Source organism: Kitasatospora sp. NPDC059599 (genome assembly GCF_042735125.1).
Classification (GTDB): Bacteria; Actinomycetota; Actinomycetes; order Streptomycetales; family Streptomycetaceae; genus Kitasatospora.
The window spans coordinates 12810-70480 of the sequence record NZ_JBHWCL010000022.1 but is presented as its reverse complement, the minus strand read 5'-3'; the positions used below and the strand labels follow the sequence as shown (position 1 = coordinate 70480).

Below are 57671 nucleotides of genomic sequence, written 5' to 3'. Positions count from 1 at the left end.
CAGGTCGATGTCCGTACGCATGAAGCAGGTGTAGGCGTCGTGCGGCGAGTTCACGATCGGCTCGCCGCGGACGTTGAACGACGTGTTGACCAGCACCGGGCAGCCGGTGCGCGCCTTGAAGGCGCTCAGCAGCCGGTGGTAGGCGGGGTTGCCCTCCGGGGTGACCGTCTGGACGCGCGCGGAGCAGTCGACGTGCGTGACGGCGGGGATCGTGGAGCGCCGTACCCGCAGCAGGTCGATGCCGCTCGCGCCGGTCTCGGTCACCGGGAGCCGCCGGGCCGCCGCCACCGGCGCCACCACCAGCATGTACGGGCTCTCCTGCCGCAGGTCGAAGTAGTCCTCGACGTCCGTGGCCAGCACGGACGGCGCGAACGGGCGGAACGACTCACGGAACTTGATCTTGAGGTTCATCGCGGACTGCATCGCGGGGTCGCGCGGATCGCCCAGGATGGAACGGGCGCCCAGGGCCCGGGGGCCGAACTCCATCCGGCCCTGGAACCAGCCGACGACCTTGCCCCCGGCCAGGGCCGCCGCGACCTCCTCGGCCAGGACGGCCGGGTCCAGCCGGCGGTGCGCAATGCCGTGGCTCCGCAGGTACTCGCCGATCCGCGTGTCGTCGAAGGCCGGGCCCAGCAACGAGCCGGACATCGCGTCCCGTCCGCTGCCGACGTGACCGCGCACCGCTCCCCGCTCCGTCGCCACCGCCAGCGCCGCGCCCAGCGCCCCGCCCGCGTCGCCGGCGGCGGGCTGGATCCACACCTCGTCGAAGATCCCGCTCCTGACGACCTTCCCGTTGGCGACACAGTTCAGCGCGACACCGCCGGCCAGGCAGAGCGTGGACTCACCGGTGCGCTCCCGCGCGGTGCGCGCCAGCCGGAGCATCACGTCCTCGGTGACGCTCTGGACGGACGCCGCCAGGTCGAACTCGCGCTGGGTGAGCGGCCCCTCGGGCGTGCGCCGCGGGCCGCCGAAGAGCTTCTCGAACGCCCGGCCGGTCATCACCTGCCCCCGCAGGTACGCGAAGTACCGCATGTCGAGGCGGAACGACCCGTCCGGCTTGACGTCGATCAGCCGCTCCCGCATCAGGTCCGCGTACCGGGGCTCGCCGTACGGGGCCAGGCCCATCAGCTTGTACTCGCCGGAGTCGACCTTGAAACCGCAGAAGTACGTCAGGGCGGAGTACAGCAGCCCCAGCGAGTGCGGGAACCGGATCTCGGCCAGCGGCGTGAGCGCGGTGTCGCGGCCGTGCCACAGCGTGGTGGTGGCCCACTCGCCCACGCCGTCCACGCACAGCACCGCGGCCGACCGGTACGGGCTCGGGAAGAACGCCGAGGCCGCGTGGGACTCGTGGTGACGCCGGGCCACGATGTCCGGCACCCTCCCCCTGCCCAGCGACTCCAGTCCGCGCCGGACCGCCGCGAGCGTCCGGAGCTTGCCGTCCGGCCCCAGCCAGCCCGGCAGCGTCTCGCGGAAGGAGGCGAGACCGGTGGGCGCGGCGCCGACCAGCGTGGCCAGCACCCTGCGGAACTTCAGCCGCGGGTCCTCGTAGTAGGCGACCGCGGAGACGTCCCCGAAGGACGCCCCCAACTCGTCGAGGCAGTAGCGGACCGCCTCGGTCGGGAACGCGGGATCGTGCCGCTTCCGGCTGAACCGCTCCTCCTGCGCCGCCGCGACGGGGACCCCGTCGCGCACGAGCGCCGCCGCGCTGTCGTGGTAGAAGCCCGAGATCCCGAGAATCAGCTCAGACACCGGTGTGCTCCTCCGTCTGCGGCGCCACCGCGCCGGCACTCCGCCACCGGCTCCCCGCGAGCCGGCCGCGCCGGGCGGCCCGGCGGGCCAGGAATCCGCCGGGCGGGTCGAGCGAGCGGTAACCGGCCCGCACCCGCTCCCAGGCCTCCGCCCGGCTGCCCGGCCCCGGACGGTCCGGCAGGCCCGCCATGAAGGCGTCGACGGCGTCGGCCGCCCAGGCGGAATGCCCGGTGGCGACGTTGTCGATGGTGTTGTGGACGTCCACGAAACGGGTGCTGAAGCCGTACGCCCGCAAGGCCATGCCCGCCCGGCGGTAGCTGCCACCCACCCCGGACAGCTCCATGGCCAGGTTGAGGCCGAGCACCTCGGGCAGGAAGGTGCACGGAAAGCGCCCGATGCACAGCCAGTAGACGGGCAGTTCGAACGACGCGTCCCGGAAGCCCGGCCAGCGCGCGAACTCCGGCGACGCCGTGGGCGGCAGCTCGACGTCCATCTCCTTCAGGACCTGGCGGTAGATCAGGGGGTGGTTCAACGCGGCCTCGCCGTTGCCGAGTTCGTCCCAGTACGTCGCGAAGAGCGAGTGGCCGACGTCCGACGACGCCAACGCGTGGTCGGTGAACCCCTGCAGCCAGCTCCCGTCGATCAGGGTGAGCGGAGCCGTCTGCACCGCGTCCTCCACCACCGCCTCGCGCGACGGCAGCGGGGCGTCCGCGCCCTCCTCGAACTGCGCTCCGTGCCGGTCGTGCTGCGCCAGCAGCCAGGGCCGCAGACCGTCGGCCGTCCACCGCCCGGGGAGCGGCACCGACCGGGCGTCCATCCGGTGGCGGGCCCGGGCCAGCCACCCCCGGACGTACCGCAGGCACCAGTCGTCGAGGTCAGGACCGCCGGTGCGCACCATGAGCGCGTGGTACGCCTCGCGCAGGTCGCGCGGGCCGCCGCCGGAGGGGGCCCCGGCCTCCAGCAGGCGCGGCAGGTCGGGCAGGTCGGGTAGAGCGGGCTGGTCCGCCGGGCGCCGTACGGGACGCGCCGGCATGCCGGCGCCGGGGGCGGGCACGGCGGTGTTCCCGGGGGCGGGCCCGGCCAGCGCGTCGACCCACCGGCCGATGACGAGCAGGTCGTCCGGCGAGAAGACCCGGAACATCGGGCCGTGCTCGCCGACCAGGTCCGTCACCAGGGGACTGGCACCGGAACGCCCGGGCTTCACCAGTCGGCTGCGCGCCAGGACGTCGAGGAACGGCCCCGGATCGTCCCGGCAGTCCTTCAACCACTCGGACAGCGACCGGCCTTCGAGGAGGACCTGATGGTGGTAGACCGAACCCTCCCGGGCGCGAAGCCGCATCAGCTCGGCCATCGCGAATCCGGGATCGAGCGACGCGCGCAACTCCTCGTACAGCGCCTCGACCTGGCCGGCCACCGTGGCCAGCGCCCAGCCGAATCCGGCCCGCACCCGGCCCGCCGGGTCCGGGCCGGCCTGCACCAGCGCGTCCGCGACGGCACGGCACCGCTCGACCGCCGAAGGAGCGCCCTCCCCGGCGCCCGACGGGTCGCCGTCGCCGGAGCCCGGGTGGCCGCCGGCGCCCGCGTAGTCGATCGCCGCCCAGTCGGCCTGCAGCTCCGCCCTGGCGAGCGCGAGCGGCGGCGGGAAACCCACGGCACGCAGGCACAGGTCCGCCCCGACGAGTTCCTCGCGGAACTCGTCCGGCCGCCGGCTCATCAGGAGCAGCAGGGCCGGCAGACGGAACGCCGCGTCCGCGATCCGCCGGTCACCGGCGACGCGCGCGTACGGCACGGCGTTCTCCGAGACCCGCAACTGCCGTAGCAGGGAGAGGTAGGCGCTGCTCCTGGCGGCACCGGGATGGCCGACGCCGACGTCGGAGGCGTGGAGCGCGAGGATCCGCAGGGACAGCGGCGCGTCCGCGGTCCCGGGGGCGGTCAGCCACTGGAGCCAGGCCCCCGCGGCGAGGCCGAGCGGGGCCCAGCCGAGCACCGCCCGGCGTACGAGGAGCCGACGGGTGTCACCGTCCGTGCCGCCGCCCACCGCCCGGAACCGCTCCGCCGCGGCGGACGACCACGCGGCCGCCGTCCGGAGCAGGCCGTCGAGCGGCGGGCCGTCACCGGTGGACGCCCGGAGCAGGCCGTCGAGCGGCGGGCCGTCACCGGTGGACGCCCGGAGCAGCTCCGCGCGGAGCACCCCGATCAACTCGCCGCCCGGGACGGCCACTTCCGGATCGGCCGCGCGGACGTAGAGCCTCCGGAAGACGGAGGCGGCGCCGCTGCCTGTCGTGCCGTCGTGCATGGGCGCTCCCTGGTCGTGGACTCGGCACACCTGTCGAGAGGGGGGCACACACGGTCAGAACATCGGGTAGATCGATGCGTCCTCCTTCCGACGGGCGCGCTTCCCGCGCCGGAGGAGCTTGTCGATGATCTTGCGGAGGAAAGACATGCCGTCCCCGTCCGGGTGGGCGCGCATCGCGCGTTCGTGGAAACTGCGGCCTGGATCCTGTCCGGCCGGACAGGGCCCAGGACAGGGCCTAATCGAGTTCGAGTGCTTCGGCCGTGATCCTGGCGACGACGTCGTGGCCCGCGTCGTTGTAGTGCACGCGGTCGACGAAGAGCCAGTCGTCCCGGGAGGTCGCCGCGGCGACGACCGGGTTCAGGTCGAAGAACCGGACTCCCCGCCTCTCGCAGCCGGCCCGGAGGACCGCGGCGAAGGCCTGCGAGACCTCCGTCGTCGCGACGTCCCCGTAGAGCTCCTCCCACACGCCCCGCTGGTAGATCCGGTCCCGTTCTTCGAAGAGGACCTCCTCCTCCGGCGTGGAGGTCCGGCGCATCCACCGCGACATCGGCTGCAGCACGTAGGAGATGCGGGTCCCGGGCCCGGCCATGCGCTGCCACACGTCGAGCTGGCGAAGTGTCGTCTCCGCGGCGGAGGCGATCACCGTGTCGACGTCACGGCGCACGTCGTCGAAGGTCGCGATCGCGGCGCCGGCGGCGGGCTTCGCCCGGCGGCCGAACCGCTTCACCGGCCCGCGGTTCTGCTCGCGCAGCTCCTCCATCTTCTCGAAGTACTCGCCGCAGAAGAAGAAGGCGCCGTGCTCCCCCTGCTGCCACTCGGGCAGGCGGGCGAGCATCATCGCGTTGACCCCCGAGAAGACGACGACCTCGCTGACGTCCCCCAGCAGGTGCCGGTGGAGCGTGAAGAGCAGGGCCTCCTGGGTCGGGTTGAAGCAGTGGCCGGCGAAGTTGAGCCACGGTCGGGCCGGGGCGTAGCGGCTCCACAGCAGGGAGGCCAGCGTGTCGGCGTCGCTGGTGGCGCCGACCCCGAGCGCGGTCGAACCGCCGGTGAGGATCCGCACCGGCCCCGCCGGGACGTGCCCCGCGGCGGACGCCCTCGTCCCGTCCGGTCCCGTGCTGATCCGGAAGCCGGCCCGGTCGGTGTTGACCGTCGGCGAGGAGAAGTCGGTCCGGCCGAAGTACATGAGGTGGGGCAGGTAGCGCCGTTGGCCGGCGTCGTTGAACTCGTCGTAGTCCCGCATCTGCGGGGTCAGTCGGTAGCGTTCGAGTTGCGCGGACACGCGTTTGCCCTCCCGCTCATCGCGATGTCGTTGCCGGTGCCGGTGCCGTTGCGGGTGCCGGTGCCGGGGTTTCGTTGCGGACCGTCCAGGGCCCGCGGGCCGGCCAGGACGCGGGGCCGAAGGCGTCCGCGCCGTGCCGCTCGATCAGGGCGGGCGGCACCAGCGAGGTGTAGTCGCCGCCGCTGCTCATCACGGCTTCGTTGTCGGTCGGCTTGTAGTAGTTCATCGGGTGCGAATCCGCCCCGAAGTCGCCGAGCATCCGGCGCAGGCGCGGCGAGAGGCCGTCGAGCACCTCGCGCGGCTGCGCGTCGTAGTCGTGCGGCCGGTGCCACAGGTGCCCGAAGCGCAGGATGAGGCTCTTGCGCGGCGCGCGGACGTTGCAGTCGACGGCGTGCCACAGCGAGTACGGGAACAGCAGCACGTCACCGGGCTCCGCGCGCACGGTCAGCGCCCCGGGGACGCCACCCGCGCGCTGCTGCCGGTTCAGCTCCTCGATGTCGGCGGTCGTGGGCGCCGGCCAGGTGTGGCTGCCCGGGATCAACAGGAAGTTGCCGGACCGGGGTTCGGACACCTCGGTCAGGAAGACCTGCGCCTTGGCCTGCAGACTGCGCCGCGTGTGGTCGATCCTCACGTCGTACATCGCGGGACCGCCGTCGATGTGCCAGGGCTCGTGGGGCGCCCGGCCGAGGTCGCGGTAGAAGACCTCCGAGCCCAGCACCTGCAGCCCCGGGCCGAGCAGCGAGACCATCGGCCCGATCAGCCGCGGATGGTCGAGGAAGTAGGCCACCTCGCGCCGCTGGGCCACGGCGTTCCGGACCCGCACCAGGTCCTTGCGGCTGCCTTCGTCGAAGTAACTGGCGTGGTACGGGACCGAATCCTCCCCGGCGGTCAGGGAACGCACCGCGCTGTCGACGATCTCCAGTCCGAACTCGACCTCCGCCTCGTTGAACAGTCCGCGCAGATGGAGGTAGCCCTGAGTCGCGTACTGCGAGAGTTCCTCGTCGCCGAGGCCGCGCCAGTCACTGACGATTTCGCCCATGATGCACTCCCTTCAGACTCCGCTTGTCCCGTCGGAAAGCTGTTCTTCCGTCTGCCCCTCGGGCCGCCGCGACGTGCCGCACAGTGCGTCAAAGGCCGTCCGGTTCACCCGCGCGGAAGTCGGCGCACGTTCCTCGTCATCCGGTGCCCGTTCCGGATCGGAGAATCAGACGCTATGGCCACGACAAGGGATCAAGCTATAAGGAACAATCAATGCGACCGAAAGTCGACGGTCTAGACCTCTACTGCTCCGCCGCAGGTGGGCGGCCCACCGCACCGCCCTCCACGGGTGGACGCCGCGCGTTCCGGCCGGGCACCGTCGCTCCCGCCGTCCACGGCGGCGCCCGGCCGGCCGCATTCCCCGTCGATCACCGTGCGGCGCGCCGGCGGGCGGAGAACGCGCCGCGGCCGCAGGTCACGACACCACGGCCGCCCGGCGGCGACCGGCGGCCGACCGAGCACCGCATGCGGCCGCCCCGCCGCCGGAGCGCCCACGAGGTCCCCCGGCCGGGCGGCGGCCACCCGCCCGGCGATCCGGACCCCGATCCACGGTGGGCGCATTCGCCCGATCACACTCCCCCCACCGCCGGGAGTTCCCGCGGACACCCTTGGGCCCCACCGGAGTTGTTTTCCGGTCACCTGTGCCCGGCGGGTCCACTCGTGGAACACCGGTCACTGTGATGACCGACCCGAAAACCCAAAGACGGAGAATCCGGACGATCGAGCCGATCTGCGCCCACCCGCGCACGAACCCGTCGACGGCCCCGAAATCCTCGATTTCCCCGGTGCGCGCATTCCGGGAGAACGCATCGGACCCGGCCACGAGCCCGCGGGCGCCGCCCCGCGGCGGGCCCGGAACCGCTTCACGGACCGCCGCACCCGACAGGCCGAGGTGGGTGCCCGACGGCGCGGTCCGTCCGCTCCGCCTCCGCGGGTACCGCCCCTGACACGACCGTGGCACCCCGAATGCCGCAGCCCGGCAGCCGAGTTCAGGGCACCCGGTTCAGGGTGCCGGCGGCGGTGTGACCGGACGGCGGTCCTGGCCGGGAAGGGTGGGGGCCGTGTGGACGTCCACCGTCCGGCGGACCTGTGGGGGGAGCCAGTCGGCCGTCGACAGGGGGTCCTGGGCCAGCCGGTCGAGGACGTCGGCGGCGGTCGGGCGGCGGTCGGGTTCAGGGGCCAGGCAGTCGAGGACCACGCCTGCCAGGTGGCGTGGCAGGACGGCGAGGGCCGACTCCGGCGTCTCGCCGTGCCGCAGCTGCGCCACCCCGGCGGCGTGGCAGAGCACCCGGCCGAAGGCGTAGAGGTCTGCGGCGGGCTGGACGGGCGCACCGGTCAGCTGCTCCGGCGCGACGAATCCCGGTGTGCCCAGCAGCAGGTGGGCCGGGGTGAGCCGGGTGGCTTCGAGGGTGCGGGCGATGCCGAAGTCGATGACCCGGGGGCCGTCGGCCGCGACGATGATGTTGCCGGGCTTCAGGTCGCGGTGGACGATGCCGGCCCGGTGGATGCCCTCCAGCGCCTCGGCGACACCGAGGGCGAGCGCGAGCACGGTCGGCGCGGGCAGCGCCCCGTGCCGCTGCAGGACCTGGTGCAGCGACGGCCCGGGGATGTACTCGGTGGCCAGCCAGGGCGGATCGCCGTGCGGGTCGGCGTCCACGACCAGGGCGGTGTGGAAGCCGCCCACCGTGCGGGCGGCCTCGACCTCGCTCGCGAAGCGCCGTTTGAAGAGGGGGTCGGCCGCCAGCTCGGCCTTGATGACCTTCACGGCCACGGACCGCCCGCCGGGGCTGAGCGCCCGGTAGACCGTCCCCATGCCGCCCTCGCCGAGCCTCGCGACCAGCCGGTAGCGGCCGACCCGGCCGAGCAGCGGCAGCTCCGGGGACGCACGCGGATCCGGCGGCTCGGGCAGGGGTGAGGGCAGGGGCGACGGGACGGGGACGGGTTCGGGTGGAGCGGGTTCGGGCGAGGGGGCGGCAGGCGGCGGCACGGGTGAAGGCTCGGGCTGCCGCGCTACGGACGGCCGGTGTCCGGCGGGTCGTCCCGTGCCGCCTCCGATGGCGGCGCGGAACGTCGCCATGTCCCGTCCGGCCTTGAGCGCCAGGGCCCGGCCGTCGCCCTCGGCGCGGACCAGGGCCTCCTCCTTCTCCGCTTCGGCGCGCAGGATCGCTGCCTGCCGGCCCGCCTCGGCGGTCAGGATCGCGGCGCGCTTGTCCCGGTCGGCGCTCGACCAGCGGCGGATCGAGGTGAGGAGGTAGGCCGGCGGTTCGACCGTCGTCAGTTCGGCCCGGTGGACCTCGACACCCCACTGCCCGCCGGCGGTCTCGGCCAGCGCCCGGTGCAGTGCGGCGGTGATCCGCTCGGGCGCGTCCAGGACCTGCACCAGGTCCAGGGCGGCGACGGTGTTCCGCAGGGTGCCGGCCGCCAACGCCCTCATGGCGTAGGCGTGGTCGGCGACCTGGTAGGTCGCGGCCAGTGGGTCCGTCACCCGGTAGTGGAGGACGGCGGTGAGGTCGACCGTCACGCGGTCCGCGGTGATCAGCCGCTCCGGCCCGACCGGCAACTGCTGCTCCCGCAGGTCGACCCGGGCGCGGACGGTGTCGACGAAGGGCACCAGGAGGACGACCCGGCCGCGGGCCGTCCGGCGGTAGAAGCCGAACCGTTGCACGATCCCGACGTGGTGCTGCGGGACCGACCCGATCGCCCGGCTCAGCACGACCACGACCACGACGAGGACCAGGACGGCCTACGACACGAGGACGACGAGTTCCACGGACGGAGTCTCCCAGATCGGGGACACTCCCGAGTAGGCGTTCGGCGAAAGGAGTTGGGGACGGAGGCCGCACCACGGGGACGGCCTCCCGACGGGTGCGGTGCACGGAACGGTCCCACCCCGCGCCGGGCCGGGGCCGGCGGGTCCGGCAGGCTGTCCGGTCGGGGCCGGGCGCGGCGCGTCCGCCGGACGAAGGGGTGACGAAGCGGTGACGAAGGGGTTGGGGACGGTGGCCGGATCGGCGGGGTGGCGGGTGCCGCCGCTGGACCCGCAGGTGGGGGCGGCGGTGGCGGCGGCCGGTGCGGGAGCGCGGGAGGTGCTCACCCCGGAGGGCCTGGCCGCGTGGCAGCGGCGGGACGCCGCCGCCCGGCCGCGTCCGACGCTCGACCGGCTGCGCGACGGCGGCCGGTTCGAGGTGGCGCAGTGGCGCGTGCCGCGGGCCGACGGCAGCGAGGTCACGCTCGTCAGCGGGCGGCCCGCCGGGGTCCACGGGGCGCTGCCGCTGCTGTACTACGTGCACGGCGGCGGGATGGTGACGGGCAACGCGTGGTCCGTCCTGCCGCGGCTGCTGCGTTCGTGGGCGCTGCCGCTGGGGTTGGCGGTGGTGTCCGTCGAGTACCGGCTGGCGCCGGGCACCCGCTTCCCCGGGGCACTGGAGGACTGCTACGCCGGACTGGCCTGGGCGGCCGGGCACGCGGACGAGCTGGGCGTGGACGCGCGGCGCCTGGTCCTCGGCGGCAAGAGCGCGGGCGGTGGGCTGGCCGCCGCCCTGGCCCTGCTGGCCCGCGACCGGGGCGGTCCGGCGCCGACGGGCCAGCTGCTGCTGAGCCCGATGCTCGACGACCGCGGCGAGACCTTCTCCAGCCACCAGATGGCCGGCCACGACACCTGGGACCGCGCCTCCAACGCGACCGCCTGGCGGGCCGTGCTCGGCGAGCGGTACGGCACCGCCGACGTCCCGCCGTACGCCGCGCCGGCCCGCGCCACCGACCTGTCGGGGCTGCCCGCGGCGTACGTCGACGTCGGGTCCGCAGAGACGTTCCGGGACGAGGCCGTCGCCTACGCCGACGCGATCTGGCGGGCGGGCGGCGAGGCCGAGTTGCACGTGTGGCCCGGCGCCTGCCACGGCTTCGACACCCTCGCCCCGCACGCCGCCCTCAGCCGGGACGCCCACGCCGCCCGCACCGCCTGGCTGCGGCGCGTCCTCGGAGCGTGAGGCGGAACCGTGCCGGCGGGAGCGCCGGCGCCGCGGGGTGCGGGGCCCGTCACGGCGTCGGTGCCCGCGCCCCCACCCGTGCCGGCCCCGGCGCCCGCGCCCGCGCCCATGCCCCCACCTGCGCCCGCGCCGGACGTCGCCGCATCCGGGGGAGCCCTTCGGAGACGGCGGTGACCGTCGGCGTGGGGCCGAGGAGGAGCGGCCGGGGCATCGCATAGTCGGAAGGCCGATGACACCTTCCGATCATGAGACGAGACGACGATGCGTCTGCCCCGTGGACCGGTCCTCGCGACGGCCGTCACGCTGCTCCTCGCCCCCGCGGGCTGCGGCTCCCCGACCGCGCCACCGCCGGCGGACGACCCCAGCCCCACCGTCGCCGCCGCCGCTGCCGCCACCACCGCGTCCCCGACCGGACGGCGGGCGTTCACCCTGGTCGCGACCGGCGACGTGCTGCCGCACACCGAGATCATCCGGCAGGCCGCGGAGGACGCCGGCGGCACCGGGTACGACTTCCGCCCGATGTTCGCCGACGTCAAACCGCTGATCAGTGGCGCGGACCTCGCCATCTGCCACATGGAGACCGTCTACGGCGCCGACGGCGGACCGTTCACCGGCTACCCCGCGTTCAAGTCACCGCCGCAGGTCGCCGCCGCCCTCAAGGACGCCGGCTACACCGCCTGCGACACCGCCTCCAACCACACCCTGGACGACGGCCCCGAGGGCATCCGGCGCACGCTCGACGCCATGGACGCCGTGGGCCTCGCGCACACCGGCTCCGCGCGCGACGAGGCCGAGGCCGGGAAGCCCGCGCTGCTGCGGGCCGGCGGCGCGACCGTGGCACACCTCGCCTACACCTACGGCACCAACGGGATCCCGCTGCCGGCGGGGCGGCCCTGGGCGGTGAACCTGATCGACCGGGACCGGATCCTCGCCGACGCCCGCGCCGCCCGGGCGGACGGTGCGGACCTCGTGGTGGTGAGCGTGCACTGGGGCACCGAGTGGCAGGACGCGCCCAACGACCAACAGCTCACCCTGGCCCGCGAACTGGCGGCCGGTCAGGGCGGGGGCCGGTCCGACGTCGACCTGATCCTCGGCACGCACGCCCACATCCCGCAGGCCTACGAGCGGATCAACGACACCTGGACGGTGTACGGCCTCGGCGACCAGCTCGCCGGCCACATGTTCACCTACGACGGCGCCGAGGATCCGCGCGGCAACTGGAGCTCGATCGCCCGGTTCACCTTCGCCCCGCCGGCGACCCGGGGGCAGCGGTGGACGGTCGCCAAGGCCGAGTTCGTCCCGCAGGCGACGGACCTCGGCCCGCCCTACCGCGTCCTCGACCTGCGCGGGGCCGTCCGCCGCAACCCCGGCCGGGCCGACTACGCCCGGGCCGTGGAGCACATCCGCTCGACGGTGCTCAGCCGGGGCGCCGCCGCGGCGGGGCTGACCATGGCGCCCTGAACCCACCGGCGGTGTGCGGGTTCAGGCCCTCACGTCCGGACGTACCGGGAGTCCGTGAGGGCCCGCGCCCGTGGTCAGCGGGTGACGCTCCAGACCAGGCTGTGGGTCAGGGCCGGGGTCAGCGCCGGGTCGACGACGGCCGAGGTGGGGTCGTTCGCGACGGCCTTGAGTTCGTGGGTCTCGGGCTTGGGGCCGGTAGGGCCGAGGTCGGTGACGGCGATCGTCTTGCGGTCGCGCAGGGCCGTCACCTCCTTGCCGTCGAGGTACCACCGCAGCTTGGTGCCGGAGACCGGGAGGTCGACGGTGAGGCGGTCGGTCGCGGCCAGTCGGGTGGTGACCGGCGTGGCGCTGGTGAGCGTGGAGGCGTGCCGGTAGAAGCCGGCGATCATCGCCTCCCGGCCGGGGAGGTTGAACTCCCGTCCGAGGGAGCGCATCACGGAGTTGTCGGTCGGCCGGTTGAGGCCGGACGGGTAGTTGCCGGCGCCCTGGTAGACGCCGACGGTCCCGCCGTCGGGCGAGGTCTTCCCGAGCCAGCGGTACCACTTGGCCTTGTCCTTGCGCATCCGGTCGGCGCTCAGGGTGCTGATGTTGGGCTGCGGGGGCTCCGCGCCCCGGTAGGGCTCCTGGCCCTCCGCGACGTACTCGTCCGCGAGCTTGCCCAGCGAGTGGCCGGTCTCGTGCACGGCTATCTGGCCGGACGCGCCGTTGCCGCCCGCCACGGTGGCGATGCCCTCGTACCCCAGCGGCGACTGGGTGCTGCCGTAGCCGGCACCACCGTACTTGGCGGTGTTGGCGACGACGATCACGAGGTCGGCCTGCGGGGCCTTGGCGGCGTAGGTGTCGACGGCCTTGATGTCGACGCACAGCAGCCGCTCGATGGAGTTGCACCAGAAGTGCGAGCCGAGCGCGGTCTTGCGGACGGTGTCCTGCTTCGGGTCCCCGGAGACGCCCGACTGCGCGGAGACGGCGCCCACGGCCCACACGTTGAACAGCTTGCGGTAGGTGGCGTAGGGCTCGACCGCGCTGATGTCCTTCCACTTCGCGGCCGCGTCCTTGCGGAACTTGTCCTGCTCCGAGGCCGTGTAGCCGTCGCCGATCATGACGACGTCCAGCTTGCCGTCCGTGCTCCCGTTGTTGACGATCTTCGTGACGGCACCGTCGGGGGTGGCAGCGGCCGCGTTCATCACCGGCTCGGCGACGAAGGGGGACGCCGCGGGGACCGTGGCCCGGCTGATGGCGCCGTCCTCGGCGAAGACCTCGACGTCCTGGTCACCCGGGGCGGAGGCGACGGCAGCCGGGTCGAGCGGGGCGGCGGCCGGGTCGGCCGTGACCGCGACCGGGTCGAGCGGGGCGGCGGCCGCCGGGCCGACACCGACGGCGAGCGCCGCCAGCGTCGTGGCGCCGGCCAGGACGACCGAGGTGAACCTGCTGGTACGCAAGGGGTTTCTCCGAATCGACGGGCAGCGGGAACGGCGACGAGCCGTACGGGACACTGCCGGGCGTTCCGGGCCGCGATCCACGGCGGCCACGGCCAACACCCCTTCGCCCGGTCACCGTTGACCGATCGACACCGCATCCGGTCCGTCACCTCACCGGTGGATACGGCGGATCCTCCGTGAACGGTTCAACCGGGCCGCCGCCACCCCGCCGGCGCCGCCCGTGCGGGGCCGGCGGACCGTCCACCGCGGACTGGCCCTACGGTGGGCGCCATGACGCACTCGGGGAACCCGGACAGCGACAAGACCGACGTCCGGATCGGCATCTTCGGTGGCAACCGCCTCGCGGGCCACGAGATCCACAGCCGCACCGTGACCGCCTCGCTCATCGGCGGCGCCGACATCGACCTGACCGACGTGGACCTCCCCGACGGGGCCGAGCTGCGGATCACCAAGCTCAGCCTGATCGGTGGGGTGAAGCTGCGGGTCCGCCTGGAGGTGCGGGTGGTGGTCGGCGGCATCCGTCTCGGCGGGGTCAGCGACGACGGGCCGGACCGCCCCGGCGGCCCGACCGTCCACGTCGCCGCGTGGGGACTGCTCGGCGGCGTCAGCGTGCTCCGCGGCTGACACCCGCCCGGCCCGTGGCGGACGCCCCGCGGCGCCGACGCCCCCGCACTCCGACACCCCGACGCCCCGGGCCCGACGCCCCCGGCCCCGGCGCCCCCGCCACGCTCAGCGGTGGCGCGGCTCCGACGGGTCGACGCGAACCGGCCCCGGGGTGCCGGGGGCCATCGCGTCCCAGGCGTGCAGGGCGGCGAGGGCGGCGGTGCGTTCGGACGCCGTCGGCCGGGCGTCCTCCTCGGTGAGCAGGTAGTCGGCGACCGGGGTGAGCAGCACGGCGGCGGCTCCGCACGGGAGCAGCACGGCCTCGTCCCACTCGTGCCGGGTGACGGTGCGGCGCAGCAGGGTGCCGCGGCGCGGCCGGAGCGGGCGGGCGGTGTTCCGGCGCCGCTGCAGTTCGGGCGCCACCTCGGCCTCCAGGACGGTGCGCACGCCCGCCAGGGAGCCCAGCGGCACGTGTTCGGCGGCGAGGTCGAGCAGGGCGACGGCCTCCGGGGCGAGCCGGTAGGCGGCGACCACGGCGGCGGTCTCGACGGGTTCGAAGGGCTGTCCGGCCAGTTGGGCGACGTCGAGCACGTCACCCGGGTGGAAGGCGCGGCCGAGGCCCTCCTCGGCGAGGGCGATCAGGCACTCGACGTGGTCGTCGGCGGCCAGGTAGGGGCGGACCGGGACGGTCTCCAGGTCGCCGGTGAGCGCGGCGGTGCCGAGCCGCACCTGGTACCAGGGGTCGAGCAGCGGGTCCTCGGCGGGCCAGCGCAGGGTGACGACGGTGTGGCGGGGGCGCTCGCCGACCAGGGTGACCTCGACGGTCTCCACCGGGTGGTCGGTGACGAGCCGGTTGACCGCCTGCCAGAGCGCGGCCTCGGTGGGACTGACGAGGGTGAGTTCGCCCAGCGGCCGGGGCAGGTCGGCCGGGTAGTAGCCGGCCAGCGGGAGGTCGCGGACCGGGCGGACCCCGGTGGCGTCGGCGAGGTCGGCGGCGAGCCGGGCGTAGCGGTCGGAGCGGTCGCGGGCGCGGCGGAGTTCGGCCCGGGCGTGCTCGCCCATCCGGACGTCCTCGCGGGCGAGTGCGGCGAGCACCAGGTACGGGAGGTGGCGGACGCCGCGGGCGCGGTGGAGCAGTTCGACCGGTCCGGTGTCCGGGTCGACGTCGAGCAGCCGGTGGAGCAGGTCGGTGTTCACGGGCGTCCGCCTCCGAGAGCTGTGGTGGTCGCCGGGCAAGCGGTCCGGCGGCCGGGTGTGTGGCGGGCCCGGCGGGTGGTGCCGGGCCGTCGGCAGGGGAGCCACACCGATGATTGTGGTGACGGTCGATCAACACGGGATCACCACCGGGTCGACGTTCTCTCGACAGCTGCCGGGGTGCCGTGGGTTGATAGGGGCTCATCAATCGGGGGGAAGCACGTGCGCGGGCGGGGGCGAGCACATGAGGCGGGCAGGTGCAGGAATGGGTGATTTCCGGTTCTCGGTGCTGGGACTGATGCGGGCACAGCGTGGCACCACCGTACTGAAGGTCGGAAGTCCACAGCAGCAGGCGATGCTGGCGGTGTTGCTGCTGCGTCCGGGGCACGGTGCGAGTGCCACGGACCTGATCGACGCGCTCTGGGGTGAGGAGCCGCCGGGCACCGCGATGACGACGGTGCGGACCTACGCGTGGCGGTGGCGCAAGGTCCTCCACGGCGAGGAGCCGGACGCGCCGACCGTGCTGACGTCGTTCGGGGACGGCTACCGGCTGGTGGTGCCCAAGCACGCCGTGGACGCGGCGCAGGCCGAGGAGTTGGCGGCGCAGGCCGAGCGTACGGCGGCGGCCGGGCAGCCGCAGCAGGCGCGCGACCTGCTGAACCAGGCGCTGGACCTGTGGCAGGGCGAGCCGCTGGCCGGCATCCCCGGGCCGTTCGCGCAGCGCCAGCGGCAGCGGCTGCAGGAGTTGCGGCTGACCCTGCTGGAGGAGCGGATCGAACTGGACCTGGGGTTGGGCCGGTTCTCGCGGTGCATCCCGGAGTTGACCTCGCTGACCACCGAGCACCCGCTGCACGAGCGGGCGTACGGTCTGCTGATGCGCGCGCTGTACCAGGCCGGGCGGCAGGCGGACGCCCTGGCGGTCTTCCGGGGCGTCCGCCAGCTGTTCCTGGCCGAGCTGGGGGTGGAGCCGGGGGCCGAGCTGGACCTGCTGCACCGGCGGATCCTGGAGGGCGACCCGGCGCTCGCCGCCCCGGCGCCGGCCGCTCCGGTCGTCGTCGCGGTGCCCGCCGTCCTCCCGGCCGTCCCGGCGGAGCCGGCCGCGGCCGAGCCCGCGCCGCAGGACGCGCCGGTCGAGCCGGCCGTGGCGGCGCCGCCCAGACCGGCTCAGCTCCCGCCGGACGCCGCCGACTTCACCGGCCGTACGGTCCTGGTCGGACGGCTCGGAGCGGCCCTGGGCACCCCGGGGCAGCAGGCGCTGGTGATCGCGACCGTGGTCGGGATGGGCGGGGTCGGGAAGACCGCGCTGGCCCTGCACGTCGCCCACCGCATCCGGGAGACCTACCCCGACGGGCAGCTCTACGTCGACCTGCGGGGCGCCGACCCCGCCCCGGCCGATCCGGAGGCGGTGCTCTGCGGCTTCCTGCTGGCGCTCGGGGTGCCGGCCGACGCGGTGCCGGAGGGGCTGGACGCCCGTTCGGCGCTGTTCCGCTCGGTGGTGGACGGCCGGCGGCTGCTGCTGGTGCTCGACAACGTCCACGACACCGCGCAGATCCGGCCCCTGCTGCCGGGCGCGGTGGGCTGCGCCGTGCTCACCACCAGCCGTACCCGGCTGTCCGGCCTGCCGGCGACCGTCCAGACCGACCTCGACGTCTTCGAGCCCGAGGAGGCGCTGGAACTCCTCGGCCGCACCATCGGCGCCGAACGGCTGGCCGCCGAGTCGCAGGCCGCCCGGGACCTGCTGCAGGTCTGCGGCCACCTGCCGCTCGCGGTGCGGATCGTGGCCGCCCGGCTGGCCGCCCGGCCGAGCTGGACGGTGCAGACGCTGGGCCGCCGGCTCGCGGTCGAACGGCGGCGGATCGACGAGTTGCGGATCGGCGACCTGGCGGTGGAGGCCGCCTTCGAGCTGAGCTACCGCCAGTTGACGCCCGCCCAGGCCCGGGCCTTCCGGCTGGCCGCCTCGGTGGACGGCCCGGACATCGGCCTGGCCGCCGCGGCCGCGCTGCTGGACCTGGACGAGTACGACGCCGAGGACCTGCTGGAGGCCCTGGTGGACGTGGCGATGATGGAGTCGCCCTTCCCCGGCCGCTACCGCTACCACGACCTGCTCCGGGCCTTCGCCCGGCGCAGGCCGGACGAACCCGGCGTGGCCGTCGAGGCCCGGGACCGGCTGCTGGACCACCTGCTGGCCACCGCGTGCACCGCCTTCCAGCACGCCGTCCCCGGGGATCCGGCGGCCGGTGCGCTGGGGCCCGCCCGCAGTGCCGGGGTGGAGCTGGCCGGCCCGGACGGGGCCCGGGCCTGGGCCGAGGCGGAGGGCGCCGGGGCGATCGCGCTGGCCGCCCAGGTCGCCGCCTGGACGGTGGCCGAGGCCCCCTCCCCCGCCGGGTCCGGTGGCCGGGGCGGCCCGCCGGATCCGCTGGGGGCCGCGATCGACCTGCTGATCGCGCTCACCCCGTTCGCCCTCGCCCCGCCCGACCGCAAGCTCGCCACCACCGCCGAGGCCCTGGCCGCCGCCGCCACCCACCGCGCCGACCACCGGGCAGCCGGTCGTGCGCACTTCCTGCGGGGCAACGTCGCGCTGGCCGCGACCCGGCTGGAGGAGGCCGAGGCGGCCGCCCGGCTGGCCGTGGCCGCCTCCCGTTCGGCGGGCGACACGGTGATCCTGCGTCAGGCGCTCAACGACCTCGGTCTGGTCTGCCAGTTCCTCAGCCGCTACGACGAGGCCGTGGAACTGTACGACGAGGCCCTGTTGCTGGCCCGCCGGCTCGGCCACCGCTCGGGCGAGCTGGTGACGACGGTGAACTCGGCGCTGGCCCGGGTCCGCAGCGGCCGGGCCGCCGAGGCGGTGGCGATCTGCCACGGGGCGCTGGCCGAACTGCGCACCCGCAACGACGATCCCGGCCGGGCGTACACGCTGTACGTGCTGGGGCTGGCGCTGCACGGACTGGAGCGGCACGAGGAGGCGGTCACCTGGTTCGGGGAGTGCCTGGCGGTGGCCACCGCGGCCGGTCTGCAGGCCCGGGCCGGGCACGCCCGCTACCGGTTGGCGGACAGTCTGCGGTCGCTGGGCCGTACCGAGGAGGCGCTGGAGCACGCCGGGCAGGCGCTGGCGCTGTGCGAGGAGCTGGGGGCCGAGCGGGACCACGGGCAGGCGCTGGTGGTGCTGGGCCGGACGCTGGCGGACCTCGGGCGGGAGGCCGAGGCGCGGGACCGGTGGCGGGAGGCCCACGCGGTCTTCGTCCGCCTGGGGCTGCCGGACGCGCAGGAGGTGGCGGGGCTGCTCGCCCGGGGCCGGGACGGCGTCCCGTCGGCGCGGGACGGGCGGTGCGGGGACCAGCCGGAGGGCCGGCGGGAGGAGCGGTCGGACGAGCGGCGGGAGGATCGGGTGGAGGGCCGGCTGGAGGATCGGGTGGAGGACCAGCGGGAGGCTGCCACCCTGCCGCTGACCGGCCGGTGCTGAGCGGGTGCCGGCTTCGCGGCGAGCGCTGCCGGGCACTGCCGGGTACTACCGGATACCGCCGAGTACGGCTGCGTACCGATTGCTGCTGAGTACTCCTGAGTCCTGCTGAGTACTGCTGACCCACGGGTGGGTCGCGGCTGATTCACCGCCGGTGCCACCGGTGCTCAGCCGAGAGGAATCGATCCTGCAGTGGCTCGTCCGCTCAGGAGCCGGTGCTGTTCCAGTCGCCGGTGCTGCCGTGCACCGGGGTGGAGGTCGGGCCGGGGGTGGAGGGGGTGGGGGTCGGCGTCGCGTCGCCGACCACCACCGTCGCCGACCCGGTGCCGGCCGTCTCCGCCACCGCGACCGTGGCGGTGAGACCCGCGCCCAGGGCGACGGCCACCCCGAGGCCGACGGTGAACAGCCGGAGGCGGGCGGGGGCGGTGGCCGGACGCTGCGTCATCTCTGGTGCTCCTTTGGTGGCTTCCCGCTCGGGGAAGGTCTCCGTCGTGGTGTGGCACCAGTCTTGCGGGGGCCGGTCAACGGCCGATCTACGGCGGAGCACCGCTGATCACCGGGCGGTGATCAGGCCGCCCCCGACCGGATCTCCAGGGTGCAGCACTTCACGCTGCCCCCGCCCTTGAGCAGCTCGCTCAGGTCCATCCCGATCGGCCGGAAGCCGCGTTCCCGCAGCCGCGCCGCCAGGCCCACGGCCGCCTCGGGCAGCACCACGTGCAGGCCGTCGCTCACCGCGTTGAGCCCGAACACCTCGGCGTCCGCCTCGCTCACCAGCAGGGCGTCCGGGAACAGCCGGCGCAGCACGGTCCGGCTGCCGGGCGAGAACGCCTCCGGGTAGTACATGATCTCGTCGCCGTCGAGCACCGAGAGCGCGGTGTCCAGGTGGTAGAAACGCGGGTCGACCAGCTCCAGGCCGACCACCGGCCGGCCGAAGAACTCCTGCGCCTCCGCGTGCCCCTCGGCCACGCTGCGGAAGCCCCGCCCGGCCAGCACGAAGCTCGCGGTCAGCAGGAGGTCGCCCTCGCCCTCGTTGACGTGCTCCGGGTCGTGCGTCGCGAAGCCCCGGTCGCGGAACCACTCCAGGTAGGCGGGGCCCTCGGCGGCCCGCTCGGCGTTGCGGAAGCGCGCCCCGAGCACCCGGCCGTCCACCACGGTGGCGCCGTTGGCCGCGTAGACCATGTCGGGCAGGCCGGGCAGCGGGTCGATCAGGTCGACCCGGTGGCCGAGTTCGGCGTACAGGGCGTACAGCCGCTCCCACTGGGCGACGGCCAGGTCGGTGTCCACCGGCTTGGCCGGGTCCATCCAGGGGTTGATCGCGTAGGTGACGTCGAAGTGGTCCGGACGGCACATCAGGTAGCGGCGCGGACGGGCGGTGCGGGTCGGGCGGACGGTGCGGGACATCGGGTCCTCCGGGACGGGACGGGGCAGGGCAGGAAGCAGGGGGCGGACGGGTTTCGGGCCGGGTCAGGCGGCCGGGTTCGGGTCAGGCGGCCGGGTCGGGCGCCGGGGCCGGGTCGGCCGCCGGAGCCGAGGGCCGGGTCGGGAAGTCGCGCAGACCGCGCAGCGGGCTGGCCAGCAGTACCAGGCCGGCCGAGAGCAGCACGCCCGCCATCAGCCAGATGGTGCTGCGGGCGCCGATCACCTCGCCGAGCCAGCCGCCGAGCAGGGCGCCCACCGGGATGGCGCTGTAGTTGACGGTCGCGGAGCTGGCCCGGATCCGGCCGATCAGCTCCGGCGGGCAGTAGGCCTGGGAGAAGCTGCCGGCCAGGACGTTGCCCGCCACCACGCCGCAGACCGCGACCGCCCAGGCGAGCGCGCTGACCACGAGCGGCAGCCGTTCGCCCGCCAGCGGCAGCAGCAGGATGAAGGGCGCGACCACCAGCTCGCAGACCAGCAGGGCGCGCGCGGTGCCCAGCCGGCGGGCGATCCGTCCGGCCAGCATCGCCCCGGCCAGTCCGCCGACGCTCACCAGCGCGAACACCCCGCCCACCGCGCCGGGTTCGATCCCCACGCTGCGCACCAGGAAGACCGTCTGCACCGCCTGGATGCCGTTCAGTCCGAGGTTGCCGACCGCGGCGAAGCAGGCCAGCGTGCGCAGGTACGGGTCGCGCAGCAGGAACCGGACGCCCTCGCCGATCTCGCGCGGGATGCCGCGCCGCTCGGACACCGGCGGGGGACGCTCCTCGGTCCCGATCCGCCGCAGGCAGACCGCCGACACCAGGTAGGTGAGCGAGTCGGCGAGCATCCCGCTGGCGGCGCCGAAGGCCTGGGAGAGCAGGCCGGCCACGCCCGGTCCGGCGATCTCCGCCGCGGAGGCGCCGGAGCGCAGCTTGACGTTGGCCTCCAGCAGGTCGGCCCTGGCGACCAGGGTGGGCAGCAGCGCCCCGTACGCGGTGGAGAAGAACACCTTCACCGCCCCGGTCAGCAGGGCCACCACGGCCAGTTGGGCGAGGGACAGCACCCCCAGCCAGCCGGCGACCGGGACGCTGCCGAAGAGCGCGAGCAGCAGCAGGTCGCAGACCAGCATCACCCGCAGCCGGGGCCAGCGGTCCACCCAGGCGCCGGCCGGCAGGCCGAGGAACAGCCAGGGCAGCCAGGCGGCGGCGTTGATCACGCCGACCGCGAGCGGGCCCGCGCCCAGGGTGACGACGGCCACCAGGGACAGCGCCACGCTGCCGACCGCCGTACCGAGGGTGCTGGTGGTCTCACCGATCCAGAGCCGGCGGAAGTCCCCGTGGGCCCACAGGCCCCACCGGCCGCGCGGCCGGTCCGGCGGCGCCGGCGTCTCGATCGGGACGGTGGTGGTCATCGCGGGTCACGCTCCAAGCTTCTCGGCCAGCACGGCGGCGATCCGTGCGAGGGGTTCCGGCTGGGTCAGTTCGCCGTGCGCGCAGGCGAGGCGGTGCGGTTCGATCCGGCCGTCCAGGTACGGCTGCCAGGCCTGCTCGTACGGCCAGTCCGCGGGCTTGCCGGTGGTCGCGCCGAAGAAGACGGCGTCCCCGCTGTAGCGGTCCGGCACGTGTTCGGCCATCAGCTTGCGGTGCCGGTCGAAGACCTCGGGCAGCACGGCCACGGCGTCGCCGAGCACGGCCTTCAGACTCTCCAGGCCGCGCTCGTCGGCCGGGTCGTGGCCGAGCGAGCGCAGCAACTCGTCCAGGGTGTCGGCGGGTTCGACGGTCGGAGCGGTGGCGGTGCGGGCCGCCGGGGCGCCGTCCAGCAGGGCGAGCAGACCGACCTCGGCGCCCTCGGCCCGCAGCCGGACCGCCATCTCCTGCGCGACCACGGCACCGAAGGACCAGCCCAGCAGGTGGTACGGGCCGTCGGGTCGCACGGCGCGGATCTGCCGCACGTAGTCCTCGGCGATCTCGGCGACGCTCGCCGGGGCGCCGCCGCGCAGGCCGCGGGCCTGGAGCCCGTACACCGGCTGGTCGGGCCCGAGGTGGCGCAGCAGGCCGGAGTAGACCCAGCTGATGCCGGCCGCCGGGTGGACGCAGAACAGCGGGGGCCGGTCGCCGCCGGTGCGCAGCGGCAGCACCACGTCCAGGGCGTCGGCGGCCGCGCCGTGGTCGAGCCGGCGGGCGAGCCCGGCCACGGTGGGCGCCTCGAACAGGGCCCGCATGCCGGGGTCGACGCCGAGGGCGGCGCGGACCCGGGCGAGGAGCTTCATGGCCAGCAGGGAGTGGCCGCCGAGGTCGAAGAAGTCGTCGTCGATGCCGACGGCATCCAGGCCGAGGGTCTCGGCGAACAGGGCGCAGAGCAGTTCCTCCCGCGGGGTGCGGGCGGCACGGCCGCCGGTGAGCTGCCCGAAGTCCGGTGCGGGCAGCGCCGTGCGGTCGAGCTTCCCGCTGCCGGTGAGCGGCAGGGCGGCCAGCGGGACGACGGCGGCGGGCAGCATGTAGCCGGGCAGGTGTCCGGCGGCGAAGGCGCGCAGTTCGGCCGGGTCGAGCGGGCCGTCGGCGACCACGTAGGCGACCAGGCGCAGTCCGTCCTCGGCGGGCAGGACGGCGGCGGCGCTCACGGCCGGGTGCAGCGTCAGCACGTGCTCGATCTCGCCGGGTTCGATCCGGAAGCCGCGGATCTTGACCTGGTGGTCGGTGCGGCCCAGGAACTCCAGGCCGCCGTCACGGGTGCGCCGGGCCAGGTCGCCGGTGCGGTACAGCCGGGTTCCGGGCTCGAAGGGCGAGGCGACGAAGCGCTCCGCCGTCAGGCCCGGCCGGCCCAGGTAGCCCCGGGCCAGGCCGGCGCCGGCCAGGTACAGCTCCCCCGGCACCCCGACCGGGACGGGGTTGAGGTGCTCGTCCAGGACGTGGGCGCGGACGCCGGGGATCGGGCCGCCGAGGCCGGGGCGTTCCGCGGTGTCGACGGGCCGGCCGAGGGCGTAGACGGTGGCCTCGGTCGGGCCGTAGAGGTTGTGGGCGGCGGTGCCCGGTGCCTCGCGCAGCCTGGTCCACAGGGCCTGGCCGACGGCTTCGCCGCCGAGCACCAGCAGGGCCGGTGCGCCGTCCTCCAGCAGGCCCTCCGCGACGAGCCGTTCGGCGTAGGAGGGGGTGAGGTCCATGGCGCCGATGCCCGCGGCCCGGACGTGCCGGACCAGGGCCGCCGGGTCGCGGCGCAGTTCGTCGTCGATCAGGTGCAGCTCGTGCCCGGCGAAGAGCCAGAGCAGGGGTTCCAGTGATCCGTCGAAGGAGAGCGAGGCGGTGAGCGCGACGCGCAGTCGGCCGTGCGCGGTCTCGGCCGGGTCGACCAGGAGGGTCCGGTGGGCGGCCAGCAGGGCGGCGATGCTCCCGTGCGGGACGACGACGCCCTTGGGCCGGCCGGTGGAGCCGGAGGTGTAGATCAGGTAGGCGGCGTTGCCGGCCGAGGCGCGCGGGGCCGGGTCGGTGTCCGGCCCGTCCGCTCCGCTGACGTCCAGGGTGCGCAGCCCGGCCAGGGCCGTGGGCTCCGGCCACCGGCCGTCGGTGAGGACGAGGGCGGGGGCCGCGTCCGCGAGGGTCCGGGCGGTGCGGTCGGCCGGGTGGTCGGCGTCCAGCGGCAGGTAGGCGCCGCCGGCCTTGAGCACGGCCAGGATCGACACCACGCTCTCGACCGACCTCGGCAGCGCGAGGGCGACCACGGACTCGGGGCCGACGCCCGCCGCGATCAGCCGGTGCGCGAGGCCGTTCGCCCGGGCGTTCAGCTCGGCGAAGGTCAGCGCGGTGTCACCGCACACCAGGGCCACGGCCTCCGGGGTCCCGGCCGCCTGCGCCGCGAAGGCGGCCGGCAGCAGCGGCACCTGCTCGGGCAGCGCGCCGCCGTCCACGGGCAGCGCCGAGCGCTCCGCGCCGGACAGCAACTCGACCCGCCCGATCGGCAGTTCGGGCCGCGCGGCCACGGCCGCCAGCAGCCGGCCGAACCGCCCGGCGATCGCCTCGACCGTCTCCCGGTCGAACAGGTCGGTGGCGAAGTCGATCGCGCACTCCAGGCCGGCCGGGGCGCCGTCCTCGTCGAAGGACTCGCCGAGGCCCACGCACAGGTCGAACTTGGCGACCGAGCCGCCGGAGGACACCACGGAGGCGTCCAGGCCGGTACCGGCGAGCGGCGACCCCGAGCCCGAGCCCGAGCCCTCCAGCAGCAGGATGACCTGGAAGAGCGGGTGCCGGGCGAGCGAGCGGGTCGGCTTGAGCTCCTCCACCAGCCGTTCGAAGGGCATGTCCTGGTGGGCGTGGGCGTCGAGCTGGGTCTCCCGGACGCGGGCCAGGAGTTCGGTGAAGCTCGGGTTGCCCGACGTGTCGGTGCGCAGCACCAACGTGTTGACGAAGAAGCCGACCAGCTCGTCCAGCGCCTCGTCGGAACGCCCGGCCACCACCGAGCCGATCGGGACGTCGGTGCCCGCGCCGAGCCGGGTCAGCAGCGCGGCCAGGGCCGCCTGGACGGTCATGAACAGGGTGACCCGGTGGGCCCGGGACAGCGCGACCAGGTCGCGGTGGCACTCGGCGCCGAGGCTGAGCGCGACCCGGTCGCCGCGGTGGGAGGCCACGGGCGGGCGGGGGCGGTCCAGCGGCAGCGTCGCCTCGTCCGGGAGGTCGGCCAGGGTCTCGCCCCAGTAGGCGAGTTGGCGGGCGGCCAGGCTCTCCGGGTCGTCCTCGTCGCCGAGCAGCTCGCGCTGCCAGAGCGCGTAGTCGGCGTACTGCACGGGCAGCGGCGACCAGCCGGGGGCGGCGCCGTCGATGCGGGCCGCGTACGCGGTGGTGAGGTCGCGGACCAGTGGACCGAGGGACCAGCCGTCGCTCGCGATGTGGTGCAGCGCCAGGACCAGCACGTGCTCCTCGGTGGAGACCCGCAACAGGGCCGCACGGACGGGGAGTTCGGTGCGCAGGTCGAAGGCGCGGCGGCACAGCGCGGCCACCGTGGCGGCCACCTCGGCGGCCGGGCAGTCCAGGGTGTCGAGCGGGACGGCGGCCTCGCCGGCCGGGAGGACGCGCTGGTACGGGGTGCCGTCCTCCTCGGCGATCAGGGTGCGCAGGCTCTCGTGCCGGGCGACCACGTCACCGAGGGCGCGTTCGAGCGCGGCGGTGTCCAGTCCGCCGGCGAGGCGCAGCGCCACCGGGGCGTTGTAGAGGGCGCTGGGGCCCTCCATCCGGTCGATCAGCCAGAGCCGCTGCTGGGCGAAGGACAGCGGCACCCGGTCCGGGCGCTCGCCCCCGGCGGTCAGCGCGAGGCGCTGCGGGCCGGTGCCCAGGCGGGCGGCCAGCCCGGCGACCGTCGGCGCCTCGAAGACGTCCCGGATGCCGGACTCGGCGCCCAGGGCGGCCCGGACCCGGCTGAGCAGCTTGGTGGCCAGCAGGGAGTGGCCGCCGAGCGCGAAGAAGTCGTCGTCGATGCCGACCGCGTCCAGGCCGAGCACCTCCGCGAACAGTCCGCAGAGGATCTCCTCCTGGGGCGTGCGGGCCGCGCGCCCCGCCGACAGTGCGCCGAAGTCCGGTGCGGGCAGGGCGGAGCGGTCGAGCTTGCCGTTGGCGTTCAGCGGGAGGGCGTCCAGCGGCACGATCGCGGCCGGCAGCATGTAGCCGGGCAGCGTCCGGGCCGCGCCGGCCCGGACGTCCGCCGGGTCGAGCGGGCCGTCGGTGACCACGTAGGCGACCAGGCGCAGTCCGTCCTCGTCCGGCAGGACGGCGGCCTGCAGGACCGCCGGGTGGGCGGTCAGGGCGCTTTCGATCTCGCCGAGTTCGATCCGGAAGCCGCGGATCTTGACCTGGTGGTCGGTGCGGCCGAGGTACTCGAGCTCCCCGTCGCGGGTGCGGCGGACCAGGTCGCCGGTGCGGTACATCCTCCCTCCTTGCCCGCCGCCGGGCTGGGGGTACCTCCCGGCCGCCAGGCTGGGGGCGAGGGGCCCGTCCCCGGGCTCGAAGGGGCAGGCGACGAAGCGCTCCGCCGTCAGGCCCGGCCGGCCCAGGTAGCCCCGGGCCAGGCCGGCGCCGGCCAGGTACAGCTCCCCCGGTACCCCGACCGGGACGGGGTTGAGGTGCTCGTCCAGGACGTAGCCGCGGGTGCCCGCGACGGTGCGGCCGAGGACGGGCCGTTCGGTGGCGTCCAGCGGGTGGGTCAGGGCGTCGACCGTGCACTCGGTCGGGCCGTACAGGTTGTGGGCGGCGGTGTGCGGGGCCTCGCGCAGCCTGGTCCAGAGCGCCTGGCCGACGGCCTCGCCGCCCAGCAGCACCAGCGCCGGCGCGGGCTCCTCCAGCAGGCCCTCCTCGATCAGCTGCTCGGCGTAGGAGGGGGTGACCTCCAGCACGCCGATCCGGTGCTCCCGCACGTGGCGGACCAGGGCCCGGGCGTCGCGGCGCACGTCGCCGCCGATCAGGTGCAGCTCGTGGCCGGCGACCAGCCACAGCAGGCCGTCCCAGGAGGCGTCGAAGCTGAGCGAGGCGGTGAGCGCGACCCGCTGCCGGGCGACGCCCGCCTGTACTCCCGTGCGGTGCGCGGCGAGCAGGGCGGCGATGCTGCCGTGCGGGACGACGACGCCCTTGGGCCGGCCGGTGGAGCCGGAGGTGAAGATGAGGTAGGCGGCGTCGGCCGCCGTGGCCCGCGCGGCGGGGTTCGGCTGCGGGGCGGCCGGGTCCCCGGCGAGGCCGGTCACGTCCCCGGTGAGGTCGAGCACCCGGTGCCCGTCGAGCGCCTCCGGCAGCGGCCAGCGGTCATCGGTCAGCACGAGTGCCGGTCGGGCCTCGGCCAGGGTGTGGGCGGTGCGGTCGGCCGGGTGGTCGGCGTCCAGCGGCAGGTGGGCGCCGCCGGCCTTCAGCACGGCCAGGATCGACACCACGCTCTCGACCGACCTCGGCAGCGCGAGGGCGACCACGGCCTCGGGGCCGACGCCCGCCGCGATCAGCCGGTGCGCGAGCCGGTTGGCCCGGGCGTTCAGCTCGGCGAAGGTCAGCGCGGTGTCACCGCAGACCAGGGCCACGGCCTCCGGGGTCCCGGCCGCCTGCGCCGCGAAGGCGGCCGGCAGCAGCGGCACCTGCTCGGGCAGCGGCGGGCGGCCGCCGACCTCGGCCCGCTCGTCGGCGGGCAGCACGTCCAGCTCGGCGACCGGGCGGCCGGGGTCGTCCGCGACCTGACGCAGGATCGCCCCCAGGGCGGCGGCCAGCCGTTCGGCGCTCTCGCGGTCGAAGAGGTCGGTGGCGTACTCCAGGACGCCGGCCAGGCCCGCGGCGGCGCCGTCGGCGCCCTGCCGCTCGACCAGCCGCAGGGTGAGGTCGAAGGTGGCGGTGCCGAAGTCGACCGGCTCCTCCGTCACCGTCACGCCGGCGAGGTCGGGGCCGTCCTCGGCGGCGCCCGCGAAGGCGATCATCACCTGGAACAGCGGGGTGCAGGCGGTCGACCGGGTCGGGTTGAGCTCCTCCACCAGGCGCTCGAAGGGCACGTCCTGGTGGGCGTGGGCGGCCGGGTCGGTCTCCCGGATGCGGCCCAGCAGTTCGGCGAAGGCGGGGCGGCCGGAGAGGTCGGTGCGCAGCACCAGGGTGTTGGCGAAGAAGCCGACCAGGTCGTCCAGGGCCTCGTCGGACCGCCCGGCCAGCGGGGTGCCGATGGGCAGGTCGGTGCCCGCGCCGAAGCGGTGCAGAAGGGTGGCGTACGCGGCGCGCAGGACCATGAAGAGGGTCACGCCGTGGTCGGCGGCGAGCGCGGTGAGCCGGGTGTGCAGGGCCGCGTCGAACTCCAGCGGGACGACCGCGCCGCCGTGGCCGGCGACCGGCGGGCGGGGGCGGTCCGCCGGCAGCGGCAGCTCTTCGGGGGCGCCGGCCAGGGCCTCGCGCCAGTGGGCGAGTTGGCGGGCGAGCAGGCTCTCCGGGTCGTCCTCGTCGCCGAGCAGCTCGCGCTGCCAGAGCGCGTAGTCGGCGTACTGGACGGGCAGCGGCTCCCACGACGGGGCCGTGCCGTCGCGGCGGGCGGCGTACGCCTCGGCGAGGTCGCGGTAGAGCGGGCCGAGCGAGGCGCCGTCACCGGCGATGTGGTGGACGACCAGGACCAGCACGTGTTCCTCGGCGCCCTCGCTCCGCAGGTAGGCGTGGACCGGGAGGTCCGCGGCGAGGTCGAAGGTGTGACCGGCGAGTTCGTCCGTCGGGCGGTCGGTGACGGTGAGCAGGCCGCCGGTGGGAGCGGGCAGGACGCGCTGGTACGGGGTGCCGTCCTGCTCGCCGAACACGGTGCGCAGCGCCTCGTGCCGGTGCACGACGTCACCGAGCGCGGCCTCCAGGGCGGTGACGTCGAGCGGTCCGCGCAGCCGCAGGGCGAGGGTGACGTTGTAGGTGGCGGACGGGCCGTCGGCCTGCGCGAGGAACCAGAGGCGGCGCTGGGCGAAGGAGAGCGGCACCCGCTCGGGCCGGGCGACGGGGCGCAGCGCCGGGCGGGCCGGGGCGCCGGCCCCGGCGGTGCGGTCGGCGAGCCGTTCGACCAGGCCGGCGACGGTCGGGGCCTGGAAGAGGTCGCCGATGGAGAGCTCGATGCCGTGGTCGGTGCGGGCCCGGCCGGCGAGGCGGGTGGCCAGCAGCGAGTGGCCGCCGAGCGCGAAGAAGTCGTCGTCGATGGTGATGTCGTCGATGCCGAGCAGGTCGCCGAAGAGGTCGCACAGGGCCCGTTCGCGGTCGTCGCGCGGGGCGCGGCCGCTGTCGTCGGCGGCGAGGTCGGGGGCGGGCAGGGCCCTGCGGTCGACCTTGCCGTTGTTGTTGAGCGGCAGGGCGTCGAGGAGGACGACGGCGGCGGGGACCATGTAGCCGGGCAGGGTGGTGCCGGCGAAGGAGCGCAGCTCGTCGGCGGTGAGCGCGGCGTCGGCGGTGCAGTAGGCGACCAGCCGGGTGTCGCCGGGGCGGTCTTCGCGGGCGATCACGATGACCTGGCGGACGGCGGGGTGGCGGGAGAGCGCCGCCTCGATCTCGCCGAGTTCGATCCGGAAGCCGCGCAGCTTGACCTGGCCGTCGATCCGGCCGAGGAACTCCACCGCGCCGTCGGCGCGCAGCCGCACGAGGTCACCGGTGCGGTACATCCTGAGCCCCTGCTCGCCGCCGGGGGTGAACGGGCAGGCGACGAAGCGTTCGGCGGTCAGGCCGGGCCGGTTGAGGTAGCCGCGGGCCAGGCCGGCGCCGGCGATGTACAGCTCGCCGGGGACGCCGGGCGGGACGGGCTGCAGCCGGGCGTCGAGGACGTAGCTGCGCATGGCGTCGAGGGGGCCGCCGATCGGGACGCGCGGGCCTTCCAGGTCGGCGGCGGTGAGCGGGTGGTGGGTGGCGAAGGTGGTGGTCTCGGTGGGGCCGTAGACGTGGGCGAGCAGCAGGTCGGGGCAGGTGTCCAGGACGCGGCGCATCAGCACGCCGGAGGCGGCCTCGCCGCCGGTGAGGACGACGCGCAGGGCGGCGAAGGTCTCGGGGGCCTGTTCGGCGACGAGGTCGAACAGGGCCTTGGTGAGGAAGACCGCGGTGACGTCGTGCCGGGTGGTGACGGCGTGCAGGGCGGCGGCGTCGAGGGCCCCGGGCGGGGCGACCACGACGGTGCCGCCGGCCAGCAGGGGCGTCCAGATCTCGTGGGTGGCGGCGTCGAAGGCGTGCGGGGAGTGCAGCAGGACCCGCCGGTGGCTGCCGTCCTGCCAGCGGCGGTCGGCGGCGAGGTCGAGGACGTCGCGGTGGCGCACGGCGACGCCCTTGGGGCGCCCGGTGGAGCCGGAGGTGTACATCGCGTAGGCGAGCTGGTCCGGGTGGACGGGCACCTCGGGGCGGTGGGCGGGGGCGTCGGCCTCGTCGCCGGGGCGGACCACGACGGCCGTGTGCGGGAAGCCCGGGTCGGCGCGGTCGGTGAGCAGCACGGGGGCGCCGGTGTCGGCGAGCACGTCGGCCATCCGCTCGGGCGGCAGGCCGGGGTGCATGGGGACGTAGCAGCCGCCGGCCTTGAGGATCGCGAGGGTGGCGACGACGACGTCGACGGAGCGTTCCATCAGCATCGCGACGGGGGTCTCGGTGCCGACGCCGAGGGTGGTCAGGTGGTGGGCGAGGCGGTTGGCCCTGGTGTCGAGTTCGGCGTAGTCGAGGGTGCCGCCGTCGTGGGCGAGGGCGACGGCGTCCGGGGTGCGGTCGGCCTGGCGCTCGAAGGATTCGGCGAGGGTGCCGGTCGGGCGGGGGGTGTCGGTGGCGTTCCACTCGACGAGGATGCGGGTGCGCTCCTCGGGGGCGAGGACGTCGAGGGTGCCGATGGGGGCGTGCGGGTCGGCGGCGGCGCCGGCCAGCAGCCGGCCCAGCCGGTCGGCCAGGGCGGTGACGGTGGTGTGGTCGTAGAGGTCGGCGGCGTACTCGACGGAGCCGGTGAGGCCGGCGGGGGTGCCGTCGGCGTGGTGGTGTTCGGCGATGCCGATGTTGAGGTCGAACTTGGCGACCCGCAGGCCGATCGGCTCGGGGGCCGACCGCAGTCCGGGCAGGTCGAGTCCGGCGTCCTGTCCGTGGTTCTGGAGCACCAGCAGGGTCTGGAACAGCGGGTGGCGGCCGAGCGCGCGGGGCGGGTTGAGTTCCTCCACCAGGCGTTCGAAGGGGACGTCCTGGTGGGCGAAGGCGTCGAGCTGGGCCTCCCGGACCCGGCCGAGCAGTTCGGCGAAGCTCGGGTCGCCGGATGTGTCGGCCCGCAGCACCAGCGAGTTCACGAAGAAGCCGACCAGGTCGTCCAGGGCCTCGTCGGAGCGGCCGGCGACGCCGGTGCCGATCGGGATGTCGGTGCCGGCGCCGAGCCGGGTGAACAGCGCGGCCAGGCCGGCTTGGAGGACGGTGAACAGGGTGGTGCGGTGCGTGCGGGCGAGGTCGAGCAGGGCGGTGTGCAGGTCCGCGCCCCAGGCGAGGTCCACGGAGTCGGCGGCGCCGGTGGGGGTGGGCGGTCGGGGCCGGTCGGTGGGCAGCTCCAGTTCTTCCGGCAGGCCGGCCAGGGCCGCGCGCCAGTGGTCGAGTTGACGGGCGAGCAGGCTCTCGGGGTCGTGTTCGTCGCCGAGCAGGTCGCGCTGCCAGAGCGCGTAGTCGGCGTACTGGATGGGCAGCGGCTCCCAGTCGGGGCCGCGGCCGGTGAGCCGGGCCCGGTAGGCGGTGGCGAGGTCGCGCAGCAGCGGGCCGAGCGACCAGCCGTCACCGGCGATGTGGTGCAGGACGACGAGCAGCACGTGCTCGGTCGGGGAGAGGGTGAACACCGTGACCCGGATGGGCAGTTCGCTGCTCAGGTCGAAGGTTTCGGCGGCGGCCGCGTCCCGGTGGGCGGGGTAGTCGGCCGGTGCCAGGTCCACCACCCGGAAGCGCGGCTGCGCCTCCTCGGCGGGCAGGATCCGTTGCACCGGGACTCCCCCGGCCACCGGGAACACCGTGCGGAGGGCCTCGTGCCGGGCGACCACGTCCGCCGTCGCTGCGCGCAGCGCGGCGGTGTCGAGCTCGCCGCGCAGGCGCAGGGCGAACGGCAGGTTGTACAGCGCGGTCGGCCCCTCGATCTGGTCGATCAGCCAGAGACGCTGTTGGGCGTACGAAACCGGGATCACGGTGCTTCCTCTACTCACGACACGGCACGGCACGGGGTGTTCGGGGCGGGGCGGTCGGACGGCGGTCCGGCAGTGGCCGGACGGCGTCCGGCGACGGTCGGACGGCGGTCAGACGGCGGCCAGGTCCGGCCGGACGCTGGGCCGGCAGTCCAGGACCTCGACCGGCTGTCCCATCGAGACGGCGATCCTGCGGTCGCCGCGGTACGGGTCCCGGCCGTGTGCGCAGAGCACGTTGTCGACCAGCATCACGTCGCCGACCTGCCAGCGCTCGCGCACGGTGGCGGCGTGGTACGCCTCGTTGAGGGCGTCGACGTCGGCGCGTCCGAGCGGCTCCGCGTCGCCGAATCCGGTGTTGAACGGCAGGCCGTCCGGGCCGAACTCGTCGGTCATCGCCTCGCGGATGTCCGGGTCGAGCGACCACTCGTTCCAGAACGCGAGGTGGTTGAACCAGACCTCCTCACCGGTGCCCGGGTGGTGGATGGTGGCGGGGCGCAGCTGGCTGGTGCGCAGGTTGCCGTCCGGCCGCCACTCGCAGGTGATGCCGTTCTCCCGGCAGTAGGCCTCGACCTCGGCCCGGTCCTCGGTGGCGAAGGCGGTGCGCCAGCCGAGGGAGACGTAGTCGGAGTAGTTGCGAGTGAGCGTCCAGCCGGTGGTCCGGCCGCGCTCGACCAGGTGTGCCGGCAGGTGGTCCAGCACCTGGCGGCAGTCGGCGGTCGGGGTGGCGCCGCCCTCCTCGGGGGCGGTCAGGCAGGCGAACAGCAGCCGGCCGGGGAAGGTGAGGGTGTAGCTGTTCTCGTTGTGCATCCGGATCGACTGGGCCGGCGGCAGGTCGGTGGAGGAGAAGACCCCGTTGCCGTAGTCGCTGCGCGGGGTGGCCTTCTCGCGGTAGGGGGTGCGCTCGGGGATGAGCACGTCGCGCACGGCCGCGACGTCCTCGGTGCTCGCGACCGGCAGGCCGCGCAGGAAGATCGTGCCGTGGCGGTGCAGGCCGGCGGTGAGTTCGGCCTCGTTCTCGCGCAGCCACTCGCAGGCCTCGCCGATGTCGGCGGTGCGCGGGGCGTGGGCGAGGGCCGGGCGGCCGGGGTTCAGTTCCCAGGTCGGCATGGTGGCGCTCACTGGTGGGCGAGGGAGGCGACCAGGCTGGCGGGCCTGATGTCGGTCCAGTTGGCCTCGATGTAGTCGAGGCAGCCCTGGCGGGTGTCCTCGCCGTGGACGGTGGTCCAGCCGGCCGGCACGTCGATCCAGACCGGCCACAGCGAGTGCTGGTTCTCGTGGTTGGCCAGCACCAGGTAGCCGGCGTTGTCGTCCTCGAACGGGTTGCTCATGGTGTCCTCCTTGGGTTGATTCGAAGGTACGGGCGGGCCCGGGCCCGGAAGGGCAGGAGGCGAGGCAGGAACGCGGCAGTTCGGTTCGCGCGACTGCCGCCGTCGGGCGCCGGTCAGCGCGGGATGAGGCGGACCGGGAAGTGGTCCAGGCCGAAGTTGATGATCGAGCGGTTGTGGGTGACCGGGCCGGTCGGCTCGATGGTGTCGACGCGCTCCAGCATCGCCGTGAACAGGGCGCCGAGTTCGGCCTTGGCCAGCGGTGCGCCGATGCAGTAGTGGGCGCCGAGGCCGAGGGCGAGGTGCTTGTTGGGGCTGCGGTCGAGCAGGATCTCCTCGGGGCGGTCGAAGGCCTCCGGGTCGCGGTTGGCGGACCACACCCAGACGGCGACCCGGTCGCCGCGCCGGATGGTGTGGCCGTCGAGTTCGGTGTCCCGGCTGGCGGTGCGCAGGGTGTGCAGTCCGACCGAGGTCCAGCGCAGGATCTCGTCCAGGGCGGAGTCCATGCCGACCTCGCCCCGTTGCAGCTTCCGCCACAGGTCGGGGTGCCGGACGAGGGTGTGGAGGCCCATGGCGGCGGTGTGGCGGACGGTCTGGACGCCGCCGACGACGATGTTGTCCAGGTTGAGGACGACGTCCTCGACCGGCAGCAGCTTGCCGCCGACCCGGTAGGTCGCCATCTTGCTGATCAGGTCGTCCCGCGGGTCGGTGCGGCGCAGCATCACCTGGTGCAGCAGGTACGGGATGAGCTGCTGGTGGCCGGCCCGGCGTTCCTCGGGGGTGTTGCCGAGGAACGCGACGTCGCAGACCCGTTCGACCATCTCGCGGTCCTTCTCGGGGACGTCCAGGAGGTCGCACATGACGGACAGCGGGAGGGCGGAGACGGCGTCGACGAGGTCCACCTCGCCGAGCTCGACGGCCTTCTCGACGATCGAGGAGGCGAGGTCGGTGATGCCGCGGACGGCGCCGCGCACCGGGCCGGGGGCGAAGAACGGGTTGGCGGGGGCGCGGAGTTCGCGGTGCCGGGGCGGGTCGGTGAGGGCCATCATCCGGCCGGAGCCGACCGGGACGTTGCCCTCGCCGGCTCCGAGCAGGGAGCCCTGCTCGGAGCTGTAGAGGGCGGCGTCGCGCAGCACCTGCGCGGAGTGGCGGTAGGAGAGCACCGACCAGACCGGCCCGTCGTCGACGGTGTCGGTGCGGTGGACGGAGGCCTCCCGGCGCAGCTCGGCGATCAGGCCGGGGGTGTCGGGGCGGGCCCAGAGGTCGGGGTCGGTGAGGTCGACCGCGGTGGTGGTCAGCATGAGAACTCCGTCGTGGGCTGGGCGGCGGCGCCGGGCCGCGCGATGAGCGAGGTCAGGACGTCGACCGGGCCGGGCCCGTCGACGGTGGCGAGCAGGTGGCCGCCGGGGACGACGTGGTGGCCGGAGTCGCCGCGGGTGTGGACGGACCAGCCGTCGAGGCCGCCGGCGGTGAGGAGGGGGTCCTCGACGCCGACGACGGTGTGCAGGTGGGAGCCGATCGGCGGGTGCGGGCGCGGCCGGTAGGTGGCGACCACGTCCAGGTCGGTCCGGATGCCGCGCAGCGCGTGTTCCTTCAGGTCCGCTTCGCCCTCGACGAGTTCGCCCATGCCGGCGAGGCGGAGCAGGTCGTCGGCGGTGTGCCGGGGGCGGTCCCGGCCGGCCCAGGCGGCCGGCGGCGAGGCGGAGGCGGCGACGACCAGTTCGGGCCGCCGTTCGGCGGGCAGGGCCCGGGCGACCTCGTAGCCGAGGAGGGCGCCGAAGCTCTGCCCGTAGAAGCCGAACCGTCCGGTGAGGTGCGGGGTGAGGGCCTCCACGACGGCGTCGACCAGCAGGTCGAAGCTCGCGGGCATCGGGTGGCCGAGCCGGCCGCCGCGGGCCGGCGGGCGCACCGCCCAGACCTCGGCGGTCGGGGCGAGGGCGCGGGCGAGCGGGGTGTAGGCGGTGGCGTCGCCCCCGGCGTGCGGGAAGCAGAACAGCCGGAACGGGCGGTGCGGTTGGGGCACGGGGACGAACAGCCAGTCCCCCTCGACGCGGGGCCGGACCCGGGTGGCGGTGGTCATGCGCGGCTCACCGGGCCCGGGCGGTCAGCGCCGGCCGGGGGGCGGCGGTGCCGGCCTGCGTGGCCCGCTCGACGGTGGCGGTGAAGGCGGCCAGGTCGGCCGAGTCCAGCAGGTGGCGCAGCTGGAGCTCGATGCCGAGGCGGCGGCGCAGCAGGTGGACGACCCGCAGCGCGGCGAGCGAGTGGCCGCCGAGCGAGAAGAAGTCGTCGGTGGGCACCAGGCCGGTCACGCCGAGGACGGTGCTCCAGACCTCGGTGACCTGGTCGGCCAGTCCCCCGGTGCCCTCGGACGAGCCGGAGGCCGCGGAGCCGTCCGGCGCCGGCGCGGGCTCGGCCCCGGCGGCGGGGACGGGCAGCGCCGCCAGGTCGACCTTGCCGTTCGGGGTGAGCGGCATGGCGTCCAGCACGGTGATCACCGACGGCACCAGGTGGGCGGGCACGGTGGCCCGCAGCCGCTCGGTCAGTACGGCGGGGGTGACGGCGCCGGTGACGTAGCCGGCCAGCCTGCGGTCGCCGGGGGCCGGCTCGTACACGGTGACGGCGGCGGCCCGGACGCCCTCCAGCCGGGCCAGGGCGTGCTCGACCTCGCCGAGCTCGATCCGGAAGCCGCGCACCTTGACCTGCCGGTCGACCCGGCCGACGTACTCCAGCAGGCCGCCCGCGCCGCGCCGGGCCTGGTCGCCGGTGCGGTACATCCTCCCTCCGGGCCCGGCGGTCGGGTCGGCGACGAAGCGCTCGGCGGTCAGTCCGGGCCGGCCGACGTAGCCGTGGGCGAGCCCGGGCCCGGCCAGGTACAGCTCGCCGACCACGCCGTCGGCGACCGGGGAGAGCTTCTCGTCCAGCAGGTGGAGGCGCACGCCGGGCATCGGCTCGCCCAGGTGCGGGCCGGGGCCGCTGATCGGCGCGGTGACGGCCTCGACGGTGCATTCGGTGGGCCCGTACAGGTTGAGGGCGTCGATGCCGCCGTCGGCCAGTTCGCGCCAGGTGCGCTCGGGGACGGCTTCGCCGCCCATGAACAGCCGCGGCACCCGGGCGCCGGCGAGCGGCTCGCGCAGCAGCTCCCAGTGCGACGGCGTCAGGTCGAAGTCGGTGACGGCGTGCTCGGCCAGCAGGGCGGCCAGCCGGGCCGGGTCGGCGCGCTGCTCGTCGCCGATGACCAGGACGGTGTCGCCGCGGCAGATCCTGGTCCACTGCGGGACGGAGGCGTCGAAGGAGATGCTGGCGTTCCAGCCGACCACGCCGGGCTCGGCGCGGAGGGCTCCGGTGGCCTCCAGCCCCTCGATCAGTCCGGCGACGGCGCCGCGCGGCACCTCGACGCCCTTGGGGCGGCCGGTGGAGCCGGAGGTGTGGATGACGTAGGCCGGGTCGAGCGGGTGTGCCTGCTCCGGCAGTTCGGGCCCGTCGACGGCGGCGTCCGGGCGCAGCACCGGCACGCCCTCGGCGGCGGGGAGGCCGTCGACGCTGATCAGGGCGGCGAGGCGGGCGTCGGAGGCCATGAAGGCGAGCCGCTCGGCGGGGTAGGCCGGGTCGAGCGGGACGTAGGCGGCGCCGGCCCGCCAGACGGCGAGCAGGGCGACCGGCAGGTCGGCGGTGCGGCCGAGGTGGACGCCGACCCGGTCGCCGCGGCCGACGCCGAGGGCGCGCAGGGCGCGGGCCAGTCCGGCGGTGCGGCGGTCGAGGGCGGCGTAGTCGAGGCGGTCCGCGCCGGCGAGGACGGCGGTGCGCTCGGGGTGGGCGGCGACGGTGTCGCGCAGGCGCTGCAGCAGGTCGGTCATGGCGGGTCCTCAGAGGTCTCGGGCGGCGGCGGCCATGGCGTGCAGGGCGGCCGTGTAGGTGTCGATGAACTGCTCGGCGGTGCTGTCGTCGACCAGGGAGCGCTGGTGGTCCACGGCGAGCAGCACGCGCTGGGAGACCGGGTCCTGGATCAGCGAGGCGCCGAAGGCGAAGCTGTTGGGTTCGTGGCGCAGGGTCGGCTCGCAGCCGATCCGGCCGTCCACGATGCGGGCCGAGCTGAGCCGGCCCAGGGCGTGGAAGCGCAGGAAGCCGAACTGGGTGTCCAGCGCGGTGTCGGTCATCAGCCGGGCGAGGCGGGCGAAGGGCACCCGGCGGTGCGGCATCATGTCGAGCTCCTCCCGGTGGACCTCGCGGGCCAGGGCGAGCAGGTCGTCGGTGGGCTCGCAGCTCAGCGGGACGGTGTTGAGGAACAGCCCGTACACCTCGGTGCCGCCGAGCCGTTCCAGCCGGCCGTTGACGGCCAGGCCGGTGGTGACGCGCGGGCGCCCGGTGATGGCGGCGAGGGCGTGCAGGTGGGCGGCGAGCGCGACCGACTTGACCGGCACGGCGAGCGTCTCGGCGACCAGCCGCAGCTGTCCGGGCGCTTCGGGCAGCACCCGTTCGACGGTGCGCGACAGCTCGTGCACGTCCTCGCTGCCGGGGAACAGCTGGCCGCTGGCGCCGGACAGCCGCTCGCGCCAGTACGCCAGCGACCGTTCGTCCCGGGCCGCTTCCCGTTCGACGACCACGAAGTCGCGGAAGGCGGTGCGCGGCGGCGGGGTGGGGGCGCCGAGCGGGTCGGCGGCGAGGGCGGTGTGGCGCTCCAGGATCTCGGTGAGCAGCGAGGTGAAGCTCCAGCCGTCCAGGATCGCGTGGTGCTCCGAGACGGTGAGCTGGAAGGCGTCCTCGGCGAGGCGCTGCACGGTGATCCGGAACAGCGGCGGCGCGGTGAGGTCGAAGGGGGTCAGGCGGTGGGCGTCGAAGACCTCCCGGACGGCCGTGTCCTGGTCGGGTTCGCCGCGCAGGTCGGCGAATTCGACGGGGGCGGGCAGCCGGCCGTGGACGAGCTGCAGCGGTTCGCCGTAGCCGGACAGGTCGAGGCCGGTGCGCAGGACGGCGTGCCGGTCCATCGCCTCGGCGACGGAGCGGCGGAAGGCCTGTTCGTCGAGGTCGCCGGAGATCCGGTAGGAGTTGACGTTGTGGTAGCTGTCGGTGCCGCCGGCGATCTCCATGTGGAAGACCATGGAGAGCTGCATGGACACCATGGGGTAGGCGTCGGCGAGGCCGGGCGGCAGGTCGGCGCGGTCCTCGGGGGTGATCAGGGCGAAGGGTTCGCGGGCCTCGGCGCCGCCGGTGACGGGCTCGGCCCGCGGCAGCAGGGCGGCGACGGTGGGGGCGTCGAAGACGTCCCGCAGGCTCACCCCCCAGCCGCGTTCGTGCAGCGCGCCGGCCAGTTGGACGGCCCGGATGGAGTCCCCGCCGAGGTGGAAGAAGTCGTCGTGGACGCCGATGCCGTCGACCCCGAGGACCTCCGTCCAGACGGCGGCGAAGGCCTCCTCCTCCGGGGTGCGCGGCTCGACGTGGCGGCCTCCGGTGGCCGTGCTGCGCTGGCCGGGGGCGGGCAGCGCCCCGCGGTCGACCTTGCCGTTGACGGTGAGCGGCAGGGACTCCAGCACGGTGTAGCTCGCCGGGACCATGTACGGCGGGAGCGAGCGGCCGAGGAAGGCGCGGACGTCGGCGGGTTCGCGCCCGGTGACGTACGCCGCGAGGCGGTCCTCGTGCACGGTGACCACGCAGGCGTCGACGTCCGGGTGGGCGGCGAGGGCGTTCTCGATCTCGCCGAGTTCGATCCGGAAGCCGCGCAGCTTGACCTGGAAGTCGGCGCGGCCGATGTACTCCAGGCCGCCGTCGGGCAGTCGGCGGGCGACGTCGCCGGTGCGGTAGAGCCGGGCTCCGGGCGGGCCGTAGGGGTCGGCGACGAAGCGGCCGGCGGTGAGGCCGGGGCGGCCCCAGTAGCCGTGGGCGAGGCTGCCGCCGCCGATGTACAGCTCGCCGGCCGCGCCGGGCGGGCAGGGCCGCAGCCAGTCGTCCAGGACCTGCGCGGTCAGGTGCGGCATGGGTGCGCCGATCAGGCTGCGTTCGAAGCCGGTGCTGTCGGCGAGGTCGTGGGTGGTGACGTGGACGGTGGTCTCGGTGATGCCGTACAGGTTGCAGAGCCGGGCCGGGGGCGGCACGTCGAGCTCGAACCAGCGCTGGACGACGGCCGGGTCCAGCGCCTCCCCGCCGAGCATGATCCACTTCAGCGCGGGCAGGGCGCGCGGGCTGTGGCGCAGCACCGGCTCCAGCTGGCGCAGCGCCGACGGGGTGAGGCAGAGGAAGGAAACCCGCTCCTCCTCCAGGAGCTGGGCGAACTCCTCCGGCGAACGGCTCGTCACGTACGGGACGACGACCAGGCGGGCGCCGTGCAGCAGGGCGCCCCACATCTCCCAGACCGTCCAGTCGAAGGCGTAGCTGTGGAACAGCGTCCAGGTCTCCTCCGGGCCGAAGCCGAAGTGCTCCGCGCCGTCCGCCATCAGCCGGCTGACGTGCTCGTGGGCGACGGCGACGCCCTTGGGGCGGCCGGTGGAACCGGAGGTGAAGATGACGTAGGCGACGTCGCCGGGGCGGCCGGCGGCGGGCGGGCGGGTGTCCGGCCGGGCGGCCAGGTCGGCGGCCTCGGCGGTCAGGTCGTAGGCCTGCCAGGGGCCTTCGGGCACCCGGTCCGCACGGTCGGTGACCACCAGGGCGACCTCGGTGTCCCCGAAGACGAGTGCGGCGCGGTCGGCGGGGGCGGCCAGGTCGACGGGCACGTACGCGGCGCCGGTCTTGAGCACGCCGAGGACGGTGACCAGGACGTCGGCCGTGCGGTCCAGCAGCATGCCGATCCGGTCGCCGGGGCCGGCGCCGCGGGCCCGCAGGGCGTGCGCGAGGCGGTTGGCCCGGCGGTCGAGCTCGGCGTAGCTCAGGGTGCGGTCCTGGTCGCTGACGGCGGGCCGGTCGGGGTGGGCGTCGGCGGCCCGCTCGAACAGGTGGTGCAGGCAGTGGCCGGGGGTGTCGGTGGCGCGGGGGGCGTCCTCGCCGCGCGTGGTCAGCCGCAGCACGGTGGCGTCGGGGTCGTCCAGGGCCGCGGTGAGCACGGTGTTCCAGTCGGCCGCCAGGCGCCGGACGGTCTCCGGGTCGAACAGCTCACTGCGGTACTCGGCCTCGCCGCGCAGGCCGCCGCCGGAGTCCTCCCCGTCGGCGCGGGGGGAGGTGTCGCCGCCGTCGAAGACGGACCAGGTGAGGTCGAACTTGCTGGTGCCGTTGGAGCGGACCCGGCTCTGCGCGGTGGCCGGGCCGAGCGCGAACGGGGTGCGGTCCTCGCCGTGGGCGCCGAACACCACCTGGACCAGCGGCGGGTGCTGCGCGGTGCGGGCGGCACCGAGGTGGTCGACCAGCTGGTCGAACGGCACGTCGAGGTAGCCGTAGGCGTCGAAGGCGACGTCCTGGACGTGCTCCAGCAGGTCCCGGAAGGACAGGGTGGGCGAGAGCCGCAGGCGCAGTGGCAGCAGGTTGACGAAGTAGCCGAGCAGGTGCTCCAGTTCGGGGCGGTCGCGGGTGGTGACGGGGGTGCCGATCACCAGGTCGTCGGCGCCGGTCCAGCGGTTCAGCAGCAGGGCGAAGGCCGCCAGCTGGACGGTGAACGGGGTGACGCCCTCCGCCTCGGCCAGGGCGCGGACCCGGGCCGCCGTGCCGGGGGCGGAGCCGAACTCCTCGGTCCGCCCGGCGGCGGAGCGCTCGGCCGGCCGGGGCCGGTCGGTGGGCAGTTCCAGCAGGCCGGGTGCGCCGTCCAGCTGCTCCTTCCAGTAGGTCAGGTGCTCCTCGTAGGAGGTGCCGAGCCGCTCCTCGGCGTGGTCGGCGTACTGCACGGTCAGCTCCGGCAGCACGGCCTCCCGGCCCGCCACGGCGGCGCCGTACAGCTCGGCGAGTTCACGGGCGAAGACCTCGGCGGACCAGCCGTCCCAGACGATGTGGTGGACGGTGAACAGCACCGTGGTGCGCTCGTCCGCCAGCCGGAACGCCTCGGCCCGCAGCAGCGGACCGGCGGCCAGATCGAAGGGCTCGGAGCAGCGGGCGGCGAGCAGTTCCTCCAACCGGCCGGCCTGCCCGGGCCCGGCCTGCTCCGGCCCGGCCGACGGGCGCAGGTCGGTCACCGCGAGCGGCACCGGCAGGGCGTGGTGCACCTGCTGGCGGGGGCCGTCGGGGTGCAGGGCGAAGGTGGTGCGCAGCGCCTCGTGCCGGGCCACCACGGCGTCCAGCGCGCCGCCGAGCAGGTCGAGGTCGAGCGGACCGGTGACGTCGACGGTCCACGGGGTGCAGTAGGTGACGGCCTGCGGGTCGAGGCGGTCGAGGAACCAGAGGCCGCGCTGCAGCCCGGAGACGGGCGCGGTGCGCGCCGGGTGGTCGGACGGGCTCACGGCCTCGTTCCCTTCGTGTGCGGTGCGGCCCGTCATCGGGCGGCCAGCCGTTCGGCGATGGCGCTCACGGTCCTGGCCCGGAACACCAGTTGCGGGGGGACGCGGGTGCCGGTCTCCCGGGACAGCCGCATCGCGACCCGGACGGCGGCGAGCGAGTTGCCGCCGATCCGGAAGAAGTTGTCGTCCCGGCCGACCTCGGCGAGGTCGAGCACCTCGCGCACGGCGTCGGCGACCAGCCGCTCGGCCCCGGTCAGCGGGTCGGGTGCGGCGGCGCGGCGCCCGGCGGGGGCGGGCAGCGCCTTGCGGTCCACCTTGCCGTTGTGGCTCAGCGGCAGGGCGTCCAGGACGTCGAGGGTGGCGGGCACCATGTGCTCGGGCAGCAGGGCCGCCAGGTGGTCGAGCAGCGCGTCGGGGTCGGGGGCGTCGGCACCGGCGGTGACGTAGGCGGCGAGCCGGCGGTCGCCCGGGGCGGGCTCGTGCACGGTGACGACGGCCTCCTGGACGGCCGGGTGGCGGGTGAGCGCGTCCTCGACCTCGCCGGGCTCGACCCGGAACCCGCGGATCTTGATCTGGTCGTCGATCCGGCCGGTGACCTCCAGCAGGCCCTCCGCGCTGACGAAACCGAGGTCGCCGGTGCGGTAGAGGCGCTCGCCGGGGGCGCCGAACGGGGAGGCGACGAAGCGTTCGGCGGTCAGTCCGGACCGGCCGAGGTAGCCGTGGGCGAGGCCGCCGCCGGAGGCGTACAGCTCGCCCGTGACACCGGGCTCGACGGGGCGCAGCAGCTCGTCCAGGACGTGGACGCCCTTGCCGTTCAGCGCGGCGCCGATCGGCACCGAGCCGCCGGTCAGGTCGGCGGGGGTGACCCGGTGGCAGGTGGTCAGGCCGAGGCTCTCGACCGGGCCGTAGCCGTTGGCGACCTCGAGGCCCGGGTGGTTCTCCAGGGCCTTCGCGACGTGGGTGACGGAGGCCCGCTCGCCGGCCGTGAAGGCGAGCTTCAGCCCGTCGTAGGTCTCCGGGAACTCCTCCAGCAGGAAGTTGAACAAACTGGCGGAGAGCTGGAGCTGGGTGACGCCGTGGCGGCGGGTCAGCTCGGCGATGGTCTGCGGGTCGGGCCGCTGGCCGGGCTGCAGGACGCAGCTGCCGCCGAAGCAGAGGGCGCCGTAGAGCTCCAGGGCGAAGGCGTCCCAGGAGACCGGCGAGCACTGCAGCCAGACCTCCTGCGGGCCGAAGCGGGCGTAGTCCTGGCCGAGGTAGGTGGTGGTGAGCGCCCGGTGCGGGACGGCCACGCCCTTGGGGCGGCCGGTGGAGCCGGAGGTGAACATCACGCAGGCGAGGTCGGCGCCGTCGACCGGCAGGCCCGGGTCGTGCGCCGCGTACCGGGCGAGTTCGGCGGCCGAGGAGTCCAGGTCGACCTGGTTCGGGACGTCGAACGGCACGGTGGCGCGCCGGTGGGTGACCACCGTGGCGGCGCCGGTGTCGGCGACCGCGCCGGCCAGCCGCTCGGCCGGGAAGTCCGGGTCCAGCAGGGTGTAGGCGGCGCCGGTCTTGAGTGCCGCCAGCAGGGCGGTGACCATCTCGGGCCCGCGGTCGGCCAGCACCGCGACGGTGTCGCCGCGGCCGATGCCGAGGCCCGTCAGGTGGCGGGCGAGCCGGTTCGCGGCGGCGTTCAACTCGCCGTATCCGACGGTGCGTTCGCCTGCGATCAGGGCGGTGGCGTGCGGGGCGCGGGCGGCCTGCGCCTCGAACAGGGCGTGCACCGGCACCTCGACGGCGGAGGCCAGGGTGCCCAGCCACTCCTCGCACAGGCCGGCCATGGTGGCGGGCCCGAACAGGTCGCTGTCGTACTCGAAGCGGCCGGTGAAGCCGGTGCCGAGGTCGTCCACGGAGACCGACAGGTCGAAGCGGGAGACCGGGTTGGAGTGCAGGGCCCGGGTGACCTGGTGGCCGCCGACCGTGAACGGCCGGGTGTCCAGCGGGTGCAGCTCCAGCAGCACCTGGCAGAGCGGGTTGCGGTCCTCGGGGCGCTCGTCGAGGACGGCGCTCGCGATGTCGTCGAAGGGCACCTCCTGGTGCCGGTACCCGGCGATCGACACCTCACGCACGTGCCGGACCAGCTCGCGGAAGGAGGCGCCCTCCTCCAGCTTCAGCCGCAGCGGCAGCAGGTTGACGAAGTAGCCGATCAGGTCGTCGAGTTCGGCCCGGCCGCGGACGTTGACCGGGGAGCCGAGCACCAGGTCCCGCTGCCCGGACCGGCGGTGCAGGGTGAGCGCCAGCCCGGCGAGCAGCACCATGAACGGGGTGGCGTCCTCGCTGCGGGCGAGCGCCCGGACGGCCTCGGCGACCGGGCCCGGCATCGTGAAGCGGTGGAAGGCCCCGCGGAAGGCCTGCTCCTCCGGTCGGGGGTGGTCGGAGGCCAGCGCCGGCTCCGTCGGCGCGTCTCGCAACTGCTCGCGCCAGTAGTCGAGTTGGCGATCGGTGGTGTCGTCCCGGTACTGCCAGGCGGCGTAGTCGCCGTACTGGACGGCGAGTTCCGGCAGCTCGGCCGGACGGCCCTCGGCCGCCGCCGCGTACAGCTCCTGGAGTTCGGCCTCCAGCACGGCCAGCGAGCCCTCGTCCCAGACGATGTGGTGGAGCAGCAGCAGCAGTGTGGTCGCCCCGCCGGCCCGGAAGACCCGGGCCCGTACCAGCGGCCCCCGCTCCAGGTCGAAGGGCTCCAGCGCCGCCTCGGCGACCAGGTCGTCCACCCGGTCGGCGGTGGTCTCGGTGAGCGTGAACGGCAGCTCCACCGCCGGGTGGACGACCTGGCGCGGGCCGTCCTCGGCGAGCTCGAAGGTCGTCCGCAGGCTCTCGTGCCGCGCCACCACCCCCGCCAGCGCGCGCCGCAGCAGCTCCGGGTCGACCGGCCCGGCGAAGCGGAACACCCAGGGCACCACGTAGGTCGGCGCGTCCGGGTTCCACTGGTCGAGGAACCAGAGGCCGCGCTGGAACTTGGACAGCGGGGCCTCGGTGCCGCCCGTACGGACCAGCTCGGGGCGCTCGCCGCCGGTCGCGGAGCTCACCGCGGCGGCGAACTCGGCCAGCGTCGGCGCGTCGAAGATGGTGTACGGCGACACCATGCCGAAGACGTCGAAGACCCGGCCCACCACCCGCACCGCGGTCAGCGAATCGCCGCCCAGGTGGAAGAAGTTGTCGTCGGCGCCGACCTCCGGCACCCCGAGCACGTCCGCCCACACCGCCGCGATCAGCTGCTCGGCGGGAGTGCGGGGCGGCCGGCCGGCCGGCTTGGCCTCGGCCGCGGCCTGCGGCGCGGGCAGCGCCGCGCGGTCCACCTTGCCGCCGGCGGTCAGCGGGAAGGCCGCCAGGGCGGTCAGCGTCGCCGGGACCAGGTGCTCGGGCAGCCGCTCGGCCAGCCAGGGCCGGACCACGGCGTACTCCGGCGCGGCGCCGGTCACGTACGCGGCCAACCGGCCCTCGTGCGCCACCACGACGCAGCCGGTGACACCGGGGTGACCCGCCAGCACCTGCTCGACCTCCCCCGGCTCGACCCGGAAGCCCCGGATCTTCACCTGGTGGTCGCTGCGGCCGAGGAACTCCAGCGGGCCGTCCTCGACGGCGCGGCGCACCACGTCGCCGGTGCGGTACATCCGCGCTCCGCCGGGCTGTTCCTGTTGCCCGTCGGACCGGTCCGCGAACGGGTCCGCGAACGGGTCCGCGACGAAGCGGTCGGCGGTCAGGCCGGGGCGACCGAGGTAGCCCGAGGCCAGCAACGGCCCGCCGACGTACAGTTCGCCGGCCTCGCCGGGCGGCACCGACCGCAGCCGCTCGTCCAGGACGTAGAGCCGCCGGGCGCCGAGCGCGGTGCCGATCGGCACCCGGGAGGCCACCTGCTCACCGGCCAGCCGGTGGGTGGTGGCGGTGACCACGGTCTCGGTGGGCCCGTACGCGTTCAGCAGCGGCACCCCGGTCGCCGCCCACCAGGCGGCGGCGGTGGCGGGCTCCAGCTTGTCGCTGCCCGAGATCATCAGCCGCAGGGTGCTCGGCACCCGGCCGCCCAGGGCCGCCACCACGTCCTGGAAGTAGCCGGCGGCCAGGTTGGCGACGGTGACGCCCTCGGCGTCCAGCAGGTCCAGCAGCTCGGCCGGGGCCAGGAGTTGCTGCTCCGGGAGGACCAGGCAGGCCCCGGCGGACAGGGCGCCGAGCACCTGCTCCACCGCCACGTCGACGGTCGGGCGGGCGAACTGCAGCACCACGTCCTGCTCGGTGAGGCCGAAGGTCCCGACCACGGCGGCCAGGTGGCCGGTGAGCGCCGCGAGCGGCACGTGCACGCCCTTGGGGCGGCCGGTGGTGCCGGAGGTGTAGATGACGTAGCCGGCGGCCGCGTCCGCCGTGCCCGCGGCCCCGGCGAGCCCGGTGAGCCCCGCGCCTTCGGTGAGCGCGGTGCCTTCGGCGAGCCCGGCGCCTTCGGTGAGCCCGGCGCCTTCGGTGAGCGCGGTGAGCGCGTCGCCGTCGAGGGCGAGGGAGGCTCCGGCGTCCTCGGTGATCCAGCGGTTGCGCTCCTCGGGGGCCTCCCGGTCCAGCGGCAGATAGGTGGCGCCCGCCCGCAGCACCGCCAGCAGCGCGACCACGTGGTCCAGCCGGTCGCGGCCGGTGACGGCGACCGTCCGCCCGGGGGCGAGCCGGGCGGCCAGGGCGGCGGTCAGGCCGTCCAGCTCCCGGTAGCTGACGGTCCGGCTGCCGGCCCGGACGGCCGGCCGCTCCGGGAAGCGGCGGACGGCGGAGGCGAACGGCGCGAATTCGGGTGCCGTGAATTCGAGGGGGAAACCGCGAGAGGACATCATCCAACCCCAGATCGTGAGAGAAACCGGCGACGAAAGCGACGATAGGGGGAATCCGACGGCCCTATCGGCAGAAAGAGCGGAAGGAAATCGGCAGTTTCATCATGCCGCTTTCCGAGCAGGCCAGAGCTACCGGCCGGGGGTGATTCAGAATCCCTCGGAGGACCAGACGTCCTCCCGGTCGAGGGCCTTCGGCGCGTATTTTCCGAGCGCACTGATCAGCAATCCGAGTTCCAGTGCCAGGCATTCCGCGAAACGGCGGAGCCCGGATTCCCGGTCCTCCGCGACGGCCAGCAGCGCGGCCCGTCCGAGGCCCACCGCGCGGGCGCCCAGCGCCAGGCTCTTGACCGCCCTGGCACCCTCCCAGATCCGCCCGGAGACCAGCAGGCTCGGCGGCGGGTCGGCCGCCAGGCGGCGCAGGCACTCCGCCAGCGGCAGTCCGACGTGCGGCAGGAACACCCCGGGCGCCCAACCGGTGCCGCCCTCGGCGCCGTCCACCACGACGGCGTCCGCGCCTGCCTCGTGCGCGACCCGGGCGGCCTCGGCCACGTCGCGGCCCGGGTAGAGCTTCACCCAGATCCGCACCCGCGGGTAGTTGTTGCGCATCAGCCGGATCTGCTGGCGCAGGATCTCCGCCGTGAAGGTGCCCGGGGTCGCGGCGCGCAGCACCCGGCCGTCGCCGAACAACGGGTCCAGCCCGAAGCGGTCGCCGAGTGCGGCGGCGGCCTCGGCCTCCAGTACGGTCATCCCGCCCAGACCCGGCTTGGCACCCTGGCCGACCTTCAACTCGAAGGCCAGACGCCCCGATTCGAGCAGCGGCCGGGCGGCCGGATCGCTGTGGACGAGGTTCCACACCTCGGCGTCGGCGTCCTCCGTGCTCTGCTGGACGGCCACGCCGCCCAGCCCGTCCGGGAGTTCCTCGCCGTAGGCGCGCAGCCGCCCGAGCAGGGTGCGGTCGGCCGCCTCGCCGAGCCGCCCGTAGCCGTTGACCGGCACCACGTTCTCGCCGATCACCATCGGGATCCCGAGCGCCCCGGCCTGCCGGCTGAGGGCCAGGCCCAGGTCGCCGCCGGCGGCCCGGGTGGAGCCGGTCGCGGACACGTACACCGGCAGTGCGGAGGCGAACCCGCCGATGGTGGTGGCGAGTTCGACGTCCCGGTAGTCGGGCTCGCGGCCGAGGTCGATCAGCTTGGCGAGCCGCTGCGGCAGGAACAGCGGCGGGACGATCCGCAGCTCGTCCAGGGCGTCCGGCCGGGCCGATCCGCCAGTCCCGTCGGTCCCGGCTGCGCCGAACAGCACGTGTCCGTACTCCTCGGCGGGCGGGAACGCGGCGGCCGCTCCGGCGCGGGCCCGCCGCCGGACCTCCTCCTCCGGGAAGCCGGGTGCGCTGAGGTCGCTCACGGCGACACCACCCCCGCGAGCTTCGGGAAGGCGCTGGCCTGCCAGACGGCATCCAGTCCGGCGACGTAGCGGGTGAGCCGCTCGACGCCGATGCCGAAGCCGGCGCTGGCGGGCACGCCCTCGCGCACCAGGTCCAGGTACCAGCGGTACTTCTGCGGGTTCTCGCCGGTCTCCCGCATGCGGGTGATGATCTCCGCGTAGTCGTTGGTGCGCTGGCTGCCGCTGCACAGCTCGCCGTAGCCCTCGGGCGCGAGCAGGTCGAAGTTGCGCAGCAGGCCCGGGTCGTCGGGGTGCTCGCGGTCGTAGAAGCCGCGCGAGCCCTTCGGGTAGTCGGTGACGAAGAACGGCCGGTCGCGCCGGGCCGACAGCAACGCCTCTCCCTCCCAGTCGAGTTCGGCGTCGGAGCTCTGCGGGTGGCCGATGCCCCGGAGTTCGGCGACCGCCTCGGCGTGCCGGACGCGTCCGAAGGAGCCCTTCAGGAGTTCGGCGAACGCCTGCGGGTCCCGGCCGAGTTCGGCGAACTCCTTGGGCAGCTCGCGGACCGTGCTGTCGACCATGTGCACCACCAGGTCCTCGGCCAGCTGGACGACGTCGTCCCGGCTCGCGCCGGCGAACTCCACGTCCAGCTGGTGGAACTCGGCCAGGTGCCGGCTGGTCCCCGCGGTCTCCAGGGGTTCCAGGCGGACGTTCGGGGCGATGCAGAAGATCTTGTCGAAGGCCAGCAGCGAGGCCTGCTTGTACAGGATCGCGCTGGTCATCAGCTTGTAGCGGTGGCCGTAGAAGTCGATGTCCACCTGCTTGGAGCCGCGCGCGCCGGGGTCGGTGACCGGACCGATGATCGGCGGCAGCAGCTCGGTGAAGCCGCGGCCACGCAGGAACTCGCGCGCCGCGGTCAGCAGCTGCTGCTGGATCCGGAGCGCGCTGCGGGTGGCCGGCGTGGTCAGGTGGCGACCCGGGTCGGTCGGGGGCAGGGGAGCGGATTCGGGCATGGTCGGGGTCCTCGTCTCTCGGGGAGGGTCTGGTCTCGGGGAGGGTCTGGTCTGGGGGATGGCGCGGTTCAGGGAAGCGGGGCGGTTCAGGGAAACGGGGCGGTTCTCGCCGGGCGGGCGCGGCTCGCGGGCAGGGGTGTCCGGGGACCGCCCGGCCGGGTGCGGCCCCGGGCGCCTCAGCGCGAGGCCGGCAGGCCCCGGGGGACGGGCGTCGCGGCCGAGCGCACGTCCTGGCCGTCGTAGCGGCGCTGGACGTGGGAGAGGGCGGCGAGCAGTCCGGCCGAGCCGAGGATCGGCGGGCGGCCGCCCTCGACCAGCCCGGCGATCGGCATCGAGCCGACGGCGGACCAGTACAGCCGGCCGTCCGGGCCCAGCGAGCTGCGCGTCCGCCCGGCGTTGTCGGGGTGGAGGCAGTACGGCACGTCCAGGTAGCCGGCCGCGAACGCCTTCACCAGGGCCCGCCCGAGGTCGGCGTCCAGGTCGAGCACGGCGCCGATCAGGGCCCTGGCCTCGGTCTCGATCCCGGTGTCCGGCGGCGCGGCCGGCCGCGGGCGGGTGCGCTCGGCCGTGGCGGCCGCGGCGGCGGCCTCCAGGGCCCGGACGTTCTCGGCGACCGTCGGGATGCGGTGCGCCTCGGCCGTGGTCTTGACGATCAGCCGGGCGGCACCGCCGCGCACGGCGAGCCGCGCCGCGTCCTCCAGCAGCAGCCGCGCACCGGCGGGCGATCGCGGGTAGACACCCATGTACGCGTACACCACCAGGTGCCGGTCGACGTCCGCGAGCAGCTCGTCCGCGATCCGGCCGAGCGCGGCCAGGGCCTCCTCGTCCTGGTGGGCGCTGGTCTGCTGGGCGTAGCTGAGCGAGATGCTGCGCAGCCCGTGCTGACGGAAGAACATCGCCTCCAGCACGCTGATGGCGATCAGCAGCGAGGGCGGGCAGAGCTGGCCCATCATGCAGCCGCCGAACGTCTCCAGGTGCGGTTCCGCCCCGAACGCGCGGATGGAGGCGAGAAGTTCGCAGCTGCGCCGCCAGCAGGCCACCGCCTCGTGGAGCGGGGTGCGGCCGTACGGCAGGCAGTAGGAGACCGGCCCGCCCTCGGTGGCGTCGAGTCCGGCCGCCAGCAGCGCCTCGAAGATCCGTTCCGGTGCGGCCGAACCGTGCCGGACCTGTACCGGGAAGCCGGCGTCCGCCACCCCGTCCAGGACCGCCCGGGTGACCTCGACCGGGTGGGTGGCGATCGGGTAGCCGTTGAGGCCGGCCCCGACGGCCAGGGCTCGCCGCGCCGCGCCGAGGTCTCCGGTGCGGGTGTAGCTGTCCAGGGTGATGGTGCCGACGGTGACGGCGGCCGCCCCCCGGGTGGCGAGCAGGCCGTCCCGCATCCGGGCCGCCTCCGCCATCCCCATCCGGGGCTGCACCACCAGGGCACCGGCCTCCGCGGCCTGCGCCACGAACGCGCCGAAGCCGGTCACAGCAGGACCCGGGAGCGCAGCCCGTCGACGAATTCGCGGAACGGGTCCACCGAGGCGCCCTCCTCGAAGACGGCGTCGAAGCCGGCCGCCAGCAGCGTCCGCTCACGGTCGGGGTCGTCGGCCCCGGCGATGCCGAGCTTGCCGCCGATGACGGTCGGCGTGCGCCGTAGTTCCGGGCAGGCGCGCAGGGACGGGATCACCCGCAGGCCCTCCTGGTGGCCGTGCCCGTTGACGCTGCTGATCACGATCAGGTCCGGCACGATCCGCCGGCATTCGGCGAGCAGCAGCGCGTCCGGGACGCAGGCGCCCAGGTTCGTCACCCGGTGGCCCATCTCCTCCAGCAGGAGTTGCAGGAACACCAGGTTCCAGGTGTGCGAGTCCGAGGCCATCGTCGTCACGACGACGTCCAGCCCGCCGGGTTCGGCATTTCCGTGCTGCACAACTCAGCCCTCATCGGTAGAGATCGTCGATGGATTTCCGCCGACGCCCGGGCCGGCGGACCGGGGATTCCGGCGCGTGTTCCGCGGCGGCCCGGCCCACGGAGAACGTTAGGAACGATCGGGCCGGGCAAGCGGCAGCTCCTGCGGCACAATGCGGCAGAATCGACGGCCCGCCGGGGCCCGCTATCGGCTCACGGCGCCGCGCCACCGCCCCCGCGCCCAGCCCCCACGTCCACGCCCGGGCGTCCGTCGGCCCGCGCCGTCAGCCCGCGACGGCGAGCAGCGGCACGTCCCCGGCCGGGGCCAGCCGGAGCCCCGGCTCCTCCCGGACGAGGCGCCGGCACAGGTTGAGCACCGTGAACCGCACGCCGTCCCGGGCGGGCACGCTGCGGATCAGCCCGCGCGACAGCAACTCGTGCACCGTCGCCAGGCAGGTCTGCAGCGCCCAGCCGGTGCGGACCACCGCGTCCTCCCCGGACCAGTCCCCCGGTTCGTCCACGAGGACCTCCAGCAGCTGTCGCTGGCGGTCCGTCAGCCGTCGGATCGCCGGCTCCACCTCGTCACGGACGTCGCCGCGCGCGCCGAACACCAGCGGCGGTGCGGCCAGGGTGAACGGGACGGCCGCCAGCCGGGCGACCAGCTGGCCGGTGGACTGCACCAGCGCCCAGCCCGCCGCGCGCTCCAAGGCGCCCGGCAGGCCGTCCAGGTGGCGGCAGAGCTCGGCGACGGCGGGTGCCTCGGAGCGCTCCAGGGTGTAGCCGGGGCGCAGCCGGCTCAGGTGCGAGAGCAGCAGCCGGACGGCTCCGACCTGCGCCAACGCCTCCGGTTCGGCGTCGAGTTCGGGGGCCGGGACGGGCAGCGGCGCGAGCGGGATGACTTGGCCGCCGGGCAGCGGCCGGGCCTCGCGGGCGGTGATCAGCACCCGCAGCCCGGGGCAGTGCTGGAACAGGGCGTCCAGCTGTCCGGCGTCCACCCCGTTGTCGGCGCCGTCCAGCACCAGCAGGGTTGGCCGGTCGCCGATGTCCCGGGCGAGGCCGTCCGGCAGGCCGCGCCAGGGGTGCGGGCCGCCGCCGCAGTCCACCCAGCGCACCGACCAGCGGGCGGCCAGGTGCACCCGGCGGGCGACCTCCAGGGCGAGCCGGGTCTTGCCCACCCCGCCGAGGCCGACCAGCGAGACCAGCCGGTCCCCGTGCACGGCGAAGGCGTCGACCAGGACCTCGGTCTCCATCTCGCGGCCGACGATCGCCCCGCGCGCCACCGGCGGCGCGGCCGGTGCCGGCACCGTCGCCGGTTCGTCGGCGAGCGGGTGCCGGCGGGCGGCCTCCTCGAAGTCCGTGCGGCTGCGGCCCTCCAGCCGCAGCGCGTCCGCCAGCAGCCGGACGGTCTCGTTGCGGGGCCGGCGCACCCGGCCGCTCTCCATGTCCCGGATGGCCCGCACGCTCAGGGTGGCGTGATCGGCCAGGCACTGCTGGGTCAGCCCGATCCGCTCGCGCCGTACCCGCAGCTGCTCGCCGAAGCCCGCCGCCGTCCTCACCGCTTGCACCGACTGCCCGCTGTCCATGCCTCGTCTGCCCTTCCGTGGTTCGGACTCTCGCTGGAGGTCCGGTCCGGCGGCCGCAGCACTGGGTGCCCGCGCGGCCCGTGGTCCGGCCGTACTGGCCCCGGTGGTCAGGCTGTGGCCTCCGAACCGGTTCCCTCCGGTTCCCGATGCTCCAGGCTCGGCGTCTACGTCCGATCAACGGCCGATCACCGGCCCCACCCGCGACCTTCACGCGGGCCTCACATCACGTTCGGCGGACCGCCGGAAGTACCGCCGGTACCGCCCGTGAGCGGGTCCGACCGACCAGCGGCCCGGCCGGGGACGCCCGAGGCGGGGCGACGGCAGCGGGTACGGGCGGCCGGGCACGGGCGGGGCGGCAGCAGGGCGGGGCCGGGGTTCGGCGACAGGGACCGACCCGGCGGGAACCGATCAGACCGGGGCACACGCGGACCGAAGCGGGCGGGATGGGACGATACCTGCCATGTCCACCAAGTCTCCATCGGTCCGGGGCGACGGCGCCCCGCCCGACCCGCTCTGCCGCCTGCTGCTCGACCTCGGCGAGGCCCTGCTGGGCGGCGGCCTTCCCGTCCACGAGGTCGAGGAGGAACTCCGCGGCCTGGGGCGGGCGTCGGGCGCTCCGGAGGTGCGGGTCGCGGCCCTGACCAACGGGCTGTTCGTCGCCCTGGGCCCCGACGAGGGCGCCAGGTTCCAGCCGGTGGGCGCCGCCCTGCGGTTCGAGCAGACGGCGGACGTCCTCCACCTGGTGCACCGGCTGCGCGCCGGTGAGCTCGACGGGCCGCGGGCCCTGGCCGAACTGGACCGGATCCGGCGGGCGCCGGCCCACTGGCCCACCTGGGTGGCGGACCTCGGGGCGCTGCCGGTCGGGGTGGGCGTCTGCCTCTTCCTGCAGCCGGCGGCGGCGAACGTGCTGGCGGCCGGGCTCGGCTCGCTGATCGTGGTGGGGCTGACCGTGCTCGCCCGGCGGATGCCGTACCTGCGGCCGCTGCTGCCCGTCACCGCCGGGTTCCTGGTGTCCCTGCTGGTCCTGACGCTCGCGCGGGCCTCGCTGCTGGACGGCCCGCTGCGGACGATCGTGGCCACGCTGGCGATCCTGCTGCCGGGCGGGCTGCTGGTCACCGGACTGTCGGAGATCGCCGCGGGTGCGGCCAGTGCGGGTTCGGCCCGGCTGGTGTCCGGCGCGGTGCAGCTGACGCTGTTCCTCGCGGGGCTGGTCGCGGCCGCGACCGCGACCGGCATGCCGGCCTCGGCGCTGGCCAACGTCCAGGTGGCGAAGCCGAGTTGGTGGGTGATCGGGCTGGGGCTGGCGATCGCGGTGGCCGGGCTGGTGGTCAACGTCCACACCCCGCCCTCGGCCGTCCCGTGGATCGTCGTGGTGATCGCGGTGAGCGCCACCGTCCAGGTGACGGTGGGGATGGCGCACGGCGCGGCGATCGGCGGCCTGGCCGGGGCGGTCTCCGCCGCGTGCGCGGCCACCCTGGTGCACTGGCTGCCGGGCGGTCCGCTCTGGCAGGTGCTCTACCTCCCGGCGTTCTGGATCGTGGTGCCGGGCTCCTTCGGCCTGCTGAACACCGCCCAGATCGAGGTCGGCAACGGGGCGCAGGCCGTGCTGGCGGCCGTGTCGGCGCTGTTCGGGGTGTCGATCGGCACCCTGATCGGCTCGGTCATCGGCCGCATCCCCCGCCCCTCCCTCGCCGTGCTGCAACCCCGGGGCTGAAACGGGGCCGAACCGGGGCCGCGCCCGGGCCCCGGACCGCGGCCCGGTTCGGCCGGGCGTGACCGGCGCGAAAAGGGGCCGGGAGCCCCGGTCAGGCATGGCACAGGGCCTCGGTGAGGCGGTCGGCCGCCTCGACGACGGCCCGGGAGAGCTGCGCACCCGGGTGCCGGGTGAGCCGTTCGATCGGGCCGGACACGGAGACGGCGGCCACGACCCGGTTGGACGGTCCGCGGACGGGCGCGGAGACGGAGGCGACGCCGAGTTCGCGCTCGCCGATGGACTGCGCCCAGCCGCGGCGCCGTACGCCGCTGAGCGCGGTGGCGGTGAACCGGGCACCCTGCAGGCCGCGGTGGAGCCGCTCGGGTTCCTCCCAGGCGAGCAGGACCTGTGCGGCGGAGCCGACCTTCATGGGGAAGGTGATGCCCACCGGAACGGTGTCGCGCAGGCCGGAGAGGCGTTCGGCGGCGGCCACGCAGATCCGGATCTCGCCCTGCCGGCGGTAGAGCTGGGCGCTCTCGCCGGTGATGTCCCGCAGGTGGGTGAGGACCGAGCCGGCGGCGGCCAGCAGGCGGTCCTCCCCCGCCGCGGACGACAGCTCGCCGAGCCGGGGGCCGAGGACGAACCGGCCCTGCATGTCCCTGGTGACCAGGCGGTGGTGTTCGAGTGCCACGGCCAGCCGGTGGGCGGTGGGCCGCGCCAGTCCGGTGGCGGCGACGAGTCCGGCCAGGGTGGTGGGACCGGCCTCCAGGGTGCCGAGGATCGAGGTGATCTTGTCGAGCACGCCGACACCGCTCGTGTTCTGCATGGATGGGTACTCCGTCTCAGATCCCGTGAGCGGCGGGCGGGCCGTGCTCACGGAGGCTCCCCGCGGGGAGCGGGGGGGGTGGTCAGCGAGGACGGGCCGGAGAAGTCGGCCGATTGCCTGCGCCGGGCACGAGACGGGTACGCGAAAGGGCCGGGGCGGGAAGCGCCCGGGCGAAGGACAGCACAGAGAGCACCGTGTCTCCTCATCTTTCCCGCGCCACAGTGGCGGCAGGCCGGAGTTGGCACTGATCCCGGACGGCACGGCGCGTACTTCGGACGCCGGGTCGACCGGGGAGCTGCCGGGGCTTCGTAGGGCCGGTCCCTCCACCCCTCTGGATGATTCGCCAGGAACCATACAAGATTCCCCGGGCCGCTCGCCAAACCTCCCCCCACCGCGCACGGGAGACGGGCACGCCGCACCGCCGGGCGCCGCCCGCCGCGGCGCGCACCCGCCCCCCCGGCCGGTGCCGGCCATCGGCCGCCGATATCTATCGAATATGCTACGGTCGTATTCATGAAGAACGATCCCGGCTCTCCGGCCACCCCGACCGAGCTCCGGATGCCGCTGGACACCAAGCTGGTCGTCTGGGCCTTCTGCGGTGCGGCCGGAGCCGGTCTCGGCTTCGCCGTCCCCTGGCTCCTCGGGTTCGCCGCCCGGCACCCGATCCCGTACGCGGACACCGTGCGGTTCCTCGGCTCCTTCGACTCCCCGGCGATGGTCGTCGGACGGCCGGTACTGCTGGCCGTCGCCGGCCTGGTCGCCGGGCTCCTCCTCACGTACCACAGCGCCACGCTGCGCATCTCGGACGAGGACATCACGATCACCGAGGGCGACGACACCCGCGTCATCACCCGTGACCAGGTCGGCGGGGTCTTCCGCCACGGCGGCAAGGTGCGGATCGAGTCGCCGGTCGGGCGCGTCCTCTTCGACGACGACGTCGAGGGCGGCAAGGCCGCGATCGCCTCCGCCTTCCGGCGCCACGGCTACCCCTGGGAGGGCGCCTGACCCCGCGTCGGCGGGGGCGCCGGGCCGGTCGGACCGGCCGCCGCACCCGGGGCGGCCGCCCCGCCCGCGGTCCGCGGGAGCGCCCGCCCCGGTGTGGCACAGTGGCCGCACGCCCCGCCCGGGGACGCGCCGTCACGAACCGAGGACTCCCGTGCCCGAATACAAGCCCGCGCCGCGCACGGTCGTCGAGGCCTGCTTCGACCCCCGGGGCACCGCCTCGCTCGACTACGTCTACGACGTCGCCGCGGCGGCCGGCCTCGCGGACCAGCCGGTGCGGCTCGCCGTCCGCCGGCTGGAGGCGGCGGGCGTGCTGCGCCAGGAAGGGCGGGGCCGCAAGGGCCGCCTCCACCTGACCGACGCGGGCCGGCTGCGCACCGACGCGGACACCCGGTTCGTCGCCCTCGCCTACGCGCAGGACACCGGACTCGCCCCCTGGGACGGGCTCTGGCGCCTCTACACCTTCTCCGTCCCCGAGCAGCGCCGGGCCGAACGCGACGCGCTCCGCACCGCGCTGACCCGGCTCGGCGGCGTCCCGCTCGCGCCCGGGACCTACGTCAGCCCGCACGACCTCGTACGGGAACTGACCGACGAGACCTCGCGGTCCACCGTCGACACCTACCTCATCACCGCGGAGGCCACCCGCCTCACCGGCCCGGGATTCTCCGACCCGGCCACCACCGCGGAACGCCTGTGGCCCGCGGCCGACACCCTCGCCGCGTACGGCCCGCTCGCCGACGCCCTCGGACACCCCGTCGAGGACACCCCCGCCGGCGGCCCGACCGGCACCCCGCACGGCTCCACCGGACTCGTCGCCACCGCGCTGCGCCTGGCCGACGCGTTCGGCCACGCGCTGGAGCACGACCCGCTCCTCCCTCCGGAGTTGCGGCCCTCCCCCTGGCCGCCCGCCCGCCTGCGGCACGCCTTCCAGGAGCGGTGGACCGCGATCCGCGAGCAGGCACCGGACCTCTCGCTCTTCCGCGCCTTCGACCCGCCCGCGGCCGAGCGGGGCTAGGGCTTGTCTGACAATTCCCGCCGCGCGCACGACGCCGGGCATCCCGCCTGGACGCACCGCCGAATCGTCCAAGTACGTCCAGTACGAGGACGCTCCGGCGGCACGCCCAGCCGGGCGCCCAACGCCGCGCGCTGATGCGACGCGAATTGTCAGACAAGCCCTAGGGTCCACGTCCGCTCCGGCGGCCCCCGGCGCCCGACGCCCGCGGTCGGCGTCACCCGTCCAACAGGCCCCGGACGGCGGCGAGTTCCTCCGCACCCGCGTGCACGGCGGCCGCGATGGAGTCCAGGCTCCCGGCGCCGACCGGGATGCGCACCGGCAGCGGGGTGTCGGCGGCGACGATCCGCAGGACGTCCCGGGCGAAGTCCTCGGGTCGGCTGACCGTCGGCAACTGCGCCATCCCGCGCAGCTGTTCGCGCATCGGCTCGGTGGCGTCCCGGTAGAGCGCGGAGCGGTCGGCGGCATCGGTGAGCGAGGTGCCGTAGCGGGTGGCGTAGCCGGCGGGCTCCAGGGCGGCGACCCGGATGCCGAACGGCGCGGCCTCGGCGGCCAGGGCCTGCGTCATGCCTTCCAGCGCGTGCTTGCCGGTGACGTACGCGGCCAGGCCGGGGAAGGACATCCGGCCGGACAGCGAGGAGACGTTGAGGACGTGCCCGCTGCCCTGGGCGCGCAGCACCGGCAGCACGAGCCGGGCCAGCCGCCAGGGGCCGACCACCAGGGTCTCCAGCTGGTCGCGCAGTTCCTCGTCGCCGACCTCCTCCACGGTGCCGAACACGCCGTTGCCCGCGTTGTTGACCAGGACGTCCAGGCCGCCGAGCCGGTCCACCGCGGCGGCGACGGCGTTGCGGCACTGCTCGGCGTCCCGTACGTCCAGGGCCAGCGGCAGGATCCGCCCGCCGTGGCGCCGTCGCAGGTCCTCCAAGGCGGCGGGCTTGCGGGCGGTGGCCACCACCTCGTCCCCCGCCTCGGCCGCGGCGGCGGCCAGGGCCTGCCCCAGTCCGGACGAACAGCCCGTCACCAGCCAGCGCCGTGCCATGGGGTGCCTCCTCCGCGGATCCGGAATCGTCCGCGCCACGGTGCCAGAGCGGGGGGCGGCTGCCCAGGCACGCGGACGGCCTCCGCAGGGCGCACGGACGCGGGGGGGGGGGGGGGGACCCCCCCCCCCCCCCCCGGGGCAAGCCCGGCGCGGGGCCCCCCCCCCCCCCCCCCCCCCCCGGGGGGGGCCCGCGGCCCGCGGCCGCGGG

Annotated in this window: 32 protein-coding genes and 1 riboswitch (1 of these 33 only partly in view); of the genes, 7 read left to right on the top strand and 25 right to left on the bottom strand. The window is 75.2% G+C overall.

Translation table 11 applies throughout. The features are described from left to right. The 5 genes from ACFV04_RS11265 to ACFV04_RS11245 all read right to left on the bottom strand — a co-directional run. A protein-coding gene (locus ACFV04_RS11265; RefSeq protein WP_380528465.1) for a carbamoyltransferase crosses the window boundary here: on the bottom strand, window positions 1-1749 show its 5' portion. Its footprint begins 90 nt before the window's first position; the window shows 1749 of its 1839 coding nt (coding positions 1-1749); it begins with the start codon at window positions 1747-1749; the stop codon falls past the left edge of the window. After that, entirely contained in the window at window positions 1742-4045 is a 2304-nt protein-coding gene (locus ACFV04_RS11260) for an iron-containing redox enzyme family protein (RefSeq protein WP_380528463.1), read from the bottom strand. Before ACFV04_RS11260 ends, ACFV04_RS11265 begins: the two co-directional genes overlap by 8 nt. 235 nt (window positions 4046-4280) lie before the next feature. Beyond that, window positions 4281-5324 carry an SGNH/GDSL hydrolase family protein gene (locus tag ACFV04_RS11255; protein WP_380528461.1) on the bottom strand — a complete coding sequence of 348 codons (1044 nt, stop codon included), beginning with the start codon at window positions 5322-5324 and terminating at the stop codon, window positions 4281-4283. A gap of 16 nt (window positions 5325-5340) precedes the next feature. After that, window positions 5341-6363 carry a phytanoyl-CoA dioxygenase family protein gene (locus tag ACFV04_RS11250; protein WP_380528459.1) on the bottom strand — a complete coding sequence of 341 codons (1023 nt, stop codon included), beginning with the start codon at window positions 6361-6363 and terminating at the stop codon, window positions 5341-5343. Between the two features lie 1002 nt (window positions 6364-7365). Then, entirely contained in the window at window positions 7366-9087 is a 1722-nt protein-coding gene (locus ACFV04_RS11245) for an SPFH domain-containing protein (protein ID WP_380528457.1), read from the bottom strand. Window positions 9088-9340: 253 nt separating this feature from the next. Between ACFV04_RS11245 and ACFV04_RS11240 the strand changes: the two genes are divergently transcribed. Together ACFV04_RS11240 and ACFV04_RS11235 are read left to right on the top strand one after the other, a co-directional pair. Continuing rightward, a complete protein-coding gene (locus ACFV04_RS11240) occupies window positions 9341-10348 on the top strand; it encodes an alpha/beta hydrolase (RefSeq protein ID WP_380528455.1) in 1008 nt (335 codons plus the stop codon). Between the two features lie 261 nt (window positions 10349-10609). After that, a complete protein-coding gene (locus ACFV04_RS11235) occupies window positions 10610-11809 on the top strand; it encodes a CapA family protein (RefSeq protein ID WP_380528453.1) in 1200 nt (399 codons plus the stop codon). A 74-nt stretch (window positions 11810-11883) separates the two neighbouring features. Here ACFV04_RS11235 and ACFV04_RS11230 read toward each other — a convergent pair whose 3' ends face one another. Further along, window positions 11884-13248, bottom strand: coding sequence for a M64 family metallopeptidase (locus ACFV04_RS11230; protein ID WP_380528451.1), 1365 nt, complete (start codon window positions 13246-13248; stop codon window positions 11884-11886). A 270-nt stretch (window positions 13249-13518) separates the two neighbouring features. Between ACFV04_RS11230 and ACFV04_RS11225 the strand changes: the two genes are divergently transcribed. Beyond that, a complete protein-coding gene (locus tag ACFV04_RS11225) occupies window positions 13519-13872 on the top strand; it encodes a hypothetical protein (RefSeq protein WP_380528450.1) in 354 nt (117 codons plus the stop codon). Window positions 13873-13977: 105 nt separating this feature from the next. Here the strand turns inward: ACFV04_RS11225 and ACFV04_RS11220 are convergent, their stop codons facing one another. Continuing rightward, window positions 13978-15048 carry a hypothetical protein gene (locus ACFV04_RS11220; RefSeq protein ID WP_380528448.1) on the bottom strand — a complete coding sequence of 357 codons (1071 nt, stop codon included), beginning with the start codon at window positions 15046-15048 and terminating at the stop codon, window positions 13978-13980. A 262-nt stretch (window positions 15049-15310) separates the two neighbouring features. Between ACFV04_RS11220 and ACFV04_RS11215 the strand changes: the two genes are divergently transcribed. After that, entirely contained in the window at window positions 15311-18505 is a 3195-nt protein-coding gene (locus tag ACFV04_RS11215) for a BTAD domain-containing putative transcriptional regulator (protein ID WP_380528446.1), read from the top strand. 202 nt (window positions 18506-18707) lie between these two features. On the opposite strand, the gene ACFV04_RS11210 is transcribed toward ACFV04_RS11215, so the two are convergent. From ACFV04_RS11210 to ACFV04_RS11135, 16 genes are all read right to left on the bottom strand, one after another. Beyond that, the gene (locus ACFV04_RS11210) at window positions 18708-18947 is read right to left on the bottom strand and encodes a hypothetical protein (protein WP_380347434.1); all 240 of its coding nucleotides are present in this window, start codon (window positions 18945-18947) and stop codon (window positions 18708-18710) included. Window positions 18948-19069: 122 nt separating this feature from the next. Next, window positions 19070-19903 (bottom strand): dimethylargininase, encoded by an 834-nt coding sequence (ddaH, locus tag ACFV04_RS11205; protein WP_380347433.1) that lies wholly within the window; start codon window positions 19901-19903, stop codon window positions 19070-19072. An 82-nt stretch (window positions 19904-19985) separates the two neighbouring features. Further along, a complete protein-coding gene (locus ACFV04_RS11200) occupies window positions 19986-21311 on the bottom strand; it encodes an MFS transporter (protein ID WP_380528443.1) in 1326 nt (441 codons plus the stop codon). Window positions 21312-21317: 6 nt separating this feature from the next. Further along, entirely contained in the window at window positions 21318-31526 is a 10209-nt protein-coding gene (locus tag ACFV04_RS11195; protein ID WP_380528441.1) for an amino acid adenylation domain-containing protein, read from the bottom strand. 108 nt (window positions 31527-31634) lie between these two features. Then, window positions 31635-32630, bottom strand: a complete 996-nt coding sequence (locus ACFV04_RS11190; RefSeq protein WP_380347767.1) for a TauD/TfdA family dioxygenase — start codon at window positions 32628-32630, stop codon at window positions 31635-31637. Window positions 32631-32638: 8 nt separating this feature from the next. Then, on the bottom strand, window positions 32639-32851 hold the full coding sequence (locus tag ACFV04_RS11185; protein ID WP_380528439.1) for an MbtH family protein: 213 nt from the start codon (window positions 32849-32851) through the stop codon (window positions 32639-32641). A gap of 113 nt (window positions 32852-32964) precedes the next feature. After that, window positions 32965-34149 (bottom strand): cytochrome P450, encoded by a 1185-nt coding sequence (locus tag ACFV04_RS11180; RefSeq protein ID WP_380347772.1) that lies wholly within the window; start codon window positions 34147-34149, stop codon window positions 32965-32967. After that, window positions 34143-34928, bottom strand: a complete 786-nt coding sequence (locus ACFV04_RS11175; protein ID WP_380528437.1) for a thioesterase II family protein — start codon at window positions 34926-34928, stop codon at window positions 34143-34145. The genes ACFV04_RS11180 and ACFV04_RS11175 overlap by 7 nt, the downstream gene beginning before the upstream one ends. Window positions 34929-34935: 7 nt before the next feature. After that, complete coding sequence (locus ACFV04_RS11170; RefSeq protein ID WP_380528435.1) at window positions 34936-36702, bottom strand: non-ribosomal peptide synthetase; 1767 nt, start codon at window positions 36700-36702, stop codon at window positions 34936-34938. Between the two features lie 9 nt (window positions 36703-36711). Next, window positions 36712-41196, bottom strand: a complete 4485-nt coding sequence (locus ACFV04_RS11165; RefSeq protein ID WP_380528433.1) for an amino acid adenylation domain-containing protein — start codon at window positions 41194-41196, stop codon at window positions 36712-36714. A gap of 32 nt (window positions 41197-41228) precedes the next feature. Then, the gene (locus ACFV04_RS11160) at window positions 41229-46034 is read right to left on the bottom strand and encodes an amino acid adenylation domain-containing protein (RefSeq protein WP_380528432.1); all 4806 of its coding nucleotides are present in this window, start codon (window positions 46032-46034) and stop codon (window positions 41229-41231) included. Between the two features lie 144 nt (window positions 46035-46178). Then, window positions 46179-47432, bottom strand: a complete 1254-nt coding sequence (locus ACFV04_RS11155) for a glutamate synthase-related protein (protein ID WP_380528430.1) — start codon at window positions 47430-47432, stop codon at window positions 46179-46181. After that, a complete protein-coding gene (locus ACFV04_RS11150) occupies window positions 47429-48421 on the bottom strand; it encodes an asparagine synthetase A (RefSeq protein WP_380347784.1) in 993 nt (330 codons plus the stop codon). The genes ACFV04_RS11155 and ACFV04_RS11150 overlap by 4 nt, the downstream gene beginning before the upstream one ends. A gap of 176 nt (window positions 48422-48597) precedes the next feature. Then, window positions 48598-49890, bottom strand: a complete 1293-nt coding sequence (locus tag ACFV04_RS11145) for a methylaspartate mutase (protein WP_380528429.1) — start codon at window positions 49888-49890, stop codon at window positions 48598-48600. Further along, complete coding sequence (locus ACFV04_RS11140; protein WP_380347838.1) at window positions 49887-50279, bottom strand: cobalamin B12-binding domain-containing protein; 393 nt, start codon at window positions 50277-50279, stop codon at window positions 49887-49889. The genes ACFV04_RS11145 and ACFV04_RS11140 overlap by 4 nt, the downstream gene beginning before the upstream one ends. Window positions 50280-50592: 313 nt before the next feature. Next, complete coding sequence (locus ACFV04_RS11135; RefSeq protein ID WP_380347788.1) at window positions 50593-51891, bottom strand: helix-turn-helix domain-containing protein; 1299 nt, start codon at window positions 51889-51891, stop codon at window positions 50593-50595. 460 nt (window positions 51892-52351) lie between these two features. On the opposite strand from ACFV04_RS11135, the gene ACFV04_RS11130 reads away from it, so the two are divergent. After that, entirely contained in the window at window positions 52352-53605 is a 1254-nt protein-coding gene (locus ACFV04_RS11130) for a threonine/serine exporter family protein (protein WP_360256462.1), read from the top strand. Window positions 53606-53696: 91 nt separating this feature from the next. On the opposite strand, the gene ACFV04_RS11125 is transcribed toward ACFV04_RS11130, so the two are convergent. Beyond that, entirely contained in the window at window positions 53697-54410 is a 714-nt protein-coding gene (locus tag ACFV04_RS11125) for an IclR family transcriptional regulator (RefSeq protein ID WP_380528426.1), read from the bottom strand. 199 nt (window positions 54411-54609) lie between these two features. Then, window positions 54610-54752: riboswitch (SAM riboswitch) on the bottom strand. Between the two features lie 171 nt (window positions 54753-54923). On the opposite strand from ACFV04_RS11125, the gene ACFV04_RS11120 reads away from it, so the two are divergent. Continuing rightward, window positions 54924-55415 carry a hypothetical protein gene (locus ACFV04_RS11120; protein ID WP_380347793.1) on the top strand — a complete coding sequence of 164 codons (492 nt, stop codon included), beginning with the start codon at window positions 54924-54926 and terminating at the stop codon, window positions 55413-55415. Window positions 55416-55566: 151 nt separating this feature from the next. Continuing rightward, window positions 55567-56427, top strand: a complete 861-nt coding sequence (locus ACFV04_RS11115; RefSeq protein ID WP_380528424.1) for a transcriptional regulator — start codon at window positions 55567-55569, stop codon at window positions 56425-56427. A 214-nt stretch (window positions 56428-56641) separates the two neighbouring features. On the opposite strand, the gene ACFV04_RS11110 is transcribed toward ACFV04_RS11115, so the two are convergent. Then, complete coding sequence (locus ACFV04_RS11110) at window positions 56642-57463, bottom strand: SDR family oxidoreductase (protein WP_380528423.1); 822 nt, start codon at window positions 57461-57463, stop codon at window positions 56642-56644. Window positions 57464-57671 lie beyond the last annotated feature (208 nt).

Bases quoted from the DNA above. Each gene is read 5' to 3' on its own strand.
- ACFV04_RS11250 (WP_380528459.1), bottom strand. From the start codon at position 6,363: ATGGGCGAAATCGTCAGTGACTGGCGCGGCCTCGGCGACGAGGAACTC.
- ACFV04_RS11135 (WP_380347788.1), bottom strand. From the start codon at position 51,891: ATGGACAGCGGGCAGTCGGTGCAAGCGGTGAGGACGGCGGCGGGCTTC.
- ACFV04_RS11225 (WP_380528450.1), top strand. From the start codon at position 13,519: ATGACGCACTCGGGGAACCCGGACAGCGACAAGACCGACGTCCGGATC.
- ACFV04_RS11110 (WP_380528423.1), bottom strand. From the start codon at position 57,463: ATGGCACGGCGCTGGCTGGTGACGGGCTGTTCGTCCGGACTGGGGCAG.
- ACFV04_RS11200 (WP_380528443.1), bottom strand. From the start codon at position 21,311: ATGACCACCACCGTCCCGATCGAGACGCCGGCGCCGCCGGACCGGCCG.
- ACFV04_RS11260 (WP_380528463.1), bottom strand. From the start codon at position 4,045: ATGCACGACGGCACGACAGGCAGCGGCGCCGCCTCCGTCTTCCGGAGG.
- ACFV04_RS11130 (WP_360256462.1), top strand. From the start codon at position 52,352: ATGTCCACCAAGTCTCCATCGGTCCGGGGCGACGGCGCCCCGCCCGAC.
- ACFV04_RS11170 (WP_380528435.1), bottom strand. From the start codon at position 36,702: ATGACCGACCTGCTGCAGCGCCTGCGCGACACCGTCGCCGCCCACCCC.
- ddaH (WP_380347433.1), bottom strand. From the start codon at position 19,903: ATGTCCCGCACCGTCCGCCCGACCCGCACCGCCCGTCCGCGCCGCTAC.
- ACFV04_RS11175 (WP_380528437.1), bottom strand. From the start codon at position 34,928: ATGACCACCGCCACCCGGGTCCGGCCCCGCGTCGAGGGGGACTGGCTG.
- ACFV04_RS11160 (WP_380528432.1), bottom strand. From the start codon at position 46,034: ATGATGTCCTCTCGCGGTTTCCCCCTCGAATTCACGGCACCCGAATTC.
- ACFV04_RS11185 (WP_380528439.1), bottom strand. From the start codon at position 32,851: ATGAGCAACCCGTTCGAGGACGACAACGCCGGCTACCTGGTGCTGGCC.
- ACFV04_RS11150 (WP_380347784.1), bottom strand. From the start codon at position 48,421: ATGCCCGAATCCGCTCCCCTGCCCCCGACCGACCCGGGTCGCCACCTG.
- ACFV04_RS11140 (WP_380347838.1), bottom strand. From the start codon at position 50,279: ATGGCCTCGGACTCGCACACCTGGAACCTGGTGTTCCTGCAACTCCTG.
- ACFV04_RS11235 (WP_380528453.1), top strand. From the start codon at position 10,610: ATGCGTCTGCCCCGTGGACCGGTCCTCGCGACGGCCGTCACGCTGCTC.
- ACFV04_RS11125 (WP_380528426.1), bottom strand. From the start codon at position 54,410: ATGCAGAACACGAGCGGTGTCGGCGTGCTCGACAAGATCACCTCGATC.
- ACFV04_RS11215 (WP_380528446.1), top strand. From the start codon at position 15,311: ATGGGTGATTTCCGGTTCTCGGTGCTGGGACTGATGCGGGCACAGCGT.
- ACFV04_RS11210 (WP_380347434.1), bottom strand. From the start codon at position 18,947: ATGACGCAGCGTCCGGCCACCGCCCCCGCCCGCCTCCGGCTGTTCACC.
- ACFV04_RS11190 (WP_380347767.1), bottom strand. From the start codon at position 32,630: ATGCCGACCTGGGAACTGAACCCCGGCCGCCCGGCCCTCGCCCACGCC.
- ACFV04_RS11180 (WP_380347772.1), bottom strand. From the start codon at position 34,149: ATGCTGACCACCACCGCGGTCGACCTCACCGACCCCGACCTCTGGGCC.
- ACFV04_RS11120 (WP_380347793.1), top strand. From the start codon at position 54,924: ATGAAGAACGATCCCGGCTCTCCGGCCACCCCGACCGAGCTCCGGATG.